The sequence below is a fragment of the Pantoea sp. USHLN256 genome, from assembly GCF_037149875.1.
GTDB lineage: Bacteria > Pseudomonadota > Gammaproteobacteria > Enterobacterales > Enterobacteriaceae > Pantoea > Pantoea nemavictus.
In genome coordinates, this window is the sequence record NZ_JBBCQO010000005.1 from 230,687 (window position 1) to 287,332 (window position 56,646).

The window sequence follows — 56,646 nt, forward strand, 5'->3', positions numbered from 1 at the left end:
ATCGATCGCATTAGTGAGGCAAATGTAACTGGGTCATCTCAAGGCCAACTTCGTCTCTGGCACCGTGAGTTATCACTATGGAGATAGTCTATCTACGCGCGTAGATAAATCAAGCGATAATAGTGATATTTATTAATTAATCTTCACTATAACTCAGGGGTAAAAGACAAAAAAGGCATTAATTCATGACATTACATCTAATGCGCGTGAACAAAAAAATGTCAGTTGCCGCATGATTGACGATTATTGCTTACCATTTAGCGCAGAAGCCTGATTCTTCATCGCGCTGTTTTTCGCACACTTGAGTTAAGCTTTGATGACAGTCAGGCATTACTCTTAAAACCCACCACCGGGTCACGATAAGCGCACCATCTGCATTACACTGGAGCAACGTCACTCAGGGGCCCTATGACCATTATTCTCATGCGACACGGTAAACCCGATCATCCGGTTAGCGGGCGCTTTACGGCGCGGGCGCTGGCCGACTGGTGTGAAGGATACGATCAGGCTGATATTTGCGACTCGCCGCCGCCGCGCAGTCAGACGATTGCGCGCCAGGCCAGCGTGATTGCCACCAGCCCGCTGCCGCGCGCGCGATCGTCGCTAACGCGCCTTGGTTTGCAGCCGCACGCGGTGGATGAGGTATTTAGCGAAGTCGCGATGCCTACGCTGCCGTTTGAGCGCCTTCACCTGCCGCTAACCGTCTGGCTGTCCCTGTTGCGTCTGCTGTGGCTTTGCGGCTATGCCGGGCATGTGGAGTCGGTGCAACATGCGCGCGAACGCGCTCGGCTGGCCGCGGATAAACTGGTCACGCTGTCGCAGCAAGGCACGGTGTTGCTGGTGGGACACGGCATCATGAACAAACTGATTGCGCGCGAGTTGCGTAAGCGCGGCTGGCAGGCAGAAAAACATGCCAGCAGCCGCCACTGGAGCAGTGCGATTTATCATCGCCCCTTTATTTAACCCGAAAGGTTAAGCTGGAAGTAGCTCAACACTTCACAACCGCTGCCGGCCTGCGGCGTGGCAATCACCTTCATCTGCTGCAGATCAATCAGGCTGAGCGAACCGTCGCCCTCGTTAGCAATCAGCAAGCTGCGATTGTCTTCACTGAAGCAGCCATCCATCGGTTTATTGCCAACACGAATATCGCCTAACGGATTGAGTAAATCGTCAAACAGCGTCACCACCGGCTCCTGGTCGCCAATCGCCACCAGTCGTTCGCCATTGGCGCTAAAGCGCACCACCTGACACGGTTGTTGATGCCCAGGTAACGTCAGGCGCTGACGGATGCGATGACTTTGCCGATCGACGACATACAGCAGCGGCGCATCCGCGGCACTCGCCACCAGATAGGGATGTTTCGGTGAGGCAGCAATCCCTGAGATCGCTCCTGGCATCAGAATGTTATCGATAATGCGCCCTTCTGCCTCGCACAGATCCACCACGGTAATGCTGGCATCCTCTTCGTTCTCGGTAAACAGTTTGCGGCCGCTAGGCGATAGCGTCAGCCGGTGCGCATTGTGCGACGGCAGCTGAATGGTTTTTTCCAGTCGATCGCTGACCGGATCAATCACCGCGACCACCGCGCTGTTTTCACAGCAGAGATAGACTTTGCCGTCACGTCCCAGTTGGCCGCTGTGCGGCGCTTTTAACGGCGACAAATCAATAAAGCCACTGATCTGACGCAAACGCAGATCGATGATCGCCACTTTGTGACCCGGATGCGGGTTGTCGCCGTGAATGCCATCGCCGTAGATCGGCACATACGCTTTCTCCAGCTGTGGCAGCATCAGTAACTCGTGCGGCCGCGGGGGAAAAGCATTTAACTCTTGCTCAACGGCAAAGGTTTCGGGATTGAGAAACAGCACGCGATTGCCCTGCTTATCGACCGCCAGTAGGCCACGGTTGTGTCGCTGCATAGTGTCTCCTTTGGTTAATCACCTCCTTTAAGCGTAGCTAACCCTCACTCATGGTGGGATTCTCACCGCAGACCAGCGGAAAATGCAGTGAGGTTAACCAGTGATCTCACGCCCACTTTTTAATTCAATCCGCAGCCTGCGCTACGCCAACCTTATTTTATTAGGAATAGTCTCAAGCTGAAAAAAGTGAATAAACAACAATCCAGTATGTTATTCAGCGTTAATTTAAAACTTAACGGATCCTTGATTTTCCGCTTTATCTGAAAGAAGTAAAAAGTGGTAGCCGCACAGCACAGAATGTTTTATTAAGCTCTGGAGAGTATTTTTTTACACAGCACAAAGAAAGGGATAATCAAGAGCGCTCAGCGCCAGTAACAGGGAAGCCTTGCCACCATAATCACAATAATCAGGTGCATCATGAATAAAAAACGCCTTCAGCCAGCCTTAAACCTCTGGCATAACTGGAAAAGACTCGCCTTTACCAGCCAGACTTTTCTGCAGAAAAAACAGCATAATGCGCTCTGTGCGCCGGAATACGATCCCAGCGAAGAGGACAATATCGTGTTGCTTTCTGGCGAAAAAGATCTGCCAGAGATTCCAAAAAAAGTGTGGATGTATTGGGATAATGAATATTTACCCAAATCGATGGCGTTAAATATTAAAAAGATTCGTCAGGATAATCCCGATCATGAAATTCATTTATTAAACCGCTTAACGGTAAAAGAAGTTTTACCTGACTTTATCTTTACCTCTTCACAATTAAGCGCACAGCAGCGCAGCGAAGTCATTCGCCTGGAGTTGCTATTACGTTATGGCGGCATTGCTATTGATTGCAGCACGTTATTATTTGAAGATCTCTCCTGGGTGCATCGCGCACATCAGGAACGTGGTATGGATGTGATTGGTTATTATCACGAAAATGCCACCGTTAATTATCTCGCGCCGGTGATTGAGAGCTGGTTCCTGGCGGCGACAGCCAATAATCCGTTTATTCGTGAATGGCAAAAACATTACGCGCCGATTAAACATCTCGGCGAACAAAATTATTTCAATGAATTGACCAAACGCGATGATTATTCGCTGCTGACGCAGAAGATTGCCCAGCCGGAACAGCAACTGGGTTCGCTGGCGCAGCAAATCGCCATGCGTGAATATCGCCGGGTCAATCTCTTTCTGCGTAAATGCGAGGCGAACGCCTATTACTATCAGCGCCTGAGCGGCTGGAAAAGCGAGGCGTTTGCCCACGCGGTGCTGTTTCACCAGCGCCCGCATACGCCACCGCCGGTGATTAAGCTCAGCGGCAATGAACAGTTGCATCTCGACTTCAACCTGCGCCTCGGTCACTACAACCGCAGCAGCCTGTTGGGCCAAATGATGCAAACGCATACGCCCATCACGCTGGCGTCACCCATCAACAAAGCGCGCGCGTAACCAGTGGATAAAGGTGGTCACCGCCCGTGGCACCTGTGCAGCATACGGGCGTACCACCCACAAACGATCGGCGAAGGCATCGATCGTCTGCCACTACGGCAGCACCTGCTGCAGCGTACCGCTGGCGAGTGCCGCGCTGGCGCTGAAATCAGGCAGCATCGCGATACCTACTCCCTGCAATGCTGCGTCACGAATCGACTCGCTATTGTTAGTGGCAAAGTTGCCCTGAATCTTTACCTGCACGGTTTCGCTGGCCAAGCGAAAGCGCCACTGCGGCGACTCTAAACCCCGCGGATAATACAGGCAGTTGTGCTGCTGCAGCGCCTGCGGCGTAGCGGGCACCCCGTTTTGTGCCAGATAGGCGGGGGAAGCCACCAGCAGCGCGTGGGTTTCACACAGCGGCAGCGCCACGTGCGTTTCCGGCAGGTTATCGCTGTGGCGAATCGCCAGATCAAATCCTTCACTGCCCAGCGAGACCAAACGATCGGTCACATCCAGCTGCAGGCGCACCTGCGGATAATCCCGCAAGAAATCACCAATAATCGGCACCAGCTGCTGACGCGCAAAGGCTACCGGAGCCGTTACGCGCACCATGCCACGTACCGGTCCCGCTTCATCGCGCACGCTGAAAAAGCTCTGCGCGATGCGCGCAAAAGGATCGCGCAGCTCATCCACCAGCTTTTCACCGGCGGAAGTGAGACGTACGCTGCGCGTGGTGCGCTGCACCAACGCCACCCCGGCCATCTTTTCCAGTTCTTTAATCTTTTGGCTCATCGCCGCTTTGCTGACGTCTAAGCGCTCCGCTGCACGCGTAAAACTGCCGAGCTCAGCCAGCACGGTTAACCAGTGCAAATGGACCCAAAGGCTATCGGTTTTAATTTCTTTCATCTTCATTGTTCAAAATAATAAATAATCATTTCAACCAGCACGCTTTTTCTTTCCGGCAGCAAGCGGCAGCATAGAGCCACATCCTACTCTTTTCATGTGAGCAAAAACGAGGGTTTATTGATGCCATTACTGACATTTGACGTTATTCAGGGCCGTTCTGAAGCAGAATTACGGACTTTGCTGGATGCTGCACATCGCGCGGTGTTAACGGCGTTCAAAGTGCCCGCACGCGATCGCTATCAGATTGTTCATGAAAACAAAGGCTACCAGATGGTCTTTCAGGACACCGGTTTGGGTTTTGAGCGCAGCGATAATCTGGTGATGGTGCGCGTTTATACCAGCCCGAGAAGTGAAGAACAGAAGTGCCTGTTTATGGCAGAGTTGGCGCGCGAGCTGCAGGAAAATTGTGGCGTACAGGGCACAGATTTGATGATTAGTTTTATCACCAACAGTAAAGGTGACTGGAGCTTTGCCGATGGCGAAGCGCAATACCTCACTGGCAAACTCTAATTTCCCTTCTCTGCCCTCACTGGTAGCAGCCGTTGCGTTGCTACCAGGCCAAACCACAGCCAGCCTAAACCCGCCATAAACGAATCGGAATGCATCGCACAAATCTGGTTGGATGTGTTGCAGCCTTGTGACACCCGATATAGATTGACGCAAAAATCCCCCAAAGAGGGTCGTTGACGCAGGGAATGCGTATTCATTCAAGATGAGGATCTGACGTTGTCCGAAATGGTTTCGGTTGTACTCTTTTTGGCTGCGATTGCGGTCTACTCCTTTAAAGCCGGGCGAAATAAATTCTGGTTTAGTCTGATCTTGCTGCTGCTTACCCTGTTCATCGTGCTTAACGTCACGCTGTTCGCCAGCAACTATTTCACGGGCGATGGAATCAATGATGCGGTGCTCTACACCCTCACCAATAGCCTGACGGGCGCGGGCGTGAGCAAATATGTGGTGCCGGCCATCGGGTTAATCATTGGCCTGTTCTCGCTATTTTGCCTGCTTACATGGCTGCTGCGTCGCCGCAAGACCCAGCATCATCTCGGCTGGAGTTTACTGGCTATTGCCTGTGCTGCCGGTTCCGTACAAACCACGCCGGCGTTTCGTCAGGTGAAAGAGCTGATCGCCTCCCACACGCGTCTCGCTGATTCAGATTTCGAAACCTATTACAAAACGCCAAACAAGGTGATAGCCGAGCCGAAGCTCAATCTGGTCTATATCTATGGCGAAAGCCTCGAACGGACCTACTTCAATCAGCATGCCTTTCCCGGCCTGGCGCCCGAACTCAGCCGTGAAAAAGACCAGAGCATCGATTTCAGCCAAACCGAACAGTTACCCGGCACCGACTACACCATTGCCGGCATGGTGGCTTCGCAGTGCGGCATTCCGCTGTTTGCCCCTTTTGATGGCAACGCCTCGGCTTCGCTCTCCAGCTTTTATCCGCAGAATATTTGTCTCGGCGATATCCTGAAAAACTCCGGCTACGAGAACTGGTTTATTCAGGGCGCGGATTTGCGTTTCGCCGGTAAAGATACTTTTCTGCTGTCGCACGGCTTTGATGCCGCCAATATGTACGGCTCTGAGGAGCTCAAAAGCCGCGTCGCCGATCCCGCCTATCGCAATAACTGGGGCTACTACGATGACACGGTGATGGATGAGGTATTTGAGAAATACGAGGAGCTGTCCCGTGAGCAGAAGCGCTTTGCATTGTTCACGCTAACGGTAGATACCCATCATCCGGATGGTTTTATCTCGCGCAGCTGCCAACGCAAAAGCTACAGCTATGACGGTAAACCGAACCAGTCATTTAGTGCCGTGGCCTGTTCACAAGAGCATGTGGCGCGGCTGATTGAGCGCATTAAGGCCTCGCCGTGGTTTAAAAATACCATCATCGTGGTGACGTCCGATCACCTGGCGATGAACAACACGGCGCATCAATATTTGATCAAACAGCCGCGCCATGACCTGTTTATGGTCATTCGTGGCGATCAGCCACAGGCAGAAGTGCTCGATAGCAAACGCAGCACGCTGGATAACGGTGCGACGGTGCTGGATATTCTCGGCGGTGATAACGCCATCGGCCTGGGTCGCAGCGGTCTCTCCTCGGTCTCGCTGTCTACCCAGTTAGAGGATATGGCGAAGCGCGTCACGGCGTGGAAAGCGGATATCATCCAACTGTGGAATTTCCCCAGTAAGATGGAGAGCTTCACGATCGATCAGCAGAAGAATACTTTCAGCTTCTCGGGCGCGACCTTCAAGCTGCCGATTCTGTTCCGCGTCTCTGATAAACATGTCGAACCGCTGCCGGAAGGTGAATACGCTGAGCCACTGCGCTATCAGCTCTCCAAATTCGCTGCCGCTGACAAATTCGTCTGGGTCGATCGCTGCTTCAAGATGGCCCGCCTGTGGCAGCCTGATTTAGCGCTATCGAACGATCTGTGTATTTCGATGGGGCAAATGGGCGGCAAACCGAGCGTAACCCGAATTGATAAGCCGCTGTGGAAAAGTAAAGTCACCTTCCCGAAAGCGGAGGTGAGCGCAGCAACGTTCCAGCTGAACGAACAGCAGATTCGCATTGAAGACAATGCTATTCGCTACAACGCAGACAGCTTCCTGTTAACGGTGCCCGGCGCGCCGAGCAGTGTTAAGAGCTTCAAAGGCATATCACGGCTGGAAAACTGGGGACGTTGGTCGAACGCTAATCTGGCACCTGAAGTGAATATTGAATACAAAGATCCGCTGCCTGAGCGCTTTGATGTGGTGATCACCGCGCGTGGCTTCGGCCCCAATGCGCATCGGCCAATCCCGGTGCGCGTGGGAGATCAGGAGCAGCCGTTGAATCTGGGGGAAGATTTCTCCACCACCACGCTGCATTTCACCAATCCCACCGGTAGCCGCAACTTGATTATTGCACCGCCGGAGCCGCAGGAGTCGAATGACGGCAACATCATCGGCCAGGATCCGCGCAAACTGGGCATCGGTATGGTGGATATAAAAATTATTCCGCAGCCGCAACGTTAAGCTGATTCTGCTGGACTTCAAGGCCTGCCTGCGTGCAGGCCTTTTTTATTAGCAAATCGCGTTACTTTCTCTTCACGTGCAGTGCCTCCAGCCTTTCACGCTGCGCTCCCTGCTCCGTAAAGTTCTCCGCCGCCAGCCAGCGTTCGAAGCCCTGTTTCACCTGCGGCCACTCGCTGTCGATGATGGAGAACCAACAGGTATCACGGCTGCGGCCTTTATAAACAATCGCCTGACGGAAGGTACCTTCGAACTGAAATCCCAACCGCTGCGCCGCGTTACGTGAGGGTTGATTGCAACTGTCGCACTTCCACTCATAACGGCGATAGCCCAAGTTTTCAAAGGCATAACGCATCAGCAAATAATGCGCTTCAGTGGCCATACGGGTTTGCTTCAGCAGGGGTGAAAAGGCAACGTGGCCGACTTCAATCGATCCGTGCGTGGCATCAATGCGCATCAACGCCAGGCTGCCAACCGCGCGATTGCTGGCCGGATCGATTACCGCGAAATGCAGCGGATCGCGGCCGTTTTCCAGCTGGCGCGCATAAGCCACATAAGCCGCCTCATCTGCAAAGGGCTCGGCGAACATATAGGTCCAATCTCGCCCATCCGCAGCTTGCGCATAGGCGGCAAACAGTTCGCGGCCATGACGATCGGCACTGAGCGGCTCTAGCCGGCAATAGTCACCCGAAAAAGTCTCATACTCTGGCCAGGCGCGGGGTTGCCAATCGGGCAGCGGAAATCCTACCGGTTGTCCATAAACGTTGGTGTGTTGCGACATTCCTCGATTCCTTAAAAAGTTAGGGGCCTGTGCAGCAGAGTGCCACTTTGCTGGAGTGTTAAAAAGCGCCACAATGATGCCATTTGATGGATCCACGGAAATGCGCTTATGAGTGATGTTGAGCTACACCGATTATTACTGGCACCGCTGGAAACCCATGGCGCGCAGACACTGCAGCAACAGCTTTTTCAGCGCATCAAACAGGCGATTCTGACGGGAAAACTGGCGGCCGGTACGCGCTTGCCCGCCACGCGACAGCTGGCGCTGGATCTTGGCGTTTCACGAAATACGGTGATGGCCGTGTGGTCACAGCTACAGGCCGAAGGTTTCATCATCAGCGATCGCCAGGGCAGTCGCATCGGTAACATGGCGCTGCAGGCCGCGGATAAAGAGCCGTACGCCAGTAGCGAGGTTACCTTGTCGCCGCGCATCGCCGAGCTGCGCTCCAGCCATCGCACCTTCAGCCAGGAGATGGCGCTGCGACCCGGTGTTCCTTCGCTGGCGCATTTCCCGCTGGCACAATGGCGACGCGCATTGAACCGCGTGATGCTGCATCAGCCGCAGCAGCTGCTGGGCTATGGCGATCCGCTCGGCGAACGTACGCTGCGGGAAGCGCTGGCCCAGCATTTAGCTCTGGCGCGCGGCGTGCGCTGTACGCCAGAGCAAATCGTGATTACCGAAGGTGCGCAGCAGGCGCTTACGCTGTGCGTCGCGCTGCTTAGCAGCCCTGGCGACATCGGTTGGATTGAAGAACCTGGCTATCGCGGCGCAAAGGCGGCCATGCGCCTCGGTGATATGCAGATTGAGCCGGTAAACGTCGATAGCCAGGGCCTGGCAGCCAATCCACAGGATTGGCTGCAGCGTCGGCCACGCCTGATTTACACCACGCCAACCCATCAATATCCCACCGGCGCGATCATGAGCGCACCGCGTCGTCTGGCGCTATTAGCGGCGGCACGTGAACATCAAACGTGGATTATCGAAGATGATTACGACAGCGACTTTCGTTACAGCGGAGAACCCATCGCCGCCATGCAGGGCATGATGCAACCTACGCCAGTGATCTACGTCGGTTCGTTCAGTAAAACGCTGTTTCCAGCACTGCGCCTCGGTTTTATGGTGTTGCCACCGCAGCTGCTAGCGCCGCTGCGTCCTGCCCTGCATGAACTGCTGCGCGGCGGCAATCGCCCGGAGCAGCAGGCGCTGGCGCTGTTTTTACGCAGCGGTGACTTCAGCCGCCATCTGAGCAAAATGCGTCGGCTCTATCGTCAACGTCAGACAACGTTGCGTCAGGCTTTGCAGCAAACCTTTGGTGCTGAGGTAGCGATACAGGGCGGCGAATGTGGCATGCATCTGGTGTTATCACTGCCAGATGATCAAAACGATATGGCGCTGGTGGATCGGCTGATCCACAGTAACTACGCGCCGGGCGCGCTGTCGGGATTTTATCTTGGAGAGCACAAGCAGCAAGGGCTGGTGCTGGGTTATGGCAACACCAGCACCAGCCAGATTACGGCAGGCGTCGCGCAGCTAGCGCGTCTGCTGCGCGGAGATTAACCGCGGAAGAAGATTTCGCCCGATTTGCCCATCACGATCTTACCGCTGTCATCGGTGATCAGGATGTAGTTGGCATTGATATAAGCCCAATGCGTGCCAGGCTGCGGCGCGGGCAGATGGCGCGGCTGCCACTGGACAATGGTGTACTGCTTTTTACGATACTCTTCTGGCACCACGTCGCCGACTTTGTACTCTTTGTAGTCGATGATAATGGTGGTCAGATCGTAATTATTGGGTGCCGTGGCATCGCCGCTTTGCGGAGGACGAATCGGTGCGACATCGCCACTGGATTCAGCCGGTTCATTGCTAGCGGGCGTATCGGCCGCCGGCGCTTGAGTTTGGGCATCTGCGGCTGGCGCCTGCGTTTGTGCGTCGGGTGCGGTCTGCTGCACCTGCGGCGGGGTGGGTACGGCATCCGTTTGCTCGCCTTCAGCCAGCGCAGCTGGCGTAAGGCTTAAAGCGCCCAGAAAAATTCCTGCAGAAAGAAGGGTGACGTGTGTCCTGCGCATTGGTGATTTCCACTCTGGTTAATTATTAACTGTCCAATTTACTGACAAGTGCGGCACGCAGAAGGTTCCCCCGGCGCGCTTAGCGCGTCAAATTTCGCTGCTCAGCATACCTCAGCTATCGCCATTTTTGGCGCAGTAAAATTGCAAGCAACCATGTTAATTACTGTGGTGTTTTTTCTGCGCCAGATCCATCAATAGAGCAATGCCGAGATAATTACTCCAGTTAAACGCGTTCTGCAGCACCACAATCGCATTGCCGTTCTGCTTATCGAAACCAATAAAGCTTGAGTAACCGCCAATATAACCGACCTGATAGGTAATTTGCTGATCGCCATAATGATCCGTCACCCAGGCGATATTTTGCGACTGATTGCCGTGCTGCTCGTAGCCGTGATTGACCTGCGCAAACGCCGCGTTGAGTGAGCTGCCCGCGCCGTCGTGCAGGTGCGCATCCAGATAGCGAATCAAATCGCGCGCGTTGCTATACAGGCTGGCGGCCGCCACCATATTGTTATTGAACGCCCAGTCTGGCGTTATTTGGCCGCGTGGAATCAATTTTGGCTGATCGCCCGCATGGCCAATCGCACGCCACGGATAACCGCGCAGACGTTGCGGCTCAAAGCTGCTGCTGGTCATGCCCAGCGGCTGGAACATGTTGCGTTGCGCCAGCGTTTCGATGTCCTGATGAAAGCGATGCTTGAGAATGTAGCCGAGCAGCGCATAGCCGAGATTGGAGTAGCGGGCGGTGGGATGCGCAGGCGCGCTAAAATCGGCGAGATAATCCAACACCGCATCGCTGTCCAGGTTGCCGTAAAAGTTCTCGCCGCTGCGCAAATAGCCCATGAATTTTATGAACATCGGCAAATCCATATCCTGGCGCGGTAACCCCGAGGTGTGCGTTACCAGCTGTAGCAGCGTAATGCGTTTGGCATCGGCGCTCAGCGGCACGTTCGGCGGTAACAGCGTCGCTAGCGTGTCGTTCCAGTGCAGCTCGCCCCGATCCACCAGCTCAATAATCACCTCGGCGGTGATGCCTTTACTCAGTGAACCCAGTGCGAACAAGGTATCGGGCGAGATGGGATAACGGTGCACCGCATCGGTGACGCCAAAGCTATAAAATGTGGGCTGACTACGCTGGTGGATGATCGCGATGCTGATGCCGGAAACCTGCTTCTGCTGCATGTAGTGACGCACAATGTCATCGACGTTTTCATTGAACGTGTCATGAGAAAGGTAAACTTTATCGCTCACCGGCGCGGAGGTTTGCGACAGCGTGCCGCAAGCATTGAGCAGCAGGCTGATGCACAGCAGAATGATGCATCGCGCTAAACGATGGCACAGCACCCGTTTTTTCCTGGCAAAGGTAATCATGGCAATGGATTTAGAGAATTTTTATGGTTTTAAAAAGGCGCGGCGGGTGTTGGTGGCGAAATATAGCACAGAAGAAAGTCAGCGCCACCTGGCAAAAACAGGAGGCGCCAGGGGATTAATGATTAACAGGAATAACCGAACCTTTGTAATGCTGGTTAATAAATTCAGCGGTTTGCTTTGACTCAAGATCTTTGGCTAATTCAAGAATACGCGGATCGTGCGCCAGTTTCGGCGTGGTGACCAGCACGTTGGCGTACGGATTATCCTGCGCTTGCTCCAGCGCCAGCGCATCCTTTGAAGGCACTAATCCTGCCTGCAGGGCGTAGTTACCGTTGATGATGGCTAACTGCGCATCGTCCAGCGCGCGCGGCAGCTGCGGCGCTTCCACTTCAATAATTTTTAGATGATGCGGGTTGTCGGTAATGTCTGCCGATGTCACCAGCGTCTCAGCGCTGCTGCTCTTCAACTTCAGTAAGCCATTGGCCTGCAACAGATAAAGGGCGCGGCTCAGATTGGTGACGTTATTTGGCACCGCCACCTGCGCGCCATCAGGCAGATCTTTCAGTGATTTCACTTTGTGCGAGTAAATGCCCAGCGGCTCAATATGCACGGTAGCGACGACAGAAAATTTCTCGCCCAACGCTTTTTCCTGATCGCGCAGATAAGGCACATGCTGGAAGTAATTGGCATCCACGTCTCCGCGCGCCAGCAGTTCGTTGGCGTTAAGGTTGCCATTGAGTTCAATCACCTTAAGATCGAGCTTTTTATCGGTCTGTTTGATGTGGTTAAGGATTTCGCTGTGCGGTACGGCATCCGCCGCCACGCGCAGTGCCGCCGCCGATGCGTAAGTGCTGAAAATCGAAACCATCGCCAACGTTGCTATCACCTTTTTATTCATCTGCTTCCCTTAGTTTCTTATGATTTAACGCTATTGAGGGTGTCAGCGTAATAACGCTGCGCTACGTCGCGATGCGATCGCAAACGCCCCTTGAGATAGTTCCAGCCCACCTCCCGCAGTAGCGGATTGCTGGGATCGCTGGTTGGTCCGCGTGCTTCCGCGGCCAGTTGAGGCGGTAACTGATACAGCGGAACTTCGGCGTCCAGCTGCGCGCCGAGGAAGAACGCGATCGAAATCCGCTGCTGGCACGCAGGAGGCGATACCACGCGATGTACGGTGGCACGCAGATAACCATTGGTGGCAATTTCCAGCAATTCGCCGATGTTCACCACAAAAGCGCCCGGTTTTGGCAGCGCATCTACCCAATTATCCGGCGTCACTTCCACCTGCAAACCTCTCTGCTCGTCCTGCAACAGAAAGGTTAGAAAACCGGAATCTTTATGTGCGCCAACGCCTTGCTGGCTGGCATCTGCATCCTGACCTGGATAGCGAATCAGCTTCACATGTTCGTTGGGGTGCGTGCCGTAGAGTGCATCGAAGGCGTTCGGCGGCAGCGACAGCGATTTGGCGAAGGCGCGCAGTAAACGCAGTGCAACGTCGGTCATTGCCTGCTGCCACGCATGGATCACCGGGCGCAGCTGTGGCAGCGCCTGGGGCCATAAATTTGGACCCTGCAGCTGTTTCCAAGCCGCATCGTCCGGCTGCAACGTCAACGCCGCGCGCTCCGCGCCGATATCAAACTGCTCGCGCTGATCGCGCTGCTCACGGGTATATTCCACGCCCGCACGGTTGTAGCCGCGAAAGTGCGGTGAATGAATCATCGAAACGCGCTGCTTCTCTTCATCCGGCAAGGCAAAAAATGCCCGCGTGATGCTCTGCACGTTCTGCAGCAGTTGCGGATTGATGCCATGGTTAATTAAATAAAAGAAGCCCACGTCGCGCGCGGTTTCTCGCAGCTCGGCCAGATATGGCGCCTGTTCGGCATCAGGCAGTTCCAGCAGGGATAAATCCAGTACCGGCAACGTAGTGGCCATACATTTGCATCCTTTAGGCAGAAAAATTCTCTGTTTACGCTGCCATCTGTCAGCAACCGCAGCCAATACTGTTGGGCAATATGTTATGGCGAATGATTTTTAGGAAAGGTTCAGCAATCGATATGCAAAAAGCGGTTAATCACAACTGCTTCCCGCTATAATCGCCGCCAATACTATTTGGGCATTGCCCAACCATGAGCAACCGCAGGAGACGCCGTATGAACCAGGGCCCGTTAACCGAAAAAGAGCTGAACTGGCTTGAAGATATGCTGGAGAAATACGGCAACGAACACGCAGTGGTGGATACCGCCGAACTGGATGGCATGCTGACCGCGCTGCTCTCTGGCCCGAACGACATTGAGCCGAGCGAGTGGCTGGTGGCGATGTGGGGCGGCAAAAAGCACATTCCTAAATGGTCTAACGAGCGCGAAATGGATCGCTTTATGACGCTGACGTTTCAGCATCTGAACGATATTGCCGAGCGCCTGGCCGAATTCCCAGAGCAGTTCGATCCGCTGTTTGGCACGCAAGAGATGGAAGGCCAGGAATTCACCGTGGTGGAAGATTGGTGCTACGGCTATCTGCGCGGCGTCGCGCTGGATGCGGATTGGTCGCTGCTGCCGGAGTCACTGCAGCCGATGATGGAGGCGATCACCCTGCACGGCAGCGACGAGCAGCTAGCGAAGCGCGAAGCCTTCACGCCAGAAGAGTTTGAAGCCAGCATCGACGCGATTCGCCCCGCCGCGCTGGAGCTACATGAATACTGGCAGGAACAGCGTATGGCGCAGCCTGACCCGGAACCGCAGTTGCCGCACTTTGCCGGCGAGAAAACCGGTCGCAACGATCCTTGCCCATGCGGCAGCGGTAAAAAGTACAAGCAGTGCTGCGGTAAATAATCGGGGATTCTTTGGTAGCGGCGCAATTTATTGCGCGCTTTTGAACGCGATATTGCGGCCAAAACACGCGCGATAAATCGCGCCGCTACGGTTATGTGCGGTTATTTATCAAGTCGCCGGTTTAACCTCGGTCACCCACGTTGGCAACTGCCATGCGCCGCCCGCGCGAATCGCGCGACACATGCCGGTGGTGGCATCACTGCTTTGCACAAAATCTTTGCCATCCCACACCCACGCCGCGGTGCTCCAACAGTCGCCGATACCGCGCCCTTTCTGCGCTTCCGTGATCACGCCTGCACTGTAATCTGTACCGGAATCCGTCACCAGCTGCGGTTTGCCCTGCAACGCTTTGTCGATCAGCCAAAAACCGTAGCCTTCGTTGTAAGCCCCGCGCCAGCACAGCGCGGCGATCAGCACATGCGCATCATCCACGGGCGTCAGCGTCAACGGCTCTGCGCCCTCTTCCGGTTGATCGTCGGACGGCGCCAGATTGTCGCAGCTGTCGTCATCGGTGAGAGACGCAATCAGCTTCGGCTTCAGCAGCGCTAGCTCGTCAGCCGTTAATGGACGCGCATCGGCCTTCGCCACGTTCACCTGCTGAATCACCGGCATTGCCAGCGCCGCCGGCACGCTGGTTTCCGGCTTGTTCCCTTTGCGCACCAGCGCGCCCGGCGTGCTAAGACGACCTTGCGCATCATCCATCTTCAGCAGCGTGGCAAAGGCGCCATTGCTGGAGAGATCGAACGGTTGTTCCCCACCGCGAAACTCCACTTTTTCGCTGCCTTTAATGGCATTGATCAACGCCTGCGTTTGCGCATCCGTCAGCGTCCACTCGTCGTTGTCGGCTTTCGTCACGTTGCCTAACGCACGATCGTCAATCCATAGCGTCAACGCATCAACCTGCTTTGAATCATCATCGCCGGTATCGGCCAGCACCACGCGGCCGTGCGTTACTGCGTTGGGTCCGCCGGCGCGCACCAGCAGCACCGAGCCGCCCGCGCCCTCTTCAGCGCTGTACCCGGCGGCGCGACAGGTCAGCGTGTTATCACAGGCCAGCTCCCAGTCTTTGTGGCTGAAGGAGACGCCATCTTGATCAGCCAACAGCGGCGCACTCAAGCTGGCGAGCAGCGACATCGCCAGCAGCAATCGGGTAATCATGCCATCTCTCCGTAATGGTAAAGGTGGCTAGTGTGATGATTTTTGTGACGCGGGAGAAGTGAATTTTTTGCGGCGATGCTTATTCCATTACACGCTGTGGCTCTGGCTGACGCGCCAGTAAACGTATCGCCACCAGCGCCGCGCACGCCACCGCTATCGCCCCGGCGAGGTAAACCGATGCAATACCGAAATGGCCCGCCAGCGCCCCGGCAACCGGACTGGTGATCCCCAGCGCGATATCGAGAAACGCAACATACGCGCCCATCGCCAGGCTGCGGGTTTGTGGTGGTGCGCGACGTACCGCTTCAACGCCAAAGCCAGGAAACGCCAACGAATAGCCAAAGCCGGTCAGCGCTGCGCCAAGATAGGCTACGCTGGCGCTGTCCGCGCGCCAAATCAGCAGCTGGCCAAACGCCTCAATCATCACACACAGCAGCGCCACGCGTGCCCCGCCCAGCTTGTCCGGCAGATGGGCGAAAAACAGACGCGCGACAATAAAGGTGACGCCAAACGCGGTGAAGGCTAGCGATGCGTTGCCCCAGGATTTGGCAGCAAACAGCAAGGCGATAAAGGCGGTAATCATGCCAAATCCCACGCTGGCGAGCGCCAACCCGAGGCCTGGTTGCCACACCGCGCTCATCACCTTATAGAATGGCGTTCGCGCCGTCGCCGTTGGCTGTACGCCATCTGTGCGCGTGATAAACAGCAGCGGCAGCAGCGGAATCACGATGATGGCGAGAGCGATGCCACTAAATTGCCAGCCGCTATAAACCACCACGCCAAGCGGCGCCCCCAGCGCCCATGCGCCGTATATCGCGATACCAATCCACGCCATCACTTTCCCCGCATTGCCCGGCCCAACCAGGCCCAAACCCCAGCCGAGAGCCCCCGTGGCAATCAGGCTCTCGCCCAGCGCCAGCACCACGCGCCCCAGCAGTAGAATCGCCACCGAAGTGTGCGGCTGATGGATGAACATCAGCGAAAGCAGGTAGATAAAGCCAGAGCTGGCGATCACCACCAGCCCGGCGATCAACGCGCGTTTCGGTCCGCGCATATCAGCAAAGTTACCGGCCCAGGCACGCGTGAGTAGCGCGGCAATAAACTGCGCCCCGATGACAGCGCCAATCATAAGCGTATCCATACCGAGATTTTGCTGCAGATGCAGCGGCAGCACTGGCAGTTGCATCCCCATGGTGAGAAAGGAGATAAATACCGCCAGCGTAAGCGGCAGCAAGGTTATAAATACATTGGATTTCATGATTGTCTTCCTGCAGGATAAAATGCGACCATTTCGTCGCATTAATATGATGCAGGCAGGAAAAGCGCGGCGCTATTCGCATTGGGATTCAGAAAAAATCGTGCCAAAAAGGCTTATGCCGGAGGACGTTACAGCGTTAACGCGACTCTGCCTCGCGTTGATGTTCAGGTTTATAACGCCGCCACGATCTGCTGGCGCAGCCATTGCTGGGCCGGATCGCGATGCAGGCGCTCGTGCCACAGCAGCAAAATATCGAAGCCGGCAATGGCGAGCGGTGGATCAACGACGGTGAGTTGCGTGGCATGGCGCACCAGTCGCTCCGGCAGTACCGCCACTAAATCGCTGTTCACCAACGTTTCCTGCATCAACAGGAAGTGCGGCACCGAGAGTACCACGCGGCGTGAGCGCCCCAGCTGCGCCAGTGCCTCATCGGTGGCGGCGCTGAAGCCACCGCCGTCCGGCGATACCATGACAAACTCCAGCCGGCAGAACTGATCCAGCGTCGGCGGCTGCTGCAAATGCGGATGATCGCGTCGACCCGCCAGCACGTAGCGTTCGCTAAAAAGTTTGCGTTGATGCAGCGTGGGCGGCGCGTTATCACCGGAGTGAAACACCAGATCCAACTCGCCCTTCTCCAACTGCTGCGCCACCTGCGGCGGATTGAGCGCCAACACCGCCATACGACTTTGCGGTGCAGCCATGCGGATCAGCTTCAACGCCGGCAACATCAGCGCGGACGACGTGTAATCGGTGGCGGCGATGCGCCAGGTCACATCGGCATCGGCTGGATTGAAAATATCGGGCGTTGCAACCGCCCGCTCCACCGCTTCCAGCGCCAGTCGCAACGGCTCGCGTAACACCTCTGCACGTGCGGTGGGCAACATGCCACGTGGGCCGGGCAATAACAGCGGGTCGTCAAACACTAACCGCAGCCGCGCCAGCTGGGCGCTAACGGAGGGTTGCGAGAGATGCAGACGCTGCGCTGCGCGCGTCACGTTCTGTTCGGCTAACAGTACGCTAAGCGTGTGCAGCAGATTCAAATCCAGCGAATTGATATTCACCTTGTCTATACCTGAGATATCAGCAATTGATTTCTACTATATCCAGCGCTGACTTAACCTGCAGCTGATTTCATCTCACAGGATTAAGCTTATGAACGTACTGATTGTGTATGCCCATCCAGAACCGCGCTCGCTGACGGGTTCACTCAAAGATTTTGCCGTGCAGCATTTGCAAAAAGCCGGACATCAGGTGCAGGTTTCGGATCTTTATGCCATGCAATGGAAAGCGCCGCTCGACGCCGCCGATGCGCGCGCCCCACTGGTGGGCAGCCATTATGATGCCACGGTGGATTCGCGCTTCGCCTACGATCATCAACTGCAAGCTGCAGATATCGCTGCTGAGCAGGAAAAACTGCGCTGGGCGGATACGGTGATCTTCCAGTTCCCGCTGTGGTGGTTCTCCATGCCCGCCATTATGAAAGGCTGGTTTGATCGCGTTTACGCCAACGGCTTTGCTTACGGCGTGGGCGAGCACAACGATCAACATTGGGGCGATCGTTACGGTGAAGGCAATCTCAGCGGCAAGCGGGCGATGCTGGTGGTCACCACCGGCGGATGGGAATCGCATTACAGCCCACGCGGCATTAATGGACCGATGGACGCGCTGTTGTTCCCCATTCAGCACGGCTTGCTGTTTTACCCCGGCTTTAGCGTGCTGCCACCGGTGGTTTTTTATCGCGTGCAGAAATCGGCAGCAGAGCGCTTTGCTGGCTGGTGTGATGTTCTGGCCACACGACTGGATACCTTAGCGGAAACCGTACCGATTGCGTATCGCCAGCAGAACGGTGGGGATTATGAAATACCGGCGCTGACGTTAAAAATGGAATTTGCCGCGGAAGAGAGTGGCGTTGGCGTGCATGTGAAACGGTGAAAGCAGACAGGCTCCGGGATGAGCCTGTTTTTACTGGTACAATCCGCGTCCCACCAGCACCAATTTAATCGCTGCGGGAGGCATAATTTATTGCGTCAGTGCTTCCTGAGCCTCTTTAAGCTCTGCACGCGCGTCGTTCAGCTTACGCTGCTGTTTATCGATTTTATCGCTACGACCTTTGGCCTGCGCTTCACGTAAATCCTGCTCGCGTTCCTGCACTTTTAATTGCTTCTCCGCAACTTTATCCTGACTGGCTTTTAATAAACCGCTGTCGGTACAGTGCGCATCATTCTCATGCAACGCCTTCTCCAGACCAGCGATGCGGGCTGCATTGCCGTGTTCACGCGCCATCGCCAGCTCTTGCTGGATATCCTGCTTTTTAGCTTCACAGCCGGTGGCTGGATTTGCCGCCTGAACAGAAGTAACGGTCAATGCGGAGAAAAGAATCGGAAGTGAAATCAGGGTGTTTTTCATGGTGAACTCATCGTTGGAATTTATGGCGCCATTATACGAGGAGTTCTTAAGAGGATCTTAAGGCTGCAAGCGCATCTCTCTCGGCAGGTTAACGTCGACAAGCATTTTAGTGCTTCAGTACATTTGAAAATGATCGATTATAAAAATTGAAAAATAAAAACCACCTATTAGCGACTTATTTTGCATTAGTTGCAGAAATCGTGAGCATCATCCCGTGTTATCAGACGAATCATCACTATCATTGACAATAATATCAATAAGGCCTTGCAGTTATAACTACGGGGACGGTATAGATAGAATTATTGTATTTATACGCAGGAGTGTTGTTAAATACAAAAACTTTTCCTTTTACATCCAAATAAATAACTCCTCTTTCAACCTTGCTTAACGCATTAGCATCAGAAGTAATGAGGAACGGAGAATAATCATCCTTTAATGCACTCTTAAAGTTTTCCGCAGATTTACTAGAATCATACAAGTAAAAATTATATGAGAAATTTGTCGTAGCGCCCGCACTTGCTTCAGTAATAAAAATATTTACCTGGTTATTAATTTTCTCTTCATGGATTATTGATTGTTCAAGTGGGGAAATTTTCGACAACATGTAAATGGCATAGACAATCGCCAGGAGTAAAAAGATCCATAAAGCATGACGTTTCTTAAAAGCCTGAGCGTTTAGCATTTTTCAGCCGACGTTAAGTTTTGTCCTGTTGCTACAGCCTTATAGAGACACGGTGAAGAAGCATCAAATTCTTTTTGAATGATAATAGGCGCATGCTTTCTTGTACCAGTAGGCTTACCTGTTTGTGGATCAGTTGGAAGTCTTACGTTATGGGAAAATCCTGTTACTTCGATACTGCCTTCCCGATGTTGTACATCAACGGAGCCACGAATATCAGCACCGCCATCATCTTTGAGCCAGAGATTTGCTGGAATGGGCATTCTACATCGTCCTTTGTTATTTATCCTTTCAACAAACATACACAAAAAATTAAATAACACATAGTTATTTCATGGTCTTTACCCGGGTTTGTTTCATGCCTTATTGGAGTCTGGAGGTTAACACCTACAGTTTAAAAAAAGCTTATAAAGGCAAGAAACACCGTCATTTGTAATGAGTAGATTGCTTAAAAAACTCTGTGGATTGCATGGGCAAGATAGAGTTATTATCTTCTATTAGAAAGAAATTTTAGGGGGAAATGTAATGAAGTTAAGCACGTTAATATCGATATTAGATTCGATAGGTATTGTCGTAACGTCAGCCAGGAGGCGCCTATTAATTACCAATAAGACAAGATTTTACTTCGAACATCCATCTGTTAGAGCTAAAAACTCAGTAGAAACGAAGAGTAAAACGAGAGCATTCAAGCAAAAAAAAAGCCGCTCGTAAGCGACTTAATTTTGCATCAATCGATGGTGCCGAAGGTCGGACTCGAACCGACATGTATCTCTACGGTTGATTTTGAATCAACTGCGTCTACCGATTTCGCCACTTCGGCACTGAAGAGGATGCGGAAAACGTTGGGGATTATACCGTTACGAGCAGAGTGCGCAACTGGAATCGTTGGGGATGTGCGCTAAGCGTTGAAAAAAACAGCATTTCAGCGCTAACCGCTTGTTATCGCGCCAATCCCAGCCGCCGCAGCCTGCAGAGCAAAACCCAGAACGGTCCCATTTTGCCCTTATGCACCTACTTATCTGGAACTTTCCTAAACCAAACCTCTCTTAACCACAACTGACGCAGTCAGAACATAAAAGACAACGAGGTTGAGATGAAATTACAACGCATGATTTGGGGATGGGGCATCGCGGCAGCTATGGTGGCGGGGAGCGCATCGGCGGCAAGCTGGCAGGATCAGCTGAGCAGCGCAGCATCACAACTGTCGCAGCAAAATAACAGCACCAGCAACACGAACACCAACAACGCGCAGAATAGCGGATTGTCACTCTCATCGCTGACCGGCCTGCTGAACGGCGGCGATAAAGCGGTAAGCGCCAACAGCATGACCAACGCCGCGGGCGTGATGTCCTATTGCGTGCAGCATAACGTGGTGGATAACAACGTGACGTCGGTGAAGGATCAGGTGTTGAGTAAGCTCGGCTTAAGCAGCCCAGCCGCGCAGGAGCAGAAAACCGATTATCAGCAGGGTTTGCAAGGCTTACTGAATACCGGCAACGGCCAGCAGCTGAATCTGCAAAGCCTGAGCAGCTCGCCGATGGGTGAGAAGCTAAAAACCAAAGCCTGCGACGTGGTACTGAAGCAGGGCAAAAAATATATCGGCATGTAAGGACGCGCCGATATCAAGGCGCGAGCTGTCCCTCGCGCCTTTTCTTTACTGCAATAACTCCCGCGTCTCCTGCACCGTCCTCTGCAACAGTTCCCGCGCCTGTTCCGTCGAACGGATATTGGTGTAACCAATCACCAGCCCGTAGCGTTTCTGCGTCTGCATGTACCAGCCGGAAAGCGGGAGCACGCGCAGCTGATGTCGCTGCCATATCTCCGCCAGCGCGCTATCCTGCGTGCCGCGACGCAGAAAGGCGACAATATGCATGCCACCATCGGTCAGCTCGAAATCGAACAGCGTTGGGAAAGAGATTTGTAGTGCATCCAGCATCATGCGACGCCGCTGCTGGTAGAGAATGCGCATCTTCTTGATGTGACGATAGAAGTGCCCTTCGCTCAGAAACTGCGCCAGAATCTTTTGCGGCAGCAGCGACATACCGGTTTCAAGAATCTCACCCAGCTCGCTGAAGCGCGCGATGGTCTCTTTTGGCATCACTAAGTAACCCACGCGCATCGCCGGCATCATGGTTTTGCTGAAGGTGCCGGTGTAGATCACCCGATCGTGCACATCCAGGCTTTTCAATGCAGGAATCACTTTGCGCGTGTAATGAAACTCGCCGTCGTAATCATCTTCGATAATCCAGCTGTCGTTCTGTTGCGCCCACTCCAGCAGCTGATGTTTGCGCGGCAGCGATAACGTCACTGCCAGCGGGCTGTGATGGGTTGGCGTAACCACGGCGAAACGTGCGTCAGGGTGATAACGCAGCAGATAATCAACATCCACGCCCTGTCGATCCACCGGCACATAATGCAGATTCGGCGCGATGCGCTTCAGCAGTTTTTGTCCGAAGAAGTAGCCAGGATCTTCAAACAGCACCTTGTCGCTCGGTTGTGCCAGCACCGCCAGGATCAGCCGCAGATTGGCGCGATAGCCGCTGGTGATAAAGACCTGCTCCGGCTGGCAGTTGAGCCCGCGCGAAATGCTTAGATAGCTGGCGATCGCCTCGCGCAGCGGCTGGTAACCCATCACCGGCGGTAAAATCATCTCATCCGGCCGCAGCGTGCGCGCAGCCTTGCCGGAGATCAGCAGCCACTTCTTATGGGGAAACTCATCCAGCGCGGGAATCCCCAGCCGGAGTTCTCCACTGCTTTCGCGCGCTGAGTGCTGGTTAGCAAGCGGCACGGACAGCGACATTTTCTCTGGCGCCGTGGCCAGCGTCAGCTCTGGATTGACGCGTGTCCCCTTCGCGCCCTGACTGACGAAATAGCCTTCGCCAATGAGAATTTCATAAGCGGCCTCTACCGTTTTTCTCGCCACCTGCAGTTCATTCGCCAGCGTGCGAATCGCCGGCACGCGGTCGCCGGGTTTCAGGCGCCCTGCCAGAATCTGCTGGCGATAGCGCAGATAAATCTCTTTATATCCCACGCCTTGTCCTACCTATTTTGTTTGTTTTTGACCCTTTCCCCTCAGACATAGAAGTTTAAGATGACCGCATCAACCACGCAATGCATCGCCATCACGCTAAAGGAAGAAATGAATGAGACTGCTGCACATTAAAGTCAGCCCGGATTTAGCGGGTTCGGCGTCGCGCATAGCGTCGGCGCGTTTGGTCGAAAAATTACGTGCGCAGCAGGCCGATCTTATCGAGACGGGGCTGGATCTGGCACAACATCCGTTGCCGCATCTTGATGCCTTCACCATTGGCGCCTTTTTTACCAAGCCGGAGCAACGCGATGACGCACAGCGCGCCGCCATTCAGACCTCGGAAGATTTAGTGGATCAGCTGTTTGCCTGCGACACGCTGGTTATCTCATCGCCGATGTGGAACCTCGGATTACCGTCGGTACTGAAAGCCTGGTTCGACCATATTACCCGCGCCGGGCGCACCTTCGCCTTTAGCGCCGATGGCTGCAAAGTCGGTTTGGTGCAGGGCAAGAAGGTGTATTGCGTGGTTGCTAGCGGCAGCGTGTTTGCCCACGGCCCTTTTGTCGCCGATGACCAGTTCACGCCGTATATCCGCGTGGCGCTCGAATACATTGGCATCACTGATGTGGAATTTATCCGCGTTGACGGCACGCACAATCCCGTCACTCGCACCACCGCGTTACCCCATGCACTTCAATGCATTGAAAATTTATTCTGAATAGAGAGGACACCATCATGACGTCACGCGTTAATCATTTTAAAAATATTCCTGCGCTGGTGAAAACCGTGGGCGATGCGACTGCAGCGCTGGGAAAATCGTCACTTGATACCACCATTAAGCATCTGGTCGACCTGCGTGCTTCTCAGCTCAATCAGTGCGCTTTCTGCGTCGATATGCATGTGAAAGAGGCCAAACTGCACGGCGAGCGCGAACTGCGTCTGCACCATGTCGCTATCTGGCGCGAATCGCCGTTGTTTACCGCCAAAGAGAAAGCGGCGCTGGCGCTGACTGAAGCGCTGACGCGCCTGAGCGATAACGGCATTGATGATGCGCTGTACAGTGAAGTGCGCGCGCACTTCTCTGAAGTGGAAACCAGCGAACTGACCTTCTGCATCGCGGTGATCAATACCTGGAACCGCCTGATGGTACTTTCACGCATGACGCCGGGCGCACTCGATAGCGCTTATGGGCTGGATCGCGCTGATTTACGTTAATTTTTACCGCCAGTTGCCCACGCTGCTGGCGGCACCATGTTCATCTGCGCTGCCTGAGGCTATAGTGAGTTTTTGCACCACACAGGACAGCGCACATGAAAGGCATCAACATTGCGATTTACTTCGATCCCGACCAGATTGATATCTGCGTCCACCAGCAGGATGACAGCCATCTCAGCCAGAGCTTTATTTACGACGACAGCGTAATTGAAGAGATTTACCAGTGGCTGGAGCAGTTCACGCCTAATCGCACCCACATTTGCCTGATTGAGCACGATACCGCCGATATTCTCGCCGACGAACTGGTGGATAACGGTTTTCATGTCCATCAGGTGACGCAACACGATCTCCTGACCTGGTTCGCCAATGAACCGCCCGCCGAGCCGGATGGTTCGCCGGTGCGCGCGCTGCTGCGCTATCTTGAGAACGAGCAGCCTTCCGAATATCAGTCCCGTACGCCGCAAATTGAAGCGTTGATGGATCTTTTGGATGAACTCGACGATCTCGAAGGGGTTGATGAGGTCGAAGATGAAGATAATCTGCCTGACGACGTGCTGCGCCTGATGAAACAGAAGAAGATCTCGGTGCAAGATGCTGCGCAACGCCTGCTGCCGGATGTGAATGAGCGCATTCGCGAGCATTTAATTAGCTATCCTGAATTGATGACGCCTGAACTGCTGCAGGATTTCTTCCCCGAGCTGATTGAAGCGCTGGATACGCCGAAGCACTGATAAATCGACGCATATACCGTAGCGGCGCAATTTATTGCGCGATGTTGGCCTTATCTGATGCGGCCAATCGCGCAATAAATTGCGCCGCTACAGAACGTGCAAGTGTTGAATCACTTTTTCAAATGGGAATGTCTCCATGCTGGAGCTTTTTAAAGCCATCGGGCTGGGATTGGTGGTGATTTTGCCGCTGGCCAATCCGCTGACCACCGTGGCGCTGTTTCTCGGCCTTGCCGGTGATATGAACTTCCAGGAGCGTAATCGCCAGGCGATGCAGGCTTCGATCTACGTTTTCCTGATCATGATGGTGGCGTGGTACGCCGGCAGCGCGGTGTTGCACACCTTTGGTATTTCCATTCCCGGCCTGCGCATGGCTGGCGGTTTGATTGTGGCGTTTATTGGCTTTCGTATGCTGTTTCCGGCAAAACCGGTTGGGCATTCGGTCGAAGCCGAACATAAGCAGGATGAGCTGGATGCCAACGACAATAATCGTGAAACCGTAAATATCGCCTTTGTGCCGCTGGCGATGCCAAGCACCGCTGGCCCAGGCACCATCGCGATGATCATCAGTTCGGCTTCCACGGTAAAATCCGGGGTCGATTTTCCTGATTGGGTCGTCATGGTCGCGCCGACGCTGATATTTCTCTCCGTGTCGGTGATCCTGTGGATTTCGCTGCGCTGTTCTGGCGCCATTATGAAGCTGGTGGGGAAAGGCGGGATCGAAGCGATTTCGCGCTTGATGGGCTTTTTGCTGGTGTGTATGGGCGTGCAGTTCATCATCAACGGCGTGTTGGAAGTGATCCACAATTTCCATTAAACCGTCTTGTAAAACCAGGTCGCCATGAATGGCGACCCTACGCTGTTGTAGAGTGCGCATGCATGCGCACCTGGAATTACCTTATTACTTCAACGTTTTACGAACTTCTGCTACCTGATCTTTAGTCACCGCTGGCGCATTGTTGCTCCAGCCCTGACGAATGAAGGTTGCCAGTTTAGCCACTTGATCATCATCCAGACGCTTAGCAAAATCCGGCATCGCCAGGGTTGATGGCGCCTTCTCGGTCGATGGCTGCTGCGCACCGGCCAAAATGGTGTGGATCAAACCGCTTGGATCTTTAGCATTGACGATCGTCGCCTGATCCAGCTCCGGGAAGATCCCCGGCGCGCCTTTACCGGTGACAAAGTGGCAGGCGCCGCAGTTGTCGATATACAGACGCTCACCTTCCGACAAACCTTTCGCCGCCGTTAGCTTCGCTTCGGTCGCCTGCTGCTTCTGCACGTTGTACGCCTGCAGCGGCGGATTACCGCCAAGGAACTTCAGATAGGCGGCAATGGCTTTCAGGTCAGCATCCGTCATGTGCGAGCTGGAGTGCTCAATCACCGACTTCATCTCACCGCCTACCGCGGCCTTGTCGTTACGTCCGGTTTGCAGGTAATCGACGATCTCCTGCTCGCTCCAGCGCGGCAGACCGCGCAGCGACGGCACATCCCAGTTGTTCAGGCTGCCACCGGCGAGGAACTGATCGTCGCCGCTATCCAGCGCTTTCTCGTTCATGCCAAGACCGCGCGGCGTGTGGCAGCTGCCGCAGTGGCCAAGGCTTTCGACGATGTAAGCACCGCGATTCACCTCTTCCGATGCGCCACCAATCGGCTGGAACGGTTTATCTGAGGTGAATGCCCAGTTCCAGAAGCGCATACCCCAACGCTGGCTGAACGGGAAGCTGAGATCGGTTTCCGGCGGCTGCTCGCTGCTCGGCTTGACGCCCTTCATAAAGTAGACGTAAAGCGCGTGCATATCGGCATCAGAGATTTTGGCGTAATCCGGATACGGCATCGCTGGATAGAGTCGTGAACCGTTCGGCAACACGCCTTTGCGCACCGCGTCCGAGAACTGCTGCTCGCTATAGTTGCCGATGCCGTGCTCTTTGTCCGGCGTGATGTTGGTGGAGTAAATGGTGCCGAGATTCGACTCAATCGCCAAACCACCCGCGTAATCGCCTTTGCCCGACACGGTATGGCACGCCATACAGTCGCCGAGGCGCGACAGGTATTCACCCTGCTTGATCAATTGAGCTTCATCTTCCGCGTGAGCCTGCAGGACAAAGCTGCCCAGCAGCACGGCGTTGGCGATTAACAATGATTTTAATTTCATGCGCTTATGCCTGTACCAGTGGGCCGGGATTTTTCAAATAATGTTCTTTGATGGCTTGTGCCGCCATCAAGGTGATCGCGCCGATGGTATCGGTCGGGTTCGCCTGGAAGTTTTGCGGGAAGGCGTTGCCGCCCGGCACAAACACGTTATGAACATCCCAGCTCTGCAGGTACTTGTTCAGTGCAGACGTTTTCGGGTTATCGCCCATTACCGCGCCGCCGACGTTGTGGGTCGAAACGTACTTGGTCAGGTCAAAGTCCGCGCCCATCGGCAGGAAGCTCATGCTCATGCTGTCTGGGTTAAGTTCTTTGGCGATATTACCGACGATCCCTTTCAAGTGCTGCTGCAGTTTGAGTTCGTTCTCTTTCCAGTTAAAGGTCATACGCAGCAGCGGCTGACCGCGATGGTCGGTGTAGTGCGGATCGAGATCGAGATAGATATCGCGATACGACTGACAGGTGGTGGTGATGCTGATCTTCATGGAGTGGTTGTACCACTCCTCCAGACCTTCCTTGTAGCCCAGACCCCAGCTCGGCGTGCCTTTCGGCAGTGCAGCAGCCATTGGCGTACCGGTGGCCTGCGAACTGTGGATCTTAGCACCGCCCAGGAAGCCCAGACCCGGACCGTCGAAGTTGCCTGGTGAGATGTCGTTGAACATCTGCCCGGTTGCGCCAGCGGTGGCGTAAGAGTTGAAGTTTTTGTCTTTGAAGAACAGGGTTGCGCCGCCGTTCGACAGGAACGCGTAGTTACGCCCCACCACACCCTCTTCGGTAATCGGGTTATACGGCTTGCCGATACCGGACAGCAGCATCAGACGCACGTTGTAGAGCTGGAAGCTGGAGAGCACCACAATCTTGGCTGGCTGGAACACTTCGTTGCCATCCACATCGTAATAAATCACGCCTTTGGCGGTTTTCTGATCGTCATGCAGCACCACTTTCACCACTTCGGCGTGCACTTCGTAAGAGAAGTTTGGCATCCGCTTCAGTGAATCCATAACCGCCGTTTGCGGTGAGGCTTTCGAGTAGTTCAGGCACGGATATTTCGAGCAGTAACCGCAGTAGTTGCACGGTGCGATCTGGTTGCCGTACGGGTTTTTCCACGCGCGGGATACGCACGCTGACGGGTTCGGGAACGGGTGATAACCGAGTTTGGTCGCCGCTTCCTTGAACATCACATTGTTCAGCGTGTCTTCCAGCGCAGGCAGCGGATAAGGTTCTGAACGCGGACCTTCAAACGGATCGCCACCTTCCAGAATCTGACCACGCAGGTTGCCGGTGTTACCGGATTGACCGCAGATCAACTCAAACTTGTAGTAATACGGCTCAATCTCTTCCCAGGTGAACGGGAAGTCCATCACGCGCATATCTTCCTGCAGGATGCCCGGCTTGTAAGCCTCATCCACGTAGGTTTTCAGCTTCAGGTCAGTCGGCGTTGGACGAATCAGTACCGCCGTCCAGTGCATGCCCGCGCCGCCCACACCGGTGCCTGGCGCAAATGCGCCCCACTTACGGGTGGGTAACGCCGTCTGGCTGCTGTTGTAACGCACGGTGACCGCCACTTCTTTTGGCGTCGCGAACACTTTGTTACGCACGTTGTAGGCGTACTCATCGGCCGGTTTCGGATAGGCGAAATCCGGGTAGTCACGCTCGCCGCCACGCTCTAAGGCGCGCACTTCCAGTCCGGCCATCGCCAGCTCAATGCTCATCAGCGAGCCGGCCCAGCCGAGGCCGCATACGACGACGTCGACTTCTTTCTTTGTAATCTGTGCCATGTTAATCCTGTCTCACATACCAAAAACGGGGGTGTGCTTACGCGCTTTCACCCAAGAGGCTGACCGGTCCCAGCGGGTACGGCACGTTGTGCTGCTTCACCCATTCGGTAAAGCTGGCGCGTGCGCCCGGGAAGCCGATAGCAATCCAGGCTTTCATGCCTTTGTTGCCGCCGTACATCGGGTCAGCGAGGTAGCCGTGTTTGGTATCTGAAAGCAGCTGGCTGAAGAACTGTGAGGCCTTCAGGTTCTCTTCGCCCAGTGCGGCGAAGTCGATACCGTCGTTTTTGTTCACTTTGGTCAGCACCGCATCTTTCTCTTCCAGTGATAGCGCATGGAATGGCTTCTGGAAGTTGCTCTGCGTCCACTGATTCACCAGCTTGATACCGGTTTGGTACATCTGCTGTGGCGTAAACGGAATTTGGTATCCCATGGTGGCAGGCGCGTGCACGTCAAACGGACCTTGCATGTAGATCTCGGCGCCGAACTCCGGGCTGTGCAGCTGCTGATCGATAAAGATCGGCACGTTGGTTTCCAGTGCACCTGGCGCTTTACCTTTGCCGCCAGCGGGGATCAGACGATCGGCTGCAGCCAGAATAAATTGCCACTCATCGGCACTGAAAAAGATCGGTTTATAGTCGGCGAGCTCGGGTGCTGCCATTTCCGCAGCTTGCGCCGCAGTTAATCCCTTAAATACCAGGTCACTTAATGGCAAAGCCAATAGCGACCCAAGTAAAAACTTACGTCTGGTGGTCGGTTTATTTAGAAGCATGGCGCGACGACTCTCACTTGCTAAGAAAGATAATTATTTTTGTTAATAGCTTTATAAATCGGTAAATAACCTGGCAATATTAGGGATATAGGTATTTCAGAATGTAAAAATTCAATTAAGGATATGTTTTGATGAAATTCAATCATCATGTTGAATTTAGGTTAAGGCTTGGTAAAAGGCTTTCGAGGCAGAAAATGAGGTTTTAACCGTACAATTGTTGGGATATTGAGGTTATTTGATGGGCAATTGACCAGGTATTATCGCGCAGAGAAATAATCGCCAAAATGAATCAATGAAAAAAAATCATACTTCCATACCAGAGAATTATTCTCATTTATAACATTTCATTTACTTAATTGACCAGCAGATGAACGATCTATTTCCCAGAAATGACAGATAGCGCACAAAATAAACGCAATAATACCTGAACGTAATCAATTGTTATTTTCCGGCACAGCTCAGATCAAACCGGCATTTTGCCTGAGCGGCGGCAGAGATAGAGTCTGATTATCTCTTCTCCAGGAAAACAATAATGCGCTCACTGATTTTGCTCGTCGCTTTATGGGGCAGCAGTTTTGCACTGCATGCCGCCACGCCGAAAGATACCCTAGTCGTTGCCGTACCGCTCGACGGCATTATTAGCTTCGATCCCGCTGAAAGCTTCGAAACCGTAAGCAATAGCGTGCAGCGCAATATTTACCAAACGCTGGTAGAAGCGGATCGCAATTCGCCGCAGAAGCTGGCACCGCTGCTGGCAACCGGTTGGCAGCAGGGCAGCACGCCGCACAGCTTAGTGTTTAACATTAAACCTGACGCCCACTTCTCCAGCGGCAATCCGGTGACGGCGCAGGATGTGATCTTCTCACTGACGCGCGCGGTGAAGCTGAATAAAGCGCCCTCTTTCATTCTCGCCGAATTTGGCTGGACCCCTGAAAACATCGCCAGTCAGTTTAACGTGCTAAATGACCATCAGCTGGAGATTCAGTGGCCAGCGCAGATTGGTCAGAACCTGGCGCTGCGCCTGCTGACGGCGCCAGTGGCCTCCGTGGTTGACAGTAAAACCGTGCAGCAGCATGTGGTGAATAATGATGCCGGCAACGGCTGGCTGCATACCAATTCGGCCGGTAGCGGCGCGTTTACCATTCAGCAGTATGTGCCGCAGCAGGCGCTGGTGCTGAGCGCCAACAAACAAGCCAATCCTCAGCCGAAGCTGAAGCGTATTTTGTTAAAGGGTGTGGCGGATGCCGGTGCGCGTCGCCTGCTGATTCAGCAAGGTGATGTCGATGTCGCCTATCAGCTCGGGCCGGATCAGATTGATGCGCTGAAGAGCGACAAAAATCTGCGCATTGAGGCGTTCCCATCCAGCCTGGTCTATTACCTTGGTTTCAACACCAAAGATAAAGCGCAACCGGCGCTGGGCAATCCGGCGCTGTGGCAAGCCGCGCGCTGGCTGGTGGATTACCACTCTATCTCGCAAGATCTGCTGAAAGGCCAGTACCGCATTCATCAAAGCTTCCTGCCACAGGGCTTTGATGGCGCGCTGGAGGATCAGCCTTTCCATTACGATGTGGCGAAAGCCAAAGAGATTTTAGCCAAAGGCGGCATCAAGCCAGGCACGAAGTTTGCGCTGACGGTGATCAATCAGCCGCCTTACATTGATGTGGCGCAGGCGCTGCAGGCCAGCTTTGCCAAGGCGGATGTGCAGATTGAGCTGCAGCCGGTGGCGGAGTCAGAACTGTGGAGCAAAATGCGCGGCCGCGATTTCCAGTCGATCTTTATCTATTGGGGTGCGGACTATGTCGATCCCAACACCAATGCCAGCGCCTTCGCCTATAACGTGCCGGGCGGCTCCAAAACCCTGGCGTGGCGCGTTGGCTGGGATATTCCGGAGCTCAGTGCCAAAACCCGTGCGGCAGCCGGTGAAAGCGATGCGGCTAAACGTCGTGCGTTATATACCGATTTGCAAAAAACCGTGCAGCAGAATTCCCCGTTTGTGGTAACGCTGCAGGGCGCGCAGCAGGTCGCGGTGCGCAAGAACGTTAATCATGTGCAGCAAGGGATTGGCGTGAGTTTGCTGTTTTTTGATACGGTGCAGAAATAATTTAGATCGTGCTGCCATTCTCTTTCTCGGTCCGTGTGTGCTGGCTGTCCCCCTCCTCGGTCCTCCCCCATAAATGGGGGAGGAAGACGCTGCCATATGTGAGTGCTGAAGCAGCATGTGGCAGCGTCTCCTTCCCCCGCTAGCGGGGGAAGGCCGGGATGGGGGACAGCCAGCACAACTTTTTTCGGCACAATCCTCCTCCCTCCTCGCGCGCCGCTTGCTATCCTTTCTGGCATAACCTATTGCCTGAGAGCGAAATAATCATGACCACTCCGTTGCTGATTGCCCAAACGCCCGACGTTCAACTGCATCTCCTCTCCAACATGGCGAACCGCCACGGCTTGATCACTGGCGCCACCGGCACCGGCAAAACCGTGACGCTGCAAAAGCTGGCGGAATCCTTCTCCGACATCGGCGTGCCGGTGTTTATGGCGGATGTGAAAGGCGATCTCACCGGTATTTCCGCTGCAGGCGAAGGCTCTGAAAAACTGCTGGCGCGTCTGACGAAGATCGGCGTTACCGACTGGCAGGCGCAGAAAAATCCGGTGATGGTGTGGGATATTTTTGGCCAGCAGGGGCATCCGGTGCGTGCGACGGTGTCCGATCTCGGCCCGCTGCTGCTGGCACGTCTGCTCAATCTCAACGACGTGCAATCCGGCGTACTGCAGATCATCTTCCGCATCGCCGACGATCAAGGCTTGTTGCTGCTGGACTTCAAAGATCTGCGCGCCATGACGCAGTACATCGGCGACAACGCCAAGGCATTTCAGACGCAATACGGCAACATCAACAGCGCGTCGGTGGGGGCGATTCAGCGCGGCTTGCTGGCGCTGGAACAGCAAGGGGCCGAGCACTTCTTTGGCGAACCCATGCTGGATATCCGCGACTGGATGCGCTGCGACAGCAACGGTAAAGGCTTTATCAATATCCTCTCGGCGGAAAAGCTCTATCAAATGCCAAAACTCTACGCCACCAGCCTGCTGTGGTTGCTGGCCGAGCTGTATGAGCAGTTACCGGAAGCGGGCGATCTCGACAAGCCAAAAATGGTGTTCTTCTTCGACGAAGCGCACCTGCTGTTTACCGATGCGCCGCCGGTGCTGTTGGAGAAGGTCGAGCAGGTGATTCGCCTGATCCGCTCCAAGGGCGTTGGCGTCTATTTCGTCACGCAGAATCCTGGCGATATTCCCGACAACGTGCTGGGACAGCTCGGCAACCGCGTGCAGCACGCACTGCGTGCCTTTACGCCGAAAGACCAGAAAGCAGTGAAAAGCGCCGCTGAAACCATGCGCGCCAATCCAGACTTTGATACCGTTGAGGCGATTCAGGCGCTCGGCACCGGCGAAGCGCTAATCTCCTTCCTTGATGAAAAAGGCAGTCCCTCGATGGTGCAGCGTGCGATGGTGATTGCACCCGGCTCGCGCATGGGCCCGGTGAGTCTGGATGAACGTAACAGCCTGATCAACAACTCGCCGCTGTATGGCAAATACGATACTGAAGTGGATCGTGAATCCGCCTTCGAAATGTTGCAAAAAGGCGTGCAGGTCGCGACGCAGCAAGCCAACGCGCCAGAAGCCAAAGGTAATAGCGTCGATGTCGATGGCGGCATTCTCGGCGGCCTGAAGGACATTCTGTTCGGCACCACCGGTCCGCGCGGTGGCAAGCGCGATGGCGTAGTGCAAAGCGTGGCGAAAAGCGCTGCACGTCAGGTTACCAATCAGATCATTCGCGGTGTGCTCGGCAGTTTATTGGGCGGCCGTCGTCGTTAAAAAAGGATTTATGGATAAATATCAACAACTCAAACGCAGCAAACGTCTGGCGCTGTCGCTGCTGGTGATTGCCGCCGCGACTTTTGTCGTAACACTGTTTCTGCCGCCTAATTTTTGGGTGCTGGGAGTAAAGGCGATTGCTGAAGCGGCGATGGTCGGGGCCTTAGCCGACTGGTTCGCCGTGGTGGCGCTGTTCCGGCGCGTGCCGGTGCCGTTTATCTCACGTCATACGGCGATTATTCCGCGTAACAAAGATCGTATTGGAGAGAATCTTGGTCGCTTCGTGCAAGAGAAATTCCTCGATACCGATTCGCTACTGGCGCTGATTCGCCGCCACGATCCGTCGCAAATGTTGGCACAGTGGCTGAACACGCCGGGCAACGCCGATCGCATTGGTCGTCATCTGCTGCAGGTAATGCGCGGCTTTCTCGATCTCACTGACGACCAACGCATTCAGCGCTTTTTACGCCGCGCAGTGCATCGCGCGCTGGATAAAGTTGATCTTACCCAATCCAGCGCACTGCTGTTGGATAGCCTGACCAAAAACAATCGTCATCAGGAGTTGCTCGATGCCGCGGTGCAACAGCTGCTGCGCCTGCTGCACAAGCCCGGCACGCGCGAGTTTATCGCCGCGCAGATTGTGCGCTGGCTGAAACGCGAACATCCGATTAAAGCCAAAATGCTGCCGACTGAATGGCTGGGCGAGCACAGCGCCGATTTGGTGGCGAATGCGGTGGATTCAATTCTCGACCAGGTGGCGCTCGATCAGGGACATGAGCTGCGTCTGGGCTTCGACCGTGCGGTGCAGCGGCTGATTGAGCGACTGAAAACCGATCCGGAAATGGCGGAACGCGCCGAAGGCATCAAGAACTGGCTGAAGGAGGATGAGTCTTTCAATCGTTATATCGGCGAACTGTGGCAGGATTTACGTGGCTGGCTGAAAGACGATTTGAACAGTGAGGATTCACGGGTGCAGGAGCGCGTCAGACTGGCCGCGCTGTGGCTGGGTGAAACCCTGGCTGCCGATGAGGCGTTACGCGCCTCAATGAATCAACATCTGGAAGATGCGGCACGCAGCGTGGCACCGGAGTTCGCCACCTTCCTGACGCGCCATATCAGCGACACCGTGAAAAGCTGGGATGCGCGCGATATGTCACAGCAAATCGAGCTGAATATAGGTCGCGATCTGCAGTTCATCCGCATTAACGGTACGCTGGTGGGCGGCACCATTGGCCTGATTTTGTATTTGTTGTCGCAGTTGCCAGGATGGGTTCAGCAGTTGCAGTGAGGGGACGTCAGAAAAGGCGATTTTACTGAAGAGGATGGGCCAGCATCGAGGCTGGCCCATGACAATTACCGGCGTTTCATCAGCAGGAACAAGCTGATGGCGAAGAACGCGCCGCTCGGCAAAATCGCGCCTAATATCGGCGGTAAACCGTAGACCAGGCTTAACGGGCCAAAGATCTGATCTAGCACGTAGAACAGGAAGCCAAAGCTAATCCCCGTTACCACGCGCACGCCCATTGAGACGCTACGCAGCGGACCAAAGATAAACGACAGCGCCATCAGCATCATCACCGCTACCGACAGCGGCTGGAAGATTTTGCTCCACATATTCAGCAGGTAACGTCCCGAAACCTGGCCGCTCTGCTTAAGGTATTTGCTGTAGTTATACAGGCCACTGATCGACAAAGCGTCTGGATCCAGCGCCACCACGCCGAGCTTATCTGGCGTGAGGTTGGTTTTCCATTCGCCGCTCAGGCTCTGTGAACCGGTGATTTGTTTGGCATCTTGCAGGTTAGATTCATCTACCTGCGATAACACCCACAGCTTCTTATCGGCGTTCCAGGTCGCAGTCGCCGCGTAACGTACGCTCAGCAAACGGCGCTGGTCGCTGAAATTATAGATGCTGACACCATCAATCTCGTTATCGCCTTTGATGCGCTCGATGTAGATGAAGTTGTTACCGTCCTTCGCCCACAGACCGTTTTGCGTGGAGACCAGCGAGCCGCCGTACAGCTGTTGCGCACGATAGTTACGCGCCATCTGCTCACCCTGCGGCGCAACGAACTCGCCCACCGCCATGGTTAATAGCACCAGCGGAATGGCGGTTTTCATTACCGCCAGCGCCACCTGCATGCGAGTAAAGCCCGATGCCTGCATCACCACCAGCTCACTGCGCTGCGCCAGCGTACCCAAACCGAGTAACGCGCCCAACAGCGCCGCCATCGGGAAGAAGATTTCGATATCTTTCGGTACGCTGAGCAGCGTGTAGTAACCGGCGTCCAGTGCGGTATACGCGCCCTGCCCGGTTTTACGCAGCTGATCCACGAACTTAATGATGCCTGACAACGACACCAGCATGAACAGCGTCAGCATGATGGTGTTGAAGATAGTTTTGCCGATATAGCGGTCAAGAACCTTAAACATCAGACCGATCCTCCACGGCTAAAACGCGCACGGATGCGACGCATCGGCACGGTATCCCATAGGTTCAGCAGCACCGCCAGTGCCAGATAGGCGAAGTTCACTACCCACATCCAGATGGCAGGGTCGAACCGGCCTTTCGCTGCGTTGGAACGCAGAGAACTCTGTAGCAAGAAGAAGATCAGATACAGCAGCATGGCGGGCAACATTGAGAGCACGCGCCCCTGACGCGGGTTCACCACGCTAAGCGGCACCACCATTAACGCCATCACCAGCACCGCAAAGATCAGCGTCAAACGCCAGTGGAATTCTGCCTGGAACTGCGGCGTCTTGTTTTGCAGCAACGCGCTAATATCCGCCTGGTCGGCATCGTTCGGATCCAGCGTGGCTTCTTTGTAGCCCACCAGCGCTTGATAGTTCACAAAGTCCGTAATGCGGAAATCGCGGAGCAAGGCGGTACCTTCAAAGCGCGTGCCTTTATCCAGCGTGACCACCTGCGAGCCATCTTTACGCTGCTCCATGTGACCGCTGTCTGCCAGCACCACCGAGGGACGCGCGTTGCCTTTCGGACGCAGCTGCGCCAGGAACACGTTGCCGAAGGTATTGCCTTTCACGTTTTCGACAAACAGCACCGCGTTGCCGTCACTGGACGTCTGGAACTGTCCAGCCGCCAGCGCTGCCGCACCCGGATTCGCTTTGGCGTTTTGCGTCACTTCTTGCTGATAACGCGACGACCACGGCCCTAACCAGATGACATTGACCGCCGCCACCAGCGAGGTGAACAGCATCAGGATCATCGCGGCTTTAATGAGCACGCTTTTACCCAGGCCGCAGGCATGCATCACCGTGATTTCACTTTCGGTGTACAGCCGCCCAAGGGTCATTAAAATCGCCAGAAATAGGCTTAGGGGCAGGATAAGTTGTGCCATTTCAGGCACGCCAAGTCCTAACAATGTCAGAACTAAGTTTGTTGGGATCTCGCCATCCACCGCAGCTCCCAAAATCCGCACTAACTTCTGACAAAAGAAGATCAGTAGCAGGATGAAGAGGATAGCCAGCTGGCTTTTGAGCGTTTCCCGAACCAGATATCTAATGATGATCACGCTTAGTACGCCTGTGATAACTTGTCTTTTTGCAGGAAAATCGCTAGTTTCAACGCTTATCAGCCATTTTTCTTCATCAATGGCCGTCATCGTAGCTAAAATAGTATGACGAACGCGTTAGCGTGGTGAAAAAACAACATATTGTCACCACAACTCATTATGACTACCGGCGCTGAATTGTCATGGCGTCGCAACAAATTAATGGGTTACGAACGCGCTACATTCTAACGACAGCTAAGGCCGTTGTCTTTAAGATTCAGGAGAGTGCATGGAGTTCAGTGTAAAAAGCGGTAGCCCGGAAAAACAGCGTAGCGCCTGCATTGTTGTTGGCGTTTTCGAACCGCGCCGTTTGTCACCCATTGCTGAGCAGTTAGATAAGATCAGCGATGGCTACATCAGCGCCCTGCTGCGCCGCGGTGAACTGGAAGGAAAAGTGGGCCAAACGCTGCTGCTGCACCATGTGCCAAATATCCTCTCCGAACGCATCCTGCTGATCGGCTGCGGTAAAGAGCGCGAGCTGGATGAGCGCCAGTACAAGCAGGTGATTCAGAAGACGATCAATACGCTGAATGACACCGGTTCGATGGAAGCGGTGTGCTTCCTGACAGAACTGCACGTAAAAGGCCGCAATACCTACTGGAAAGTGCGCCAGGCGGTCGAAACCTCGAAAGAAGCGCTCTACAACTTTGATCAGCTGAAAAGCAACAAAGTTGAACCGCGCCGTCCACTGCGCAAGCTGGTGTTCAACGTGCCAACCCGTCGTGAACTGACCAGCGGCGAGCGCGCCATTCAGCACGGTTTGGCCGTGGCTGCAGGCGTGAAAGCGGCCAAAGATCTCAGCAATATGCCGCCAAACATCTGTAACGCCGCCTACCTGGCGTCACAGGCGCGTCAGTTGGCGGATGCGTACAGCAAAAATGTCACCACGCGCGTCATCGGCGAACAGCAGATGAAAGAGCTGGGCATGAACGCGTATCTGGCGGTCGGAGCCGGTTCACATAATGAATCGCTGATGTCGGTGATTGAGTACAAAGGCAATAACGATCCCGAAGCGCGCCCCATCGTGCTGGTGGGGAAAGGCTTAACCTTCGATTCCGGCGGTATTTCGATTAAACCAGCCGAAGCGATGGATGAGATGAAGTACGACATGTGCGGCGCGGCCTCGGTGTACGGCGTGATGCGCATGGTGGCAGAATTGAATCTGCCGCTGAATGTCGTCGGCGTGCTGGTAGGCTGTGAAAACATGGCAGACGGCAAAGCAATGCGTCCGGGTGACGTGTTAACCACTATGTCCGGCCAAACCGTGGAAGTGCTGAATACCGATGCTGAAGGCCGACTGGTGCTGTGCGATGCGCTGACCTATGTCGAGCGTTTCGAGCCAGAAGTGGTGATTGACGTCGCAACGCTGACCGGTGCCTGCGTGATTGCGCTGGGCCATCATGTCAGCGGTTTGATGTCGAACCACAATCCGCTGGCGCACGAGCTGATCAGCGCGTCTGAGCAATCAGGCGATCGTGCCTGGCGTCTGCCGATGGCGGATGAGTATCAGGAACAGCTGGAATCCAATTTTGCCGATATGGCAAACATTGGCGGCCGTCCTGGCGGCGCGATTACCGCAGCCTGCTTCCTGGCGCGCTTTGCACGTAAGTTCAACTGGGCGCACCTGGATATCGCCGGTACCGCATGGCGTTCAGGTAAAGCCAAAGGCGCAACCGGTCGTCCGGTGCCGCTGCTGTCGCAGTTCCTGCTGAACCGTGCTGGACTGAACGGCGACGATTGATTTGGTGATGGCTGTCCCCCTCCTCGGTCCTCCCCCACAAGTGGGGGAGGAAGATGCTGCCCTATGTGAGTTGTGAAGTTGCATGTAGCAGCATCTCCTTCCCCCATTTATGGGGGAAGGCGGGGATGGGGGACAGCGAGCCCCCCTCTCATCCAAAGGATCCCATGAAAAACGCCACTTTCTATGTGATGGAGTCTGAGAGCGCAGGCGACGGCTTAACCGCCATCGAAGCCCTGGTATGCTCTCTTGCCGAAACACGCTGGCGTGACGGCAAACGCATTCTGATTGCCTGCGAAAATGAAGAACAAGCCAATCGGCTGGATGAAGCACTCTGGCAGTTGCCGGCTAACGCCTTTGTGCCGCACAATCTGGCCGGCGAAGGCCCGCGCTATGGCGCACCGGTTGAACTGGCCTGGCCGCAGCGCCGTGGCAGTTCGCCGCGCGATCTGTTGATCAGCCTGCTGCCACAGTTCGCAGATTTTGCTACTGCTTTCCATGAAGTGATAGACTTCGTACCTTATGAAGAATCCCTAAAACAACTGGCGCGCGATCGCTATAAAGCCTATCGCAGCGTTGGTTTCCAATTGAATACGGCGACGCCACCCTCGCCGCAAACGACAGTGTAGAAATGGAAAAGACATATAACCCGCAAGATATCGAGCAGCCGCTCTACGAGCACTGGGAACAGCAGGGCTACTTTAAACCGAATGGCGACACCAGCCAGGAAAGCTTTTGCATCATGATCCCGCCGCCGAACGTCACCGGCAGCTTGCATATGGGTCACGCTTTCCAGCAAACCATCATGGACACCATGGTGCGTTACCAGCGTATGCAGGGCAAAAACACCCTGTGGCAGGCCGGTACCGATCACGCCGGTATCGCCACGCAGATGGTCGTTGAGCGTAAGATCGCCGCTGAAGAGGGCAAAACACGCCAGGATTACGGTCGCGATGCGTTCATCGACAAAATCTGGCAGTGGAAAGCGGAATCCGGCGGCACCATTACCCGCCAGATGCGCCGTCTCGGCAACTCAGTTGACTGGGAGCGCGAGCGCTTCACTATGGATGACGGTCTGTCCAACGCGGTGCGCGAAGTGTTTGTCCGCCTGTACAAAGAGAACCTGATTTACCGTGGCAAACGCCTGGTAAACTGGGATCCAAAACTGCGTACTGCCATCTCCGATCTGGAAGTGGAAAACCGCGAGAGCAAAGGCTCGATGTGGCATATCCGCTATCCGCTGGCTGACGGTGTGAAAACCGCGGAAGGCAAAGATTATCTGGTGGTGGCGACCACCCGTCCGGAAACCCTGTTGGGCGATACCGGCGTCGCGGTTAACCCGGAAGATCCGCGCTACAAAGATTTGATCGGCAAAGAAGTGATCCTGCCGCTGGTGAACCGTCGTATTCCGATCGTTGGCGATGAACACGCCGATATGGAAAAAGGCACCGGCTGCGTGAAAATCACGCCAGCGCATGACTTCAATGACTACGAAGTCGGTCGTCGTCACAAGCTGCCAATGATCAACATTCTGACCTTCGATGGCGATATCCGCGAGCGCGCGGAAGTGTTCGATACTAATGGCGAAGTGAGCGACGAGTGTGCCGACGATATCCCAGCACAGTTCCAGAAAATGGAGCGTTTTGCTGCGCGTAAAGCGATTGTCGCTGCCGTCGACGAAATCGGCCTGCTGGAAGAGATCAAACCGCACGACCTGACCGTTCCTTACGGTGATCGCGGCGGCGTGGTGATTGAACCAATGCTGACTGATCAATGGTATGTGCGCACCGCCCCGCTGGCGAAAGTTGCGGTTGAAGCGGTTGAGAATGGCGACATCCAGTTCGTGCCAAAACAGTACGAAAACATGTACTTCTCGTGGATGCGAGACATTCAGGATTGGTGTATTTCGCGTCAGCTGTGGTGGGGACACCGCATTCCGGCGTGGTACGACAACGACGGCAACGTCTACGTTGGCCGCACCGAAGACGAAGTGCGTCAGGAAAACCATCTGGCCGCCGACGTTGCGCTGCGCCAGGATGACGACGTCCTGGATACCTGGTTCTCATCCGGTCTGTGGACGTTCTCTACTCTTGGCTGGCCAGAGAACACCGATGCGCTGCGTACTTTCCATCCTACTAGCGTGTTGGTGAGCGGCTTCGACATTATCTTCTTCTGGATTGCGCGCATGATCATGCTGACCATGCACTTCATCAAAGATGAAAACGGCAAGCCGCAGGTACCGTTTAAAACCGTCTATATGACCGGTTTGATCCGCGATGAAGAAGGCCAGAAGATGTCCAAGTCGAAAGGCAACGTCATCGATCCCCTGGATATGATTGACGGTATTTCGCTGGAAGATCTGCTGGAGAAGCGTACCGGCAACATGATGCAGCCGCAGCTGGCTGAGAAGATCCGCAAACGTACCGAGAAGCAGTTCCCGGACGGCATCGTGCCATCAGGTACCGATGCGCTGCGCTTTACCCTCGCCGCGCTGGCTTCTACCGGTCGTGACATCAACTGGGACATGAAGCGCCTTGAAGGCTACCGCAACTTCTGTAACAAGCTGTGGAACGCCAGCCGCTTCGTGCTGATGAACACCGAAGAGCAGGATTGCGGACAAAACGGCGGCGAAATGAAGCTGTCGCTGGCTGATCGCTGGATTCTGAGCGAATTCAACCGCAGCGTGAAGGCGTATCGTGAAGCGCTGGATAGCTATCGCTTTGATATTGCTGCCAATATTCTTTACGATTTCACCTGGAACCAGTTCTGTGACTGGTATCTGGAGCTGACGAAGCCGGTCATGACCAGCGGTAGCGAAGCGGAACTGCGCGGCACGCGTAATACGCTGGTCACCGTGCTGGAAGCGCTGCTGCGTCTGGCGCACCCGATTATTCCTTACATCACCGAAACCATCTGGCAGCGTGTGAAAGGCCTGAAAAACATCGATCACGATACCATTATGCTGCAGCCGTTCCCGCAGTATGAAGCGGCGAAGGAAGATGCCGAGGCGCAAGCTGATATCGAGTGGATGAAACAGGCGATCGTCGCGGTACGTAATATTCGCGCTGAGATGAACATCGCGCCAAGTAAGCCGCTCGATGTGCTGCTGCGTGACTGCTCGGCTGCGGCGCAGCGTCGCGTGGAAGAGAACCGTACTTTCCTGGCGCGTCTGGCGCGTCTGGCAAGCCTGACCATTCTGCCTGCGGGCGAGAAAGGCCCGGTTTCGGTGACGAAGATTGTTGAAGGCGCTGAGTTGCTGCTCCCAATGGCGGATCTGGTGAACAAAGAAGCCGAGCTGGAGCGTCTGGCGAAAGAGCTGGTAAAACTCGATGTGGAAATCGAGAAGATCCAGACCAAGCTGGCCAACGAAGGCTTTGTGTCACGTGCACCGGAAGCGGTTGTTGCCAAAGAGCGTGAGCGCGTAGCCGAGCTTGAGCAATCTAAAGCAAAACTGTTTGAACAGCAGGGCGTGATTGCGGCATTGTAAGCGCTTCAGTCCAACTGCTTAATCGAAGCCGGGCACTGCCCGGCTTTTTTATACCGGAAGATAATGATGACCACCGACGCCCCCATCAATTTAAAGGTGCGCCCGATTACAGCCGCCGATAATCCGCTGATCGCGCAGGTAATCCGCGATGTGTCAGCTGAATTTGGGCTGACGGCGGACAAAGGTTACACCGTGTCCGATCCCAATCTGGATCGCCTGTTCGAACTGTACAGTGAAGCCAATAGCGCCTACTGGATTGTTGAACATGAAGGCGTAGTGGTGGGCGGCGGCGGCGTTGCTCCGTTGGCTTGTAGCGCACCGGATATTTGCGAGCTGCAGAAAATGTATTTCCTGCCGCAGGTGCGTGGCTTAGGTCTGGCGCGCGATCTGGCGCTGCGCGCCATGGAACATGCTCGTCAAAAGGGGTTTCGCCGCTGTTATCTGGAAACCACCGGCAGCCTGACGCGCGCGATTAAATTATATGAGTCGTTGGGCTTTGAGCTGATTGACAGCGCGATGGGCTGTACCGGGCACGTGGATTGCGAAGTGCGGATGTTGAAGGTGTTGTGATTTGATGTGCTCGCTGTGATGTGCTCGCTGTCCCCCTCCTCGGTCCTCCCCCATAAATGGGGGAGGAAGAGCTGCTATATGTGGGTTGGGAGCTGCATGTGGCAGAATCTCCTTCCCCCGCAAGCGGGGGAAGGCCGGGATGGGGACTGCGAGCACATATCTAAATCGAAGGCACACCGCTATGAAAACGCAATTCGCCATCCGGCTCGCTGATTAAGCGCGCTTCTGTCGCACCAAACGCCTGTACGCGTGGCGCAATGTCCTTCGGCGAAATCTGCTGCGCCAGCTTCAGATAATCCTGGTAATGACGCGCTTCCGATCGCAACAGCGAAATGTAGAACTTCTCCAGCTGCTCATCCAGATACGGCGCCAGGCTGGCAAAACGTTCGCAGGATCGCGCTTCGATGTACGCTCCGCAAATCAACTTATCCACCAGCGCATCTGGCTCATACGTGGCGATTTCACGGATCAGCCCTTTGGCATAACGGCTGGCGGTGATTTTACGATAGGGCAAACCGCGCGACTGCATGATTTCCCACACCTGATAAAAGTGATGCAACTCTTCTTTGATCAGCAGCACCATCATCTCTACCAAATCGTCGGCCCACGGCAGCTCATTGCGAACAATGATACTTTTGGTCAGATTTTTGTGGGCGTTGATAAAGTTGCTGTCCGGTTCATCGCGGTAGATAAAATCTTCATACGGCTTAAGCCACGCCAGAATGGCATCGCCACTCGGCTTATCCGCCACGTATTTACGGATGATAAACACCGCGGTTTGCGCGGCCTTCAATTCGCAAACCATATGATCGGTGAGCAGCAGCGTCAGATTTTCCGGCTTGCGCGCTTCATCAATCCACGCGTGCGGCGTGCGGCAATGCAGGAATTGATAGATCGGTTCTAATAGCGGAGCGTAATTCATGGGCAATCTTTTGTCTTACGGGGAGAAGGAATCGGGGCGGCGAGCGCCGCCCGTTAAGGAAGGCTTAGTGGCGTACACCGTTGTCTTCTTCGTCGTCGATGAATTCGCCATCGTCGTCTTCATCTTCGGCATCGGGATCTTCAAAGTAGGTGCCCCAACCGTCGTAATCGACGTTGTAGCTGCCCGCCAGATTCACCAACTGCTCAACCTGCGCGTCAATCAGCTCCGGCTTCAGCGCGCCTTCGCTCAGGATATCAACGCACATCACTGTGCTGCCGTCTTCGAGCTCCAGCTCCTCTGGCTCGCTCACTTCATAGCCCAGCTTGAAGGCATCAACCGCCACCTTCTCCAGCGAGTCGAAATTGTTGCAGGAGAGATGATGCTCGATAGTGTAAAGCGCATCGGGATCGCTGCCGTCTTCCAGCAGCTCTTCAATGATCAGTCGCGTCTCTTCGCGCTGTTCTTCCAGCAATGCTTCATATGCCATGGGTGTGTCCTCAAAATATTCGGCTGAATAAGATTATTTTCCCACACTGCCTCGCGCGCCACTACACAAAACAACAAGTTTCTTAACGCTGGGGTTGAAAATGCATATTCATACGGTTAGATTGAATTTTAATTCATTTCATGTGGGCAACTGGAGCGCTGTATGAGTCAGCTGTATCAAAGACATTTCCTGAGATTGCTGGATTTCACCCCGGCCGAAATCGATTCTCTGCTGAGTCTGGCAGGTGAATTAAAACACGCAAAGAAAAATGCCGGCGAAACGCAGTACCTGAAAGGCAAAAACATCGCGCTCATCTTCGAAAAAGACTCGACTCGTACCCGATGCTCTTTCGAAGTTGCCGCTTACGATCAGGGCGCTAACGTCACCTATCTCGGCCCGAGCGGCAGCCAAATCGGCCATAAAGAGTCGATGAAAGACACCGCTCGTGTGCTGGGCCGCATGTATGACGGCATTCAATATCGCGGCTACGGTCAGGAACTGGTGGAAACCTTAGCGGAGTTCGCTGGCGTGCCGGTGTGGAACGGCCTGACCACCGAATTTCACCCTACGCAGCTGCTGGCCGATCTGTTGACCATGCAGGAACATCTGCCCGGCAAATCGCTGAATCAAATGACGCTGGTGTATGTGGGCGATGCGCGCAACAACATGGGCAACAGCATGCTGGAAGCTGCAGCGCTAGTGGGGCTGGATCTGCGTCTGGTTGCACCGAAAGGCTGCTGGCCAGAAGCTGAATTAGTAGAACAATGCCGCGTGGCCGCGCAGCAAACCGGCGGCAAAATCACGCTGACCGAAGATATCGCCGAAGGCGTGCAAGGTGCCGACTTCATCTACACTGATGTATGGGTGTCAATGGGCGAAGCCAAATCGGTGTGGGAAGATCGCATCGCCCTGCTGCGTCCTTATCAGGTGAATAGCGCGATGCTGGCCCTGACCGGTAACCCGCAGGTGAAATTCCTGCACTGTCTGCCGGCTTTCCATGACGATAAAACCACGCTCGGCCGCCAGATGGCTGAACAGTATGGTTTGCACGATGGCATGGAAGTGAGCAATGAAGTGTTTGAATCGGCACACAGCATCGTGTTCGATCAGGCAGAAAACCGCATGCACACCATTAAAGCGGTGATGGTCGCCACCTTAGGTAAGCGATAAATATAGCGAAGCAAACGTTTACCTCGCGCGCGATATTTGCTTGCTGCAAATCAGTGAATGCGTATAATGCGGCCCAATTTGCCGGAGGAAACATGCAACAGCGCAGCGCACAATTTGACGCTCAACGACGCCTGACAGCGGGCGGCGCACCTGTTTCTTTCCGTCATCAATCGATCGTAAAAAAAGCCCCTTAAGCAGGGGCTTTTTTTTGTCCGCAATCCGGCAGCGCAGAGGAGAACGCTATGGCCAACCCGCTATATCGCAAGCACATCATTTCCATTAACGATCTCAACCGCGACGAGCTGGAGCTGGTGCTGCATACCGCCGCCCAGCTGAAAGCCCATCCCCAGCCGGAGTTGCTGAAGCATAACGTTATCGCCAGCTGCTTCTTTGAAGCCTCAACGCGCACGCGCTTGTCGTTTGAAACGGCGATGCATCGTCTCGGTGCGTCGGTGGTGGGGTTCGCTGATGGCAGCAACACTTCGCTTGGCAAGAAAGGCGAAACCCTCGCCGATACCATTTCGGTGATTGGTACCTACGTGGATGCCATCGTGATGCGTCATCCGCAGGAAGGCGCGGCGCGTCTGGCGACCGAATTTTCCGGCGGCGTTCCGATACTTAATGCCGGTGACGGCGCGAACCAGCATCCGACGCAAACGCTGCTCGATCTCTTCACCATCCGCGAAACGCAACATCGCCTCGATAACCTGAATGTGGCGATGGTCGGCGATCTGAAATATGGCCGTACCGTGCATTCACTGACGCAGGCGCTGGCGAAATTTGACGGCAACCGTTTCTTCTTTATCGCGCCCGATGCGCTGGCGATGCCGTCGTACATCACCGATATGCTGGATGAGCAGAATATTGCCTGGTCGCGCCATGACACCATTGAAGAAGTGATGCCACAACTCGACATTCTCTACATGACGCGCGTGCAGAAAGAGCGCCTCGATCCGTCGGAATATGCCAACGTCAAAGCGCAATTCATCCTGCGCGCCGCCGATTTAGCGGGTGCGCGCGACAACATGAAAGTGCTGCATCCGCTGCCACGCATCGACGAGATCACCACCGACGTGGATAGCACGCCGCATGCCTGGTATTTCCAGCAGGCCGGTAACGGCATCTTCGCCCGCCAGGCACTGCTGGCACTGGTACTGAATAGCGAACTGGCCCTGTAAGGAGCAACCCGATGACTCACGATAATAAATTGCAGGTTGAAGCCATCAAGCGCGGCACGGTGATTGACCATATCCCGGCGCAGGTTGGCTTTAAATTACTGTCCCTGTTTCGCCTGACCGAAACCGATCAGCGCATCACCATCGGCCTCAATTTGCCCTCGGGTGAAATGGGGCGCAAGGATCTGATCAAAATCGAGAATACCTTCCTGACAGACGATCAGATCAACCAGCTAGCGGTGTATGCGCCGCTCGCCACGGTGAACCGTATTGACGACTACGAAGTGGTGGCGAAGATCGCCCCAACCTTGCCGGATCGTATCGACCGCGTGCTGACCTGCCCGAACAGTAACTGCATCAGCCGTAACGAGCCGGTATTTACCAGCTTTGCGGTGAAAAAGCGCGAAGATGATGTGCATCTGAAGTGCAAATATTGCGAGAAAGAGTTCGCGCGCCACGTGGTGCTTGGTCACTGGTAATCGCCCACGTCGTCCCTATAATGGGACGATTCATTTCGCGGCGGACAACGGTCGGCCGCGCACTTCTAAGGAGAAACAATGTCTCGCGAAATCAGTACTTCAAACGCACCCGCAGCGATTGGCCCTTACGTACAGGGCGTGGATCTCGGCAGCATGATCATCACCTCTGGCCAGATTCCGGTTAATCCTGCTACCGGCGCCGTGGCCGACGATGTGTCTGCTCAGGCGCGTCAGTCACTGGAAAATGTGCAGGCGATTGTGGAAGCTGCAGGCCTGAAAGTGGGCGACATTGTGAAAACTACCGTGTTCGTCAAAGATCTGAATGATTTCGCCACGGTAAACGCGACTTATGAAGCGTTCTTTACCGAGCATAACGCCAGCTTCCCGGCGCGCTCCTGTGTGGAAGTGGCGCGTCTGCCGAAAGATGTGAAGATTGAGATCGAGGCGATCGCGGTACGTCGTTGATTTAGTAGGGCTGACTGTCACTTTCTGACCGGTGCTGGCTGTCCCCCTCCTCGGTCCTCCCCCATAAATGGAGGAGGAAGATGCTGCCATATGTGAGTTATGAAGCTGCATGTGGCAGCATCTCCTTCCCCCGCTTGCGGGGGAAGGCCGGGATGGGGGACAACGAGCACAATCCTATTTAAACGATCGCAGCAACTTCTCCAGCGGCCTCACCAATGCCAGCACCGTTTCATCCTGCACCTGCGCTGCGGCATCCAATTGTGCATGCATCTGCGCCACCTCCCCCGCCCCGTAAGCCTGATTCCGCTCCAGTGCGTTAACCAAATCCAGCCCCATACGACTGAGTTGCGCCACTTGCTGTACCTGCTGCTGTAACGGCTTGAGCTGATAATTGCCCAGAATCAGCGGCATCACCGCATCGCTGTTATTCTGCCAGCGCTGCAGTTGCTGGCGGATAGCATGTGCCGCCGCGTGATCGGCACGATTGGCAATCAGTCGATCAATCTGCTTGTCCAGCAAACGCACCGCGTTGCTCTCGGCAGGCAACACATCCGCTAACCTATTCAGCGGCTCAAAATAGTCGTAATGTCCTGCCTGGAATTTCAGGTGCTGACGCGTGTAATACTGCGCCGGCTCTAACACTTCGGCCAACACACGCAGCGGCGTGATGTCGCTGCTATTCGCCAGCCGCATCATCTGCACTTCAGCCTGTTGATGCTGCTGCAAGCCCACCGAAATGGTGCCCCAGCGATCCACCGCGCTCAGGCGTTGATACATGTTGTCGCTGTCGGTGACATCCTGCGCGGACCATAAACGCTCGGCCACCACAAAAGCGCGCGGCCACAAACGTGTGTCGATCACCCGGCTGTTGACGTTCTCCGCCCACAGTGCCGCTTCGCCGCCAATCAGGTTATTTTTCATCTGCTCTGGCGTGGGCAGCGATGGCGCAATGCCTTTTGGCACCTGCGCCAGCTTGCTGCCTTCGGTGGGATAGCGCACGTTGCCCACCAGCATATATCCGGTCAATTTGTCTTGCGTCAGCGTCACCATCGGCTGAAAAGGCCCCATCCACGTATCGACGCTGAACGTCAGCTGCGTCGGCGAAAGCCAGCGCACATCGCTGACCATGCGGCGCGCTTTACCGCTGAAATCAATAAAACCGCGCCAGCCATTTTTGCCTTCAATCAGCGTAAAGCTGCCTTTGAGCGCACTGCCTTTCAGGCGTGGCATGGTGAACTGCCAGCTCTGCGTCTGTTCGCCGGATTGCACCTGATCCGCGCCGTTGAGGCCTTGCGGCCAGGGTTCATTACGGTAGTGATAAGCGGCGGTCTGCGGCTGATCGAGATAGAAACCGGTGGAGAGAATGCCGCGGAAATCATTTTTCGCCACGGTACCAAGCGCATCCTGCCCCTGCCAGGATTGGATCAAAATGCTCTTCGGCAGGTCCGGATGGTAAACCTCATCCCAACCGATCATGCGACGCTGGTGCGCTTCAAGAATTTTCTCGACGCGCTGGTTAAACCAGGCTTGCAGCGCATGCGTGTCTTTCAGGCCATGATCGCGCATAAATTGCTGAATGCGCGTCGAATCATTCCACTGCGTGGGATCGACTTCATCGCCGCCGATGTGGATATAGGGATCCGGGAAGATCACCGTCACTTCACCCATTAAGGTGTCGATAAAGCGAAATACCGCTTCGTTGCTGGGATCGAGCAGCGGTTTAAACACGCCCCAGCCGCGCTCCATTTGATAAGGCCCCGGCGCGCTCATTAACTCTGGCATCGCCACCGCAATCGCCGATGCATGGCCCGGCAGATCGATTTCCGGCACCACGCGCACGCCGCGCTGCGTGGCATAGCGCACCACATCGCGCATCTGCTGCTGCGTATAGTACAAGCCGTCGCTGGCTTTCTCCTGCAGTTGCGGATAGTGGCTGGAGGCAAAGCGCCAACCCTGATCGTCGGTTAAGTGCCAGTGAAACACGTTCATGCGCGCGGCGGCGATGCCGTCGATTTGTCGTTTTACGGTTTCAATCGGCAGGAAGTGACGTGCCGAATCAATCAGCACCCCGCGCCACGGAAAACGCGGTTTGTCGTCAATGGTGACGTAAGGGATTTCCGTGCCATTCTCCGTATTTTCAATCAGCTGCAACACGGTTTCCATGCCGCGCATCGCACCAAAGCGTGTATTCGCTTGCAGCAAAACGCCATCGCTGTTGACGACAAGGTGATAACTTTCATCGCTGTCCGGCTGCGGAATCGGATCAACAGCCTGAGCGATCTGCACCTGAATATTGGGATGGTCGCTGGATGCGCTGGCCGGCAACAGCGGCCAGCCGGTTTGACGCGCAATGCGCGCTCGCCAGCGCGACTCTGCGCCTTCCAGATGGTCGCCGGCAATATGCAAGGTGAGCTGTGGCGTTAGCGAGTACGCGCCGCCACCGCCCGGCAGCTCAACTTTCTGCGGCCACGGCATGAGTGGTAAATCACCCGCGGGGGCGGCAAAGGCGGAAAAAGTCATGGATATACAACAGGCAAGCAACGTTCTCTGCAAAAGCATGCGGGCATCCTTGTAAATGAAACGGCGGACCAAAATGGGCAAAAGGCCCATTAAACCTGTTTCGCATTGCAAAGCAAGTAGCGACCGGCTGAAATCAAGTCGGCTTAAAACTTTTGTAGTTTAGCCGGATTAACCATTGCGCGGCTTTCAATCCTGGTCGTGGCTTCTTTGCTGTAGGTCAAACAGTGGCGAATTAATTCACGTCATAGCACCACATATAGCGGTTAAACTCCTTAAAAATATCCATATGTAGTTTCACGGAGAGAAAATGGCGACGGTGGTGATTAAGCGTGACGGTTGCAGAGTGCCGTTTGATGCGCAGCGAATTGAGGCAGCGGTACGTGCTGCCGCACAGGCGGCACAGATTGATGATGCCGCATGGTGCGCACAGGTAGCGGCGCAGGTCGGTGAGCAAATGGCCGAGCACCGCGAAGTGGATATCCGCGATATTCAGTGTGCGGTAGAAGAGACGCTGATGAGCGGACGCTGGCCACAGCTGGCGCGCACCTATATCGAATACCGTCACGATCGCGATTTGGCGCGCGAACAGCGCGGTAAACTGCATCACGCCATCCGGGGTTTAGTGGAACAAACCAATGCGGCGCTGCTCAACGAAAACGCCAATAAAGACAGCAAGGTCATTCCCACCCAACGCGACCTACTCGCCGGCATCGTCGCTAAACATTATGCCCAGCAGCAACTATTGCCGCGCGATGTGGTGCTGGCGCATGAGCGTGGCGAAATTCATTATCACGATCTCGATTATTCCCCATTTTTCCCGATGTTTAACTGCATGTTGATCGACCTGCAGGGCATGCTGACCAACGGCTTTAAAATGGGCAACGCCGAGATAGAACCGCCCAAATCGATCGCCACCGCCACGGCGGTCACCGCGCAGATTATTGCTCAGGTCGCCAGCCATATTTACGGCGGCACCACCATTAATCGCATTGATGAAGTGTTGGCTCCTTTTGTGAATCTCAGCCTGGAAAAGCACCGCACGGTGGCGCAGGAGTGGCAGATTCCTGATGCGGAAGCCTATGCGCGCGTGCGCACGGAGAAAGAGTGCTACGACGCATTTCAGTCGCTGGAATATGAAGTAAATACGCTGCACACCGCCAACGGCCAGACGCCGTTTGTCACCTTTGGTTTTGGCCTCGGCACCGATTGGGCGGCGCGCCTGATTCAGCAATCCATTCTGCGCAATCGCATCGCCGGATTGGGTAAAAATCACAAAACGGCGGTGTTTCCGAAACTGGTGTTTGCTATTCGTGAAGGCGTTAATCGGCGTCCGGGTGATGTTAACTATGACATCAAACAGCTGGCGCTGGAGTGCGCCAGCAAGCGCATGTATCCGGATATCCTTAACTACGAAAAAGTGGTTGAAGTGACCGGCTCATTTAAAACGCCAATGGGCTGTCGCAGCTTCCTTGGCGTCTACGAAGAGAACGGTGAGCAGATTCACGAAGGTCGCAACAACATTGGCGTGATCAGCCTCAATCTGCCGCGCATTGCGCTGGAAGCGCAAGGCAACGAAGCGCAGTTCTGGCAGCGGCTGGATCAACGCCTGGCGCTGGCGAAACGCGCCTTAATGACGCGCATCGCCCGGCTGGAAAAGACCAAAGCGCGCGTGGCACCCATTCTCTATATGGAAGGCGCCTGCGGTGTGCGGCTGAAGGCCGACGATGAAGTAGGATCCATTTTCCGCAATGGCCGCGCCTCGATTTCCCTCGGCTACATCGGCCTGCATGAGACGCTCAATGCGCTGAGCGGCAGCGAAGTGCATCCTTACGATGCCGATTATCTGCGTGAAAAAGGCGTGGCGATTGTGACGCATCTGCGAAACGCAGTTGATGCCTGGAAAGAAGAGACCGGCTACGGCTTCAGCTTGTACAGCACGCCGAGCGAGAATCTGTGCGACCGCTTCTGCCGCCTTGATGCCGCCGAATTTGGCGTGGTGGCGGGCGTTACCGATAAAGGCTATTACACCAACAGCTTCCATCTCGACGTCGAGAAGAAGGTCAATCCGTACGACAAGATTGACTTTGAAGCGCCCTATCCAGCCATCGCTAACGGCGGTTTTATTTGTTACGGCGAATACCCCAACATCCAGCACAACCTAAAGGCGCTGGAAGATGTGTGGGATTACAGCTATCACCGCGTGCCGTATTACGGCACCAACACGCCGATAGACGAGTGCTACGAATGCGGTTTCAGCGGCGAGTTCAGCTGCACCAGCAAAGGCTTTACCTGCCCATGCTGCGGTAATCACGATCCGGCGCGCGTGTCGGTGACGCGCCGCGTGTGCGGCTATCTCGGCAGCCCGGATGCACGCCCGTTTAACGCCGGTAAGCAGGAAGAGGTGCAGCGCCGGGTTAAGCATTTGGAGACGGGACCACTGGGATGATGCGTATTCACCGCTATTATCCGGTCGATATCGTTAACGGTCCCGGCACGCGCTGCACGCTGTTTGTTGCGGGCTGTGAACATCAATGCCGCGGCTGCTATAACCAGAGCACGTGGCGGCTGGATTCCGGCGAGCCCTTTACGCTGGAGCGGGAAGAGCAGCTGATCGCCGATCTCAACGATCGGCGTATACCACGTCAGGGCTTATCGCTGAGCGGCGGCGATCCGCTGCATCCGCACAACGTGCCGCATATTCGTCGCCTGGTGAAACGCGTGCGGCAAGAATGCCCGGGTAAGGATATCTGGCTGTGGACCGGCTACGAAATGGCGGAGCTGAGTGATGCGCAGCGCGAGGTGGTGAATGAGATTGATGTGCTGATTGACGGGCGCTTTATTGAAGCGGAAAAAGATGCGCGGCTGCTGTGGCGCGGCAGCCGCAATCAGAAGATTTGGACGCTACGCCAGCCACAGGGCGAGCACGCCCAGCAGCATACCGCTGAAGGCCACGCCGAACAGCGCGATCCACAACGCCCGGGCGGGAAATGCGCGATGCAGCATCAATAACGATGGCACACTGACGGCGGGCAGCGTCACTAACAGTGCCAGCGCGGGCGCAACGCCCATGCCCGCCAGCATCATGGTCTGCACAATGGGGATTTCCGCTGCGGTGGGGATCACAAACAAGCAGCCGGCAATTGCCATCAACATCACCCAAAACAGCGTATTGCCTACCGCACCATCGGCATGCGGGAACAGCCAAACGCGCGCGGCTCCCAGCAACAACACCGCGACGATATACAGCGGAATCGTGTTGCAGAACAAGCGCCACATCACCCGCAGCCAGCGTATCAGAAACGGTTGTTCATCGTGAGTAACATTGACGGGAGCGACAACGGCTTGATCGGGCACACTGCGCTGCACCAGCCAGGCGATCCCCAACACCATCATCAGACCGGCCACCAGCCGAATGGCGGCAAAATTCCAACCGAGAACATAGCCCATAAAAATTAGCGTAGCGGGATTGAGCAGCGGATTCGCCAGCCAAAAGGCCATTGCTGCACCACTCGAAACCTGCGATTGACGCAGGCCGGCAGTCACCGGTGCCGCACAGCAGCTGCACATCATGCCCGGCAAACCCAGACCGGTGCCAATTAGCGTGGAGCCGAAGCGCGAGCTTCCCATCAAACGTAGCAGCCAGTTGCGCGGAATCAGTGCCTGCACCAGCGAACCCAGGATGACACCGAGCACCGCTGCTTTCCATACGGCCAGAAAATAGATCATGGCGTAATCGAGCGCCGCCCGCCACGGTGAGTCAGCCGCGTTGGCCAATATCGATTTGCCGATAGAATGGGTTTCGGCGGCAGTAAAGGCTTTGCCGTAGTAAGGCTGCCATTTCACATACCACAGGCCGGCGACCACCACGGCAAGGAACAGCAGCGGTTTCCACCAGACGAAGCGCATCGCTGATGTAGGCGAGGTAAGTTGATTCATCACGAATTCCGTATTCAACTGAATAACGAGTGCCGCGCCGGAGGGTGCAGCGGAAAGACCGCATTGTTATTCAGGTCAATAAAATCTGCTATGTCGAAACGACGCAAACTTGATCCATCTCGGAAATTTAACCCGATTGCGCGCAGCCGCCTGGCTTGCATTTTGCGTCATGGCAACCAGACTTGATGGTTAGATGTGTAACGAACACCCGTTCGTAATCAGCAAGGAGGAAAAAGATGAGCAAGAAAATAGCGGTACTGATTACCGATGAATTTGAAGACTCAGAGTTTACCTCGCCGGCCGAGGCTTACACCAAAGCGGGCCATCAGGTTGTCACCATTGAGTTTAAGGCGGGTAACGTCATTAAAGGGAAACAGGGTAAGGCTGAGGTTAAAATCGACAAGGGCATTGATGATGTCAGCGCGGCGGAGTTCGATGCGCTGCTGCTACCTGGTGGACACTCCCCCGATTCCCTGCGTGGTGACGATCGCTTCGTCAGCTTCACCAAAGAATTTGTGGCTAGCGGCAAGCCGATATTCGCCATTTGTCACGGCCCGCAGCTGCTGATCAGCGCTAACGGCGTGCGCGGCCGCAAAATGACCTGCGTAAAAGCGATTGCCATTGATCTGCGCAATGCTGGCGCGGATTTTTACGATAAAGAAGTGGTGGTCGATGATGACAAGCTCGTCACCAGCCGCACGCCAGAAGATCTGCCCGCGTTTAATCACGAAGCACTGCGGATTTTGAACGCGGCCTAATCTCGCCTTTCGCATTGTGGTCGCCATCAGTGGCGACCTTACAACGGCTTAGTCCAGACAATCTTTTTGCCAAAACCCAGCGCATTGTCCGTCATCTTCACTTCGTCGAGAATAATCTCCCACAGCGGCGCGGTCACTTTTTTCGCTACCGGAAAACGCTTTTGATAGGCTTTACGCGCCACCGTTTCCCGCTCTCCGTCGAGTCGCTGAATCACTCCCCGATACTGCACGCCTTTGATCAATAGCACGCTTTTCGGCTGGCCGTTGACGCTACCCGCGATGCGCGGATTCCTCTGCATTAATGCGCCATGACGCGTGTTGGGCTCGGTCATCAGCCAAAATGCCATGCTAGTTTCATCAAACACATAAAAGCAGTTAGCGCACCAGATGTCGTTGCCATCGGTTGTGCATAGCGAAAGCACGTGCTGTTTTTTTAAATAACGAATCAGATGGGGATGGTCAGACAAAGTGCAACTCCGTACGGCGAATAGCAGTGCGGACTTAAGCGCGCTACACTGCCTGCCAGCTATTTTTCGAGATGAGTAAGATGGAACAAGGCTGGCAGCTTTACCTGCTCCAAACCGCCGCAGGCATGCTTTATACCGGCATCACCACGGATGTTAACCGCCGCCTGCAGCAGCATCAGCAGGGACGCGGCGCGCGCTCACTGCGCGGCAAAGGCCCGCTGACGCTGGTGTTTCACTGTGATGCGGGCGATCGGGCTGCGGCGTCACGTCTGGAATACCAGGTGAAACAACTTAGCCGCGCGCAAAAGCTGCGGCTAGTTGCTCAGCAGCCGCCCTGCTTAACGACCTGGTTTAGTCGAAACGATTAAACGGTAACGCGAATTCAATCAGCCCTTCCGCGCCGACAAACGCGTCGTCTGCCAGTTTGTACACCTGAAAGGCGGCTTCGCTGCCTAACCAACGACAGTGCAAGCCATGGCGCGCAGCGGGCTCAAAGCCGAGCGGGTTATAGAACTCAGGATCGCCCAGCACCACCACAGCGCTGTAGCTGAACTCGTTGAGTGAATCCAGCCCTTCATACACCAGCTTTTTAGCAAGCCCTTGCTTGCGCACCGATTCATCCACGGCGAGCGGTGCCAAAGCGACCCAGTTGCGGTCTTCACCTTGCAAGGTTACCGGACTAAACGCCGCGTAACCCAGTACTTGGCCTTCATCATCCGTGGCCACCACACCGAGAGTCAGTAAGCCATCTTCGCGCAGTTGCTGTATCAGTTCCGCTTCGGCGGCGGTAGCAAAACTGCGCTTTAACAGGCTATCGATGCCTGCTGCATCAACGCCAATTTCAGTACGAATTAACATGAGATCTCCGCGCGCGCCTCAGCGGCCTTCGCGTCCTGTTTCATTCCTGCCTCAATAAAAGCAGCGAGCTGCTGCAATCCCGTGCGTAATGGCGTGGGCATGGCATCCAGTTCAATGGCATCCATTAGGTTTTTCACCTCAAGTCCCAGCTCCGTGTCACCCTCAATCACCAGGCGGCGTTGAAAGAACAACATATCGGGATCCGCTTTGCGTGCTGCCACCAGCAACAGATCGTTGGCTTCACCGCGAAACCAGACATCAGCCTCGGTGTCGCGCGAAACGGTCAGGCGTCCTGCTTGCAGGGTAGTGATCCAGCGCAGATTCACATCGGCAATCTCAATCCCCAGATAACGCCCTTCCAGAAAGTCTAACTCACCTTCAGACAAAGCATGACGAAATTGCCAGTTTAGGAGTTGTTGCAGAATAACTTTTTTCAGCGGGAAAGGGGTAATTGAAACCGGTAAAGCCAGGAATTCTGGACCTTTTTCAACCATCAGGCCACGTAAGCGCGCAAACATTATCGACATTCCCTTCAGAAAATTTCATCTATTTTGCCACATCTGCCCGGCATCGCCTCCACTGAGATCAAGGAAATCACTACCCGGTCGGACGAAAATGCTGCACTCCGCATCATCAATGGCGCTTTCACTGCCTTAAATCAACATTGCTGGCGAGTCAGTTATCTACACTCTTCGGCTTCAGA

Annotated in this window: 51 protein-coding genes, 1 tRNA gene and 2 pseudogenes; 27 read left to right on the forward strand and 27 right to left on the reverse strand. The window is 54.9% G+C overall.

The window, feature by feature from the left end; translation table 11 throughout:
• Positions 1–408: 408 nt before the first annotated feature.
• Positions 409–963, forward strand: a complete 555-nt coding sequence (locus tag WFL93_RS14865) for a histidine phosphatase family protein (RefSeq protein ID WP_336778464.1) — start codon at positions 409–411, stop codon at positions 961–963.
• On the opposite strand, the gene WFL93_RS14870 is transcribed toward WFL93_RS14865, so the two are convergent.
• Positions 960–1,919 carry a YncE family protein gene (locus tag WFL93_RS14870; RefSeq protein ID WP_336778465.1) on the reverse strand — a complete coding sequence of 320 codons (960 nt, stop codon included), beginning with the start codon at positions 1,917–1,919 and terminating at the stop codon, positions 960–962. The genes WFL93_RS14865 and WFL93_RS14870 overlap by 4 nt on opposite strands.
• A 417-nt stretch (positions 1,920–2,336) precedes the next feature.
• Between WFL93_RS14870 and WFL93_RS14875 the strand changes: the two genes are divergently transcribed.
• Complete coding sequence (locus WFL93_RS14875; protein ID WP_336778466.1) at positions 2,337–3,350, forward strand: glycosyltransferase family 32 protein; 1,014 nt, start codon at positions 2,337–2,339, stop codon at positions 3,348–3,350.
• Here the strand turns inward: WFL93_RS14875 and WFL93_RS14880 are convergent.
• A pseudogene (locus WFL93_RS14880) lies at positions 3,324–4,238 on the reverse strand (LysR family transcriptional regulator). The gene WFL93_RS14875 and the pseudogene WFL93_RS14880 overlap by 27 nt on opposite strands.
• A gap of 120 nt (positions 4,239–4,358) precedes the next feature.
• On the opposite strand from WFL93_RS14880, the gene WFL93_RS14885 reads away from it, so the two are divergent.
• Both WFL93_RS14885 and opgB read left to right on the forward strand, forming a co-directional pair.
• Positions 4,359–4,748: a tautomerase family protein gene (locus WFL93_RS14885; protein ID WP_007886812.1), complete on the forward strand. Its 390-nt coding sequence runs from the start codon at positions 4,359–4,361 to the stop codon at positions 4,746–4,748.
• Between the two features lie 216 nt (positions 4,749–4,964).
• The gene (gene opgB / locus WFL93_RS14890) at positions 4,965–7,262 is read left to right on the forward strand and encodes a phosphatidylglycerol--membrane-oligosaccharide glycerophosphotransferase (RefSeq protein ID WP_336778467.1); all 2,298 of its coding nucleotides are present in this window, start codon (positions 4,965–4,967) and stop codon (positions 7,260–7,262) included.
• A gap of 61 nt (positions 7,263–7,323) precedes the next feature.
• On the opposite strand, the gene WFL93_RS14895 is transcribed toward opgB, so the two are convergent.
• Entirely contained in the window at positions 7,324–8,040 is a 717-nt protein-coding gene (locus WFL93_RS14895) for a GNAT family N-acetyltransferase (RefSeq protein ID WP_336778468.1), read from the reverse strand.
• A gap of 108 nt (positions 8,041–8,148) precedes the next feature.
• Between WFL93_RS14895 and pdxR (WFL93_RS14900) the strand changes: the two genes are divergently transcribed.
• A complete protein-coding gene (pdxR, locus tag WFL93_RS14900) occupies positions 8,149–9,597 on the forward strand; it encodes a MocR-like pyridoxine biosynthesis transcription factor PdxR (RefSeq protein WP_336778469.1) in 1,449 nt (482 codons plus the stop codon).
• Here the strand turns inward: pdxR (WFL93_RS14900) and WFL93_RS14905 are convergent.
• From WFL93_RS14905 to WFL93_RS14920, 4 genes are all read right to left on the reverse strand, one after another.
• The gene (locus WFL93_RS14905; RefSeq protein ID WP_336778470.1) at positions 9,594–10,106 is read right to left on the reverse strand and encodes an RcnB family protein; all 513 of its coding nucleotides are present in this window, start codon (positions 10,104–10,106) and stop codon (positions 9,594–9,596) included. The two genes, pdxR (WFL93_RS14900) and WFL93_RS14905, sit on opposite strands and share 4 nt — an antisense overlap.
• A gap of 156 nt (positions 10,107–10,262) precedes the next feature.
• A complete protein-coding gene (locus WFL93_RS14910; RefSeq protein ID WP_336778471.1) occupies positions 10,263–11,450 on the reverse strand; it encodes a serine hydrolase domain-containing protein in 1,188 nt (395 codons plus the stop codon).
• A gap of 142 nt (positions 11,451–11,592) precedes the next feature.
• The gene (locus WFL93_RS14915) at positions 11,593–12,375 is read right to left on the reverse strand and encodes a MetQ/NlpA family ABC transporter substrate-binding protein (protein ID WP_336778472.1); all 783 of its coding nucleotides are present in this window, start codon (positions 12,373–12,375) and stop codon (positions 11,593–11,595) included.
• A gap of 17 nt (positions 12,376–12,392) precedes the next feature.
• Positions 12,393–13,409 (reverse strand): isopenicillin N synthase family dioxygenase, encoded by a 1,017-nt coding sequence (locus WFL93_RS14920; RefSeq protein WP_336778473.1) that lies wholly within the window; start codon positions 13,407–13,409, stop codon positions 12,393–12,395.
• 218 nt (positions 13,410–13,627) lie between these two features.
• On the opposite strand from WFL93_RS14920, the gene WFL93_RS14925 reads away from it, so the two are divergent.
• Complete coding sequence (locus tag WFL93_RS14925; RefSeq protein ID WP_007886798.1) at positions 13,628–14,305, forward strand: YecA/YgfB family protein; 678 nt, start codon at positions 13,628–13,630, stop codon at positions 14,303–14,305.
• Positions 14,306–14,413: 108 nt separating this feature from the next.
• Here WFL93_RS14925 and WFL93_RS14930 read toward each other — a convergent pair whose 3' ends face one another.
• The 3 genes from WFL93_RS14930 to WFL93_RS14940 all read right to left on the reverse strand — a co-directional run bounded on the left by WFL93_RS14930 (position 14,414) and on the right by WFL93_RS14940 (position 17,782).
• Positions 14,414–15,463 (reverse strand): DUF1176 domain-containing protein, encoded by a 1,050-nt coding sequence (locus WFL93_RS14930; protein WP_336778474.1) that lies wholly within the window; start codon positions 15,461–15,463, stop codon positions 14,414–14,416.
• A gap of 79 nt (positions 15,464–15,542) precedes the next feature.
• Positions 15,543–16,721, reverse strand: coding sequence for an arabinose transporter (locus WFL93_RS14935; RefSeq protein WP_336778475.1), 1,179 nt, complete (start codon positions 16,719–16,721; stop codon positions 15,543–15,545).
• 170 nt (positions 16,722–16,891) lie between these two features.
• Complete coding sequence (locus WFL93_RS14940; RefSeq protein ID WP_336778476.1) at positions 16,892–17,782, reverse strand: LysR family transcriptional regulator; 891 nt, start codon at positions 17,780–17,782, stop codon at positions 16,892–16,894.
• A gap of 91 nt (positions 17,783–17,873) precedes the next feature.
• Between WFL93_RS14940 and WFL93_RS14945 the strand changes: the two genes are divergently transcribed.
• Positions 17,874–18,653 carry an NAD(P)H-dependent oxidoreductase gene (locus tag WFL93_RS14945; protein WP_336778477.1) on the forward strand — a complete coding sequence of 260 codons (780 nt, stop codon included), beginning with the start codon at positions 17,874–17,876 and terminating at the stop codon, positions 18,651–18,653.
• An 87-nt stretch (positions 18,654–18,740) separates the two neighbouring features.
• Here WFL93_RS14945 and WFL93_RS14950 read toward each other — a convergent pair whose 3' ends face one another.
• The 4 genes and pseudogenes from WFL93_RS14950 to WFL93_RS14965 all read right to left on the reverse strand — a co-directional run bounded on the left by WFL93_RS14950 (position 18,741) and on the right by WFL93_RS14965 (position 20,626).
• Positions 18,741–19,127: a DUF1090 domain-containing protein gene (locus WFL93_RS14950; RefSeq protein WP_336778478.1), complete on the reverse strand. Its 387-nt coding sequence runs from the start codon at positions 19,125–19,127 to the stop codon at positions 18,741–18,743.
• Positions 19,128–19,380: 253 nt separating this feature from the next.
• Positions 19,381–19,809, reverse strand: coding sequence for a hypothetical protein (locus WFL93_RS14955; RefSeq protein WP_336778479.1), 429 nt, complete (start codon positions 19,807–19,809; stop codon positions 19,381–19,383).
• A gap of 2 nt (positions 19,810–19,811) precedes the next feature.
• Positions 19,812–20,069, reverse strand: a pseudogene (locus tag WFL93_RS14960) (Hcp family type VI secretion system effector); the annotation flags it as partial.
• A 472-nt stretch (positions 20,070–20,541) separates the two neighbouring features.
• Positions 20,542–20,626: transfer RNA gene (locus tag WFL93_RS14965), tRNA-Leu, on the reverse strand.
• Positions 20,627–20,899: 273 nt separating this feature from the next.
• Between WFL93_RS14965 and WFL93_RS14970 the strand changes: the two genes are divergently transcribed.
• Complete coding sequence (locus tag WFL93_RS14970; RefSeq protein WP_007886783.1) at positions 20,900–21,415, forward strand: DUF2501 domain-containing protein; 516 nt, start codon at positions 20,900–20,902, stop codon at positions 21,413–21,415.
• Positions 21,416–21,460: 45 nt separating this feature from the next.
• Here the strand turns inward: WFL93_RS14970 and pdxR (WFL93_RS14975) are convergent, their stop codons facing one another.
• The gene (gene pdxR, locus WFL93_RS14975) at positions 21,461–22,837 is read right to left on the reverse strand and encodes a MocR-like pyridoxine biosynthesis transcription factor PdxR (protein ID WP_336778480.1); all 1,377 of its coding nucleotides are present in this window, start codon (positions 22,835–22,837) and stop codon (positions 21,461–21,463) included.
• 112 nt (positions 22,838–22,949) lie between these two features.
• Between pdxR (WFL93_RS14975) and WFL93_RS14980 the strand changes: the two genes are divergently transcribed.
• The 4 genes from WFL93_RS14980 to WFL93_RS14995 all read left to right on the forward strand — a co-directional run bounded on the left by WFL93_RS14980 (position 22,950) and on the right by WFL93_RS14995 (position 25,597).
• The gene (locus tag WFL93_RS14980; protein ID WP_336778481.1) at positions 22,950–23,555 is read left to right on the forward strand and encodes an FMN-dependent NADH-azoreductase; all 606 of its coding nucleotides are present in this window, start codon (positions 22,950–22,952) and stop codon (positions 23,553–23,555) included.
• A gap of 17 nt (positions 23,556–23,572) precedes the next feature.
• The gene (locus WFL93_RS14985) at positions 23,573–24,052 is read left to right on the forward strand and encodes a carboxymuconolactone decarboxylase family protein (protein ID WP_007886774.1); all 480 of its coding nucleotides are present in this window, start codon (positions 23,573–23,575) and stop codon (positions 24,050–24,052) included.
• A 95-nt stretch (positions 24,053–24,147) separates the two neighbouring features.
• Positions 24,148–24,783, forward strand: coding sequence for a hypothetical protein (locus tag WFL93_RS14990; protein WP_007886773.1), 636 nt, complete (start codon positions 24,148–24,150; stop codon positions 24,781–24,783).
• A gap of 136 nt (positions 24,784–24,919) precedes the next feature.
• On the forward strand, positions 24,920–25,597 hold the full coding sequence (locus tag WFL93_RS14995) for a MarC family NAAT transporter (RefSeq protein ID WP_180822992.1): 678 nt from the start codon (positions 24,920–24,922) through the stop codon (positions 25,595–25,597).
• Positions 25,598–25,681: 84 nt separating this feature from the next.
• Here the strand turns inward: WFL93_RS14995 and WFL93_RS15000 are convergent, their stop codons facing one another.
• From WFL93_RS15000 to WFL93_RS15010, 3 genes are read right to left on the reverse strand one after another with little or no spacing between them, the layout of a single operon-like run.
• Positions 25,682–26,932, reverse strand: a complete 1,251-nt coding sequence (locus tag WFL93_RS15000) for a c-type cytochrome (protein ID WP_049851387.1) — start codon at positions 26,930–26,932, stop codon at positions 25,682–25,684.
• A gap of 4 nt (positions 26,933–26,936) precedes the next feature.
• Positions 26,937–28,706 (reverse strand): GMC family oxidoreductase, encoded by a 1,770-nt coding sequence (locus WFL93_RS15005; RefSeq protein ID WP_180822990.1) that lies wholly within the window; start codon positions 28,704–28,706, stop codon positions 26,937–26,939.
• Positions 28,707–28,743: 37 nt separating this feature from the next.
• The gene (locus WFL93_RS15010; RefSeq protein ID WP_007886763.1) at positions 28,744–29,475 is read right to left on the reverse strand and encodes a gluconate 2-dehydrogenase subunit 3 family protein; all 732 of its coding nucleotides are present in this window, start codon (positions 29,473–29,475) and stop codon (positions 28,744–28,746) included.
• A gap of 532 nt (positions 29,476–30,007) precedes the next feature.
• Between WFL93_RS15010 and WFL93_RS15015 the strand changes: the two genes are divergently transcribed.
• From WFL93_RS15015 to WFL93_RS15025, 3 genes are all read left to right on the forward strand, one after another.
• Entirely contained in the window at positions 30,008–31,576 is a 1,569-nt protein-coding gene (locus tag WFL93_RS15015) for an ABC transporter substrate-binding protein (RefSeq protein WP_336778482.1), read from the forward strand.
• Between the two features lie 263 nt (positions 31,577–31,839).
• The gene (locus tag WFL93_RS15020; protein WP_336778483.1) at positions 31,840–33,342 is read left to right on the forward strand and encodes a helicase HerA-like C-terminal domain-containing protein; all 1,503 of its coding nucleotides are present in this window, start codon (positions 31,840–31,842) and stop codon (positions 33,340–33,342) included.
• 10 nt (positions 33,343–33,352) lie between these two features.
• Positions 33,353–34,630 (forward strand): DUF445 domain-containing protein, encoded by a 1,278-nt coding sequence (locus WFL93_RS15025; protein ID WP_336778484.1) that lies wholly within the window; start codon positions 33,353–33,355, stop codon positions 34,628–34,630.
• Positions 34,631–34,695: 65 nt separating this feature from the next.
• Here WFL93_RS15025 and lptG read toward each other — a convergent pair whose 3' ends face one another.
• Together lptG and lptF are read right to left on the reverse strand one after the other, a co-directional pair.
• Entirely contained in the window at positions 34,696–35,772 is a 1,077-nt protein-coding gene (lptG, locus tag WFL93_RS15030) for an LPS export ABC transporter permease LptG (protein ID WP_007886758.1), read from the reverse strand.
• Positions 35,772–36,872: an LPS export ABC transporter permease LptF gene (lptF, locus tag WFL93_RS15035; protein WP_036620304.1), complete on the reverse strand. Its 1,101-nt coding sequence runs from the start codon at positions 36,870–36,872 to the stop codon at positions 35,772–35,774. The genes lptG and lptF overlap by 1 nt, the downstream gene beginning before the upstream one ends.
• Before the next feature lie 268 nt (positions 36,873–37,140).
• Here lptF and pepA point away from each other — a divergent pair, with 268 nt between their 5' ends.
• The 4 genes from pepA to WFL93_RS15055 all read left to right on the forward strand — a co-directional run bounded on the left by pepA (position 37,141) and on the right by WFL93_RS15055 (position 42,706).
• Complete coding sequence (gene pepA / locus WFL93_RS15040) at positions 37,141–38,652, forward strand: leucyl aminopeptidase (protein ID WP_007886756.1); 1,512 nt, start codon at positions 37,141–37,143, stop codon at positions 38,650–38,652.
• Between the two features lie 164 nt (positions 38,653–38,816).
• Entirely contained in the window at positions 38,817–39,278 is a 462-nt protein-coding gene (locus tag WFL93_RS15045) for a DNA polymerase III subunit chi (protein WP_036620276.1), read from the forward strand.
• Between the two features lie 2 nt (positions 39,279–39,280).
• On the forward strand, positions 39,281–42,136 hold the full coding sequence (locus WFL93_RS15050; protein WP_336778485.1) for a valine--tRNA ligase: 2,856 nt from the start codon (positions 39,281–39,283) through the stop codon (positions 42,134–42,136).
• 66 nt (positions 42,137–42,202) lie between these two features.
• Entirely contained in the window at positions 42,203–42,706 is a 504-nt protein-coding gene (locus WFL93_RS15055; RefSeq protein ID WP_049851383.1) for a GNAT family N-acetyltransferase, read from the forward strand.
• Positions 42,707–42,866: 160 nt separating this feature from the next.
• Here WFL93_RS15055 and miaE read toward each other — a convergent pair whose 3' ends face one another.
• Entirely contained in the window at positions 42,867–43,628 is a 762-nt protein-coding gene (miaE, locus tag WFL93_RS15060) for a tRNA isopentenyl-2-thiomethyl-A-37 hydroxylase MiaE (protein WP_007886747.1), read from the reverse strand.
• Positions 43,629–43,692: 64 nt separating this feature from the next.
• Complete coding sequence (rraB, locus tag WFL93_RS15065; RefSeq protein WP_336778486.1) at positions 43,693–44,115, reverse strand: ribonuclease E inhibitor RraB; 423 nt, start codon at positions 44,113–44,115, stop codon at positions 43,693–43,695.
• A gap of 162 nt (positions 44,116–44,277) precedes the next feature.
• Between rraB and argF the strand changes: the two genes are divergently transcribed.
• The 4 genes from argF (at position 44,278) to ridA (ending at position 47,404) form a co-directional block, all read left to right on the forward strand.
• Complete coding sequence (gene argF / locus WFL93_RS15070) at positions 44,278–45,285, forward strand: ornithine carbamoyltransferase (protein WP_007886743.1); 1,008 nt, start codon at positions 44,278–44,280, stop codon at positions 45,283–45,285.
• Between the two features lie 242 nt (positions 45,286–45,527).
• Entirely contained in the window at positions 45,528–46,463 is a 936-nt protein-coding gene (gene pyrB / locus WFL93_RS15075) for an aspartate carbamoyltransferase (RefSeq protein ID WP_049851380.1), read from the forward strand.
• An 11-nt stretch (positions 46,464–46,474) separates the two neighbouring features.
• Positions 46,475–46,939 (forward strand): aspartate carbamoyltransferase regulatory subunit, encoded by a 465-nt coding sequence (pyrI, locus tag WFL93_RS15080; protein WP_336778487.1) that lies wholly within the window; start codon positions 46,475–46,477, stop codon positions 46,937–46,939.
• Between the two features lie 78 nt (positions 46,940–47,017).
• Complete coding sequence (gene ridA / locus WFL93_RS15085) at positions 47,018–47,404, forward strand: 2-iminobutanoate/2-iminopropanoate deaminase (RefSeq protein WP_007886733.1); 387 nt, start codon at positions 47,018–47,020, stop codon at positions 47,402–47,404.
• Positions 47,405–47,578: 174 nt separating this feature from the next.
• Here the strand turns inward: ridA and WFL93_RS15090 are convergent, their stop codons facing one another.
• Positions 47,579–49,963 carry a beta-N-acetylhexosaminidase gene (locus WFL93_RS15090; RefSeq protein WP_336778488.1) on the reverse strand — a complete coding sequence of 795 codons (2,385 nt, stop codon included), beginning with the start codon at positions 49,961–49,963 and terminating at the stop codon, positions 47,579–47,581.
• A gap of 268 nt (positions 49,964–50,231) precedes the next feature.
• Between WFL93_RS15090 and nrdD the strand changes: the two genes are divergently transcribed.
• Positions 50,232–52,370, forward strand: coding sequence for an anaerobic ribonucleoside-triphosphate reductase (nrdD, locus tag WFL93_RS15095; RefSeq protein WP_336778489.1), 2,139 nt, complete (start codon positions 50,232–50,234; stop codon positions 52,368–52,370).
• Positions 52,367–52,933 carry an anaerobic ribonucleoside-triphosphate reductase-activating protein gene (gene nrdG, locus WFL93_RS15100; protein WP_336778490.1) on the forward strand — a complete coding sequence of 189 codons (567 nt, stop codon included), beginning with the start codon at positions 52,367–52,369 and terminating at the stop codon, positions 52,931–52,933. Before nrdD ends, nrdG begins: the two co-directional genes overlap by 4 nt.
• Here the strand turns inward: nrdG and WFL93_RS15105 are convergent.
• Positions 52,826–53,860 carry a permease gene (locus WFL93_RS15105; protein ID WP_336778491.1) on the reverse strand — a complete coding sequence of 345 codons (1,035 nt, stop codon included), beginning with the start codon at positions 53,858–53,860 and terminating at the stop codon, positions 52,826–52,828. The genes nrdG and WFL93_RS15105 overlap by 108 nt on opposite strands.
• A gap of 236 nt (positions 53,861–54,096) precedes the next feature.
• On the opposite strand from WFL93_RS15105, the gene WFL93_RS15110 reads away from it, so the two are divergent.
• Complete coding sequence (locus WFL93_RS15110; RefSeq protein ID WP_007886714.1) at positions 54,097–54,618, forward strand: type 1 glutamine amidotransferase domain-containing protein; 522 nt, start codon at positions 54,097–54,099, stop codon at positions 54,616–54,618.
• 38 nt (positions 54,619–54,656) lie between these two features.
• Here WFL93_RS15110 and WFL93_RS15115 read toward each other — a convergent pair whose 3' ends face one another.
• Positions 54,657–55,085 (reverse strand): YhbP family protein, encoded by a 429-nt coding sequence (locus tag WFL93_RS15115; RefSeq protein WP_336778492.1) that lies wholly within the window; start codon positions 55,083–55,085, stop codon positions 54,657–54,659.
• 80 nt (positions 55,086–55,165) lie between these two features.
• On the opposite strand from WFL93_RS15115, the gene WFL93_RS15120 reads away from it, so the two are divergent.
• A complete protein-coding gene (locus tag WFL93_RS15120; protein WP_007886710.1) occupies positions 55,166–55,453 on the forward strand; it encodes a GIY-YIG nuclease family protein in 288 nt (95 codons plus the stop codon).
• On the opposite strand, the gene WFL93_RS15125 is transcribed toward WFL93_RS15120, so the two are convergent.
• Together WFL93_RS15125 and ubiT are read right to left on the reverse strand one after the other, a co-directional pair.
• Positions 55,437–55,943, reverse strand: coding sequence for a GNAT family N-acetyltransferase (locus tag WFL93_RS15125; protein WP_007886708.1), 507 nt, complete (start codon positions 55,941–55,943; stop codon positions 55,437–55,439). The two genes, WFL93_RS15120 and WFL93_RS15125, sit on opposite strands and share 17 nt — an antisense overlap.
• On the reverse strand, positions 55,937–56,461 hold the full coding sequence (gene ubiT / locus WFL93_RS15130; RefSeq protein ID WP_049851373.1) for a ubiquinone anaerobic biosynthesis accessory factor UbiT: 525 nt from the start codon (positions 56,459–56,461) through the stop codon (positions 55,937–55,939). The genes WFL93_RS15125 and ubiT overlap by 7 nt, the downstream gene beginning before the upstream one ends.
• Between the last annotated feature and the right edge of the window lie 185 nt (positions 56,462–56,646).

What these genes read in the sequence shown, in the direction of transcription:
- WFL93_RS14865 (WP_336778464.1), top strand. Translation starts at nt 409, where the DNA reads ATGACCATTATTCTCATGCGACACGGTAAACCCGATCATCCGGTTAGC.
- WFL93_RS14870 (WP_336778465.1), bottom strand. Translation starts at nt 1,919, where the DNA reads ATGCAGCGACACAACCGTGGCCTACTGGCGGTCGATAAGCAGGGCAAT.
- WFL93_RS14875 (WP_336778466.1), top strand. Translation starts at nt 2,337, where the DNA reads ATGAATAAAAAACGCCTTCAGCCAGCCTTAAACCTCTGGCATAACTGG.
- WFL93_RS14885 (WP_007886812.1), top strand. Translation starts at nt 4,359, where the DNA reads ATGCCATTACTGACATTTGACGTTATTCAGGGCCGTTCTGAAGCAGAA.
- WFL93_RS14895 (WP_336778468.1), bottom strand. Translation starts at nt 8,040, where the DNA reads ATGTCGCAACACACCAACGTTTATGGACAACCGGTAGGATTTCCGCTG.
- pdxR (WP_336778469.1), top strand. Translation starts at nt 8,149, where the DNA reads ATGAGTGATGTTGAGCTACACCGATTATTACTGGCACCGCTGGAAACC.
- WFL93_RS14905 (WP_336778470.1), bottom strand. Translation starts at nt 10,106, where the DNA reads ATGCGCAGGACACACGTCACCCTTCTTTCTGCAGGAATTTTTCTGGGC.
- WFL93_RS14915 (WP_336778472.1), bottom strand. Translation starts at nt 12,375, where the DNA reads ATGAATAAAAAGGTGATAGCAACGTTGGCGATGGTTTCGATTTTCAGC.
- WFL93_RS14920 (WP_336778473.1), bottom strand. Translation starts at nt 13,409, where the DNA reads ATGGCCACTACGTTGCCGGTACTGGATTTATCCCTGCTGGAACTGCCT.
- WFL93_RS14925 (WP_007886798.1), top strand. Translation starts at nt 13,628, where the DNA reads ATGAACCAGGGCCCGTTAACCGAAAAAGAGCTGAACTGGCTTGAAGAT.
- WFL93_RS14930 (WP_336778474.1), bottom strand. Translation starts at nt 15,463, where the DNA reads ATGATTACCCGATTGCTGCTGGCGATGTCGCTGCTCGCCAGCTTGAGT.
- WFL93_RS14935 (WP_336778475.1), bottom strand. Translation starts at nt 16,721, where the DNA reads ATGAAATCCAATGTATTTATAACCTTGCTGCCGCTTACGCTGGCGGTA.
- WFL93_RS14945 (WP_336778477.1), top strand. Translation starts at nt 17,874, where the DNA reads ATGAACGTACTGATTGTGTATGCCCATCCAGAACCGCGCTCGCTGACG.
- WFL93_RS14950 (WP_336778478.1), bottom strand. Translation starts at nt 19,127, where the DNA reads ATGAAAAACACCCTGATTTCACTTCCGATTCTTTTCTCCGCATTGACC.
- WFL93_RS14955 (WP_336778479.1), bottom strand. Translation starts at nt 19,809, where the DNA reads ATGCTAAACGCTCAGGCTTTTAAGAAACGTCATGCTTTATGGATCTTT.
- WFL93_RS14970 (WP_007886783.1), top strand. Translation starts at nt 20,900, where the DNA reads ATGAAATTACAACGCATGATTTGGGGATGGGGCATCGCGGCAGCTATG.
- WFL93_RS14980 (WP_336778481.1), top strand. Translation starts at nt 22,950, where the DNA reads ATGAGACTGCTGCACATTAAAGTCAGCCCGGATTTAGCGGGTTCGGCG.
- WFL93_RS14985 (WP_007886774.1), top strand. Translation starts at nt 23,573, where the DNA reads ATGACGTCACGCGTTAATCATTTTAAAAATATTCCTGCGCTGGTGAAA.
- WFL93_RS14990 (WP_007886773.1), top strand. Translation starts at nt 24,148, where the DNA reads ATGAAAGGCATCAACATTGCGATTTACTTCGATCCCGACCAGATTGAT.
- WFL93_RS14995 (WP_180822992.1), top strand. Translation starts at nt 24,920, where the DNA reads ATGCTGGAGCTTTTTAAAGCCATCGGGCTGGGATTGGTGGTGATTTTG.
- WFL93_RS15000 (WP_049851387.1), bottom strand. Translation starts at nt 26,932, where the DNA reads ATGAAATTAAAATCATTGTTAATCGCCAACGCCGTGCTGCTGGGCAGC.
- WFL93_RS15005 (WP_180822990.1), bottom strand. Translation starts at nt 28,706, where the DNA reads ATGGCACAGATTACAAAGAAAGAAGTCGACGTCGTCGTATGCGGCCTC.
- WFL93_RS15010 (WP_007886763.1), bottom strand. Translation starts at nt 29,475, where the DNA reads ATGCTTCTAAATAAACCGACCACCAGACGTAAGTTTTTACTTGGGTCG.
- WFL93_RS15015 (WP_336778482.1), top strand. Translation starts at nt 30,008, where the DNA reads ATGCGCTCACTGATTTTGCTCGTCGCTTTATGGGGCAGCAGTTTTGCA.
- WFL93_RS15020 (WP_336778483.1), top strand. Translation starts at nt 31,840, where the DNA reads ATGACCACTCCGTTGCTGATTGCCCAAACGCCCGACGTTCAACTGCAT.
- WFL93_RS15025 (WP_336778484.1), top strand. Translation starts at nt 33,353, where the DNA reads ATGGATAAATATCAACAACTCAAACGCAGCAAACGTCTGGCGCTGTCG.
- lptG (WP_007886758.1), bottom strand. Translation starts at nt 35,772, where the DNA reads ATGTTTAAGGTTCTTGACCGCTATATCGGCAAAACTATCTTCAACACC.
- pepA (WP_007886756.1), top strand. Translation starts at nt 37,141, where the DNA reads ATGGAGTTCAGTGTAAAAAGCGGTAGCCCGGAAAAACAGCGTAGCGCC.
- WFL93_RS15045 (WP_036620276.1), top strand. Translation starts at nt 38,817, where the DNA reads ATGAAAAACGCCACTTTCTATGTGATGGAGTCTGAGAGCGCAGGCGAC.
- WFL93_RS15050 (WP_336778485.1), top strand. Translation starts at nt 39,281, where the DNA reads ATGGAAAAGACATATAACCCGCAAGATATCGAGCAGCCGCTCTACGAG.
- WFL93_RS15055 (WP_049851383.1), top strand. Translation starts at nt 42,203, where the DNA reads ATGACCACCGACGCCCCCATCAATTTAAAGGTGCGCCCGATTACAGCC.
- miaE (WP_007886747.1), bottom strand. Translation starts at nt 43,628, where the DNA reads ATGAATTACGCTCCGCTATTAGAACCGATCTATCAATTCCTGCATTGC.
- rraB (WP_336778486.1), bottom strand. Translation starts at nt 44,115, where the DNA reads ATGGCATATGAAGCATTGCTGGAAGAACAGCGCGAAGAGACGCGACTG.
- argF (WP_007886743.1), top strand. Translation starts at nt 44,278, where the DNA reads ATGAGTCAGCTGTATCAAAGACATTTCCTGAGATTGCTGGATTTCACC.
- pyrB (WP_049851380.1), top strand. Translation starts at nt 45,528, where the DNA reads ATGGCCAACCCGCTATATCGCAAGCACATCATTTCCATTAACGATCTC.
- pyrI (WP_336778487.1), top strand. Translation starts at nt 46,475, where the DNA reads ATGACTCACGATAATAAATTGCAGGTTGAAGCCATCAAGCGCGGCACG.
- ridA (WP_007886733.1), top strand. Translation starts at nt 47,018, where the DNA reads ATGTCTCGCGAAATCAGTACTTCAAACGCACCCGCAGCGATTGGCCCT.
- WFL93_RS15090 (WP_336778488.1), bottom strand. Translation starts at nt 49,963, where the DNA reads ATGCTTTTGCAGAGAACGTTGCTTGCCTGTTGTATATCCATGACTTTT.
- nrdD (WP_336778489.1), top strand. Translation starts at nt 50,232, where the DNA reads ATGGCGACGGTGGTGATTAAGCGTGACGGTTGCAGAGTGCCGTTTGAT.
- nrdG (WP_336778490.1), top strand. Translation starts at nt 52,367, where the DNA reads ATGATGCGTATTCACCGCTATTATCCGGTCGATATCGTTAACGGTCCC.
- WFL93_RS15105 (WP_336778491.1), bottom strand. Translation starts at nt 53,860, where the DNA reads ATGAATCAACTTACCTCGCCTACATCAGCGATGCGCTTCGTCTGGTGG.
- WFL93_RS15110 (WP_007886714.1), top strand. Translation starts at nt 54,097, where the DNA reads ATGAGCAAGAAAATAGCGGTACTGATTACCGATGAATTTGAAGACTCA.
- WFL93_RS15120 (WP_007886710.1), top strand. Translation starts at nt 55,166, where the DNA reads ATGGAACAAGGCTGGCAGCTTTACCTGCTCCAAACCGCCGCAGGCATG.
- WFL93_RS15125 (WP_007886708.1), bottom strand. Translation starts at nt 55,943, where the DNA reads ATGTTAATTCGTACTGAAATTGGCGTTGATGCAGCAGGCATCGATAGC.
- ubiT (WP_049851373.1), bottom strand. Translation starts at nt 56,461, where the DNA reads ATGTTTGCGCGCTTACGTGGCCTGATGGTTGAAAAAGGTCCAGAATTC.